Below are 57,671 nucleotides of genomic sequence, written 5' to 3'. Positions count from 1 at the left end.
TTTCTGATAAGATTGAAAAGGAACTGGATAAAATCTCCGCGGAGAATTCGGAACTCAACATCACAATGCTGACCAACACGGCGGACTATATCAAAACCTCCGTCAGCAACGTGCTGAGCACCGCCGTCCAAGCGGCGCTGATGGCCGTCGTCGTGCTGTTCCTGTTCCTGCGCAACGGCAAATCCTCGCTGATCATCGGCATTTCCATCCCGACCTCCGTCGTTGTGACTTTCGCCCTGATGTATGTATGCGGCATGTCGCTGAACATCATCTCTCTGGGCGGCATCACCATCGGCATCGGTATGCTGGTGGATAACTCGGTCGTCGTGTTGGAATCCATCACGCGGCACCATGAAGAGGGCATGCCTGCCAAGCAGGCGGCGCAGGTCGGCGCCTCCGAGGTGGCGCTCTCTGTCGCGGCCTCCACACTGACCACGGTCGCGGTGTTTATCCCGCTGATGTTTGTACAGGGCATGATTGGCCAGATGTTTAAGGACCTGTCGCTGACGGTCAGCTTCTCGCTGCTGGTTTCGCTGGTCGTTTCCCTGACCTTTGTACCGATGGCCTGCGCGCATTTGCTCAAGAGCACGGATGCGGAGAAAATGGAGAAGCATCCGCGGTTGACCGCGTTCCTGAACCTTTGGAAGCGCGCGCTGGACGCGTTGGACCGCGGGTATTCCCGTCTGCTGCATGTGGCGCTGCGCTGCAAAAAGCGCGTGGTTGCACTGGTCCTGCTGGTCTTTATCGCGTCACTGGGACTGTTGCCCGTGGTGGGCGTCGACCTGATGCCGTCCATGGACCAGGGTTCCGCCAGTGTTTCCATCGCCATGCCCAAGGGGACCATTCTGGAGGAAACCTCCAAAGTGGTGGACCAGGTGACGGCACAGATTCAGGATATTCCGGAGATCGAAGAATGGTATGTGTCGGTCGGCGGCTCGTCCACCGATTCCGCCAGCCTGACGATCAATCTGGTGGAGCAGAAACAGCGCAGCCGTTCCACGGATGACGTCGTGGACGAAGTCCGCGGCAAGGTAAAAGACATTGCGGGCGCGGAAATTACCGTTTCCGCCTCCAGCTCAGCCATGGGGTCCTTCGGCTCCTCGGCGGACATTCAGTTCCAGCTCAACGGAGACAGCACGGAGCAGCTGCGTGCGATCGGAAACGACCTGGTGGCGCAGATCGAGGCGCAGCCGTGGGCGCTGGACGCCAGCAGTTCTTTGGACGACGCGGTCCCGGAAGCCAGCATCACGATCGACCGGACCAAGGCGTCGGCCTACGGGATCACCGCCGGTTCCATTGCGTCCGCGGTCAGCACGGCGATCACCGGCAGCGTGCCCACCCAATATAAAGTAAATGGCGATGAACTGGATATCCGCATCATGCAGGACCAGGACCGCGTCCGCTATGTGGACGATTTGCAGGGCATCACGGTTCCGGCGGCGAACGGTATGCCTGTCCCGCTCACAGAGGTGGCCAATATCGCCATCGCGGACGGCGCGGTGCAGATCACCCGTACCAACCAGCATCGCTATATCACCATCAGTGCCAATACGAACGGACTGGACGCGGCGACGGCGAAGTCGAACATGGAAGCCATCCTGAACAACTACAATTTCCCGGAGGGCTATGATTATTCCTTCACCGGTACGCTCGACAGCTTGGTGGAGACCTTTACCAGCCTGTTCATCGTGCTGATCGTTGCGATTCTGCTGGTCTATATGATTATGGCGGCGCAGTTTGAATCGTTTATCCATCCGTTTATCATCATGTTCTCCCTGCCCATCGCGCTGACGGGCGGCATCCTGGGCCTGTTCATCACCGGAAATACCGTGACGGCGACCGCGTTCATGGGCTTCATCATGCTGGTCGGCATGGTGGTCAACAATGCCATCGTGCTGGTGGACTACACCAATCAGCTGATGGCGCGCGGTATGGCGTGCAATGAGGCGCTGGAAAAGGCGGGCTCCACGCGATTGCGCCCGATTCTGATGACGACAATGACCACCGTGCTGGGCCTGGTTCCCATGGCAATTTCCACGGCGGAAGGCACGGAGATGCAGCGTCCGCTCGCAATTGCGGTCATGTTCGGCCTGATGCTCTCCACCATCGTCACCCTTGTCTTTATCCCGGTGCTGTATGCGGGTGTCAATAAGCTGCGCATGCGCAGGAAGAATCCCGGACTGAAGGAGGGGCCCCGTGGAGAGGCGGAGATGGAACATTCCTGATTTTTAAACTCAAACATTCACCGGCGGCAGAAATTCCTGCCGCCGGCTTTTTTAATTGGTAAATTATGGTTACGATCTAAAAAAAGTACCAATTTAGAGATGAATTCGTGAAAAATTTCCCAACAAAACCAAAAAAAATACTAGAAAAAGCGGTGGGTTATTTGCTATAATGAGTTACACAAGTAGAACTGCATAAAAACGGATGGGATAGAACTGTAAAAATAGCTAAATCGTCCGCTGGTGATTCGGTTTATGAAACGATTGATGGTGTAAATAAGGAGATGCCGGAGAATGCATGAAAGGCTGACCGTAAGAAGTGCGTGGGGTTAAGGATTTCTTTCGGACAGGCCTTTTGTCGCGTTTGGGCGCTCTTTATTAATATTATTTTAAGATGGGGAGAGAAGTGTATGAAATCTAAGAAGCTCATTTCCATTCTCCTCGCGGCCGTTATGACCGTCAGCGTAGGCATTCAGCCCGCGTTTGCAGCCGGTAACGGAAGCGATGGAGGCACCTGGAAAGACGGCGCCGCATGGCCTCAACTGACCAGAGCGGCATCAGCCATGGCTCCGGATACTCAGAAATTCGCGAATCCGCGCATGGAGTACACCGGAAGGAACTACACAGACCCGATTACCCAGGAAACCGTTCGGGCCTGCGACATCTTTGGCATCAATCGTGAACCCGCCCACGCAACAGGAACCATCCCGTATGAGTCTGTGGAAAAAGCCGTCGTCGGCGCTGTGGACTACAAGAAGGAAGATTCCAACTATGTGCAGATGCTGTCCGGCATCGGCCAGGAGGATTGGGAGCTCGTCGTGGTTTCCAATGCGGAAAAGGGCCAGAAGTATCTGGACGACGGGTTCATGAACCCGGATTACGAAGCAACCAAAGAAGACGGCTGGCAGGTCGTCGACGTGCCGCGCAGCTGGACCCGTTACGAGGGCTTCGGCGACTGGGACTATTCCATTTATACCAACACACAGATGCCCTGGCAGGGTGAGAATGTTTCCCAGCCGAACGCACCGGTGCAGTACAACCCGGTAGGGTTCTACCGCAGAGACTTCGTAGTGGACGATACCCTCCTGCAGGACAACGGCCGCGTGCTGATCTCCTTCCAGGGTGTGGAATCCGCATACTATGTTTACGTCAACGGCAAGGAAGTCGGATACAGTGAGGACAGTTATCGTCCGCACGACTTCGACATCACCGATTACCTGAACCCCCAGGGCCAGGTGAATACCCTTGCGGTGGAAGTACATAAATTCAGCGACGGCACCTGGATGGAAGACCAGGATATGATTTATGACGGCGGTATCTTCAGAGACGTGTACCTGTACTCCACGCCGCTTGTACACATCAACGATTATCGCGTCATCACCGATCTGGATGAGACTTACACCAATGCACAGCTGGAACTGAGCACCTCCGTCAAGAACTACAGCGAACAGGCGATCGCCAATTATGCGATCGATGTGCAGCTGTTCGACGCGGACGGCAGCGACGTGTTTGCCAACGACCCGATGCGCTTCAACGTAAGCGATATCGCCGTCGGCGGCGAAGTGACGATGGACGCCAGCAAACTGGTGGAGAGCCCGGACCTCTGGTCCGCGGAGGACCCGAACCTCTATACCCTCGTAATGACCCTGTACGACAAGACGACGGGCCGTCATTTTGAGAGCATCTCCCAGCAGCTCGGTTTCCGTGAGATCGAATTCACCCGCACGGAAGTAGACGATAATTACAACCGTACGACGAATTCCTTCAGCCCGATCACCATCAACGGCCAGCCGATTCTGTTCAAGGGAACCAACCGCCATGACTCGGATCCGATTTATGGCAAATATGTTCCGAATAGTGTGTATGAGGAAGACGTCAAGATCATGAAACAGTGGAACTTGAACGCCATCCGTACGTCTCACTATGCCAATGATGAGTATCTGTATTATCTCTGCGACAAGTACGGCCTGTATATGATGGGCGAGACGAACGCGGAGTGCCATGCCATCATGGGCCAGAACGACAACATCAACAATTACTATGGCAAGCTGTATATGGACAGAACCGTCACCGCTTATCAAACGCTTAAGAACAATACGGCGGTTGTGGCATGGTCCATTGGCAACGAGATGAGCTATGACCGCCACGGCGGCGATAATATCTTCCCGAAGATGGTTTGGTACTTCAAGGACCACGATAAGACCCGCCCGGTTCATGCGGAAGGCCTGAACCAGGATTGCGGCACCGATATGGGCAGCAACATGTACCCGACCGTCGGCACTGTATGGGGCTATGCGGGAAAAGGCAAAATGCCTTATGTCATGTGCGAATACGACCACGCAATGGGCAATGCAGTCGGCAATATGAAGGAGTACTGGGATGCCATCCGCAGCTCCGATAATATGGTCGGCGGCTTCATCTGGGACTGGGTCGACCAATCCCGTTACATCGATCTGGATTCCCTGCCGGCACAGAGCAGTATCACGGAGATGAGCTCTCTGGGCGCAGAGGGAACCGCGCACGGTCCTACGGAGCTGATTGACGCGGCGGCCGAATCCCTGACCGGTAAATCCTACAGCGGCTATACGGTATTGGACGATGCAAACAACAGCGTGTATAATGCGGCGCTGTCCGGAGAAGGCAAGAGCTTCACCTTCGAAGTCATGGTAAAGCCGAACTCCACCGCGCGCAACAGCGTCCTGATTGCAAAGGGCGATACCCAGGTTGCACTGAAGACACAGAGCAACGGCGATGGCTTGGAGTTCTTTGTTTATAATGGCGGCTGGCACTCCGCAACCTGCAATTTGCCGAGCGATTGGGTCGGTAATTGGCATCAGGTTGCCGGTACCTATGACGGCAATACATTGCGCCTCTACATTGATGGCGAACTGAAGGGCAGCACAAACGGCAAGTATGATATCCGGCCCAACAGCTATCCGCTTGGCATTGGCCGCGATGAAGAGAACAACCGCAGCGTAGACGGTGAAATTTCCATTGGCCGCGTTTATACCAAGGCTTTGACCGCGGACGAGCTGAAAGCACAGATGAGCGCGACGCCGGACATCGGCCCGAGCGACGAGAGCGTTCTCGTATGGCTGGATTACTCCGCAGGCCTGACCAAACAGGAAGGCGCCTATTGGGATTACTATGCGGAAGATTATGCAAAGCAGCACCTCTATGATGAGGAAATGGACGGCAGATTCTTCGGCTATGGCGGCGATTGGGGCGACAAGAACAACAGCGGAAACTTCTGCGTCAATGGTCTTGTTTCTCCGGACAGAGATCCGCAGCCGGAACTCTACGAAGTGAAATACCAGTATCAGAACTACTGGATGACCGCTTCTGACAACGAGATTGCAAACCGCAAGATCAACGTTTACAACGAAAGCAACTTCACCAACCTGAACGAGTATGACGTCAAGTGGGAACTGCTGGAAGACGGCAAAGTAATCGACGAAGGCGTCCTGACGGATGTGGACGTTGCGCCGAAGCAGACCGAGACGGTGGTCATTCCGTTCACCATGCCCGCAGAGGCGGACCGCCCGGCAGGCGCGGAATATTATCTGAACATCAACGTACTGCTCAAGGAGGATACTCTCTGGGCAGAAGCAGGCCACGAGATTGCACACGAGCAGTTCGCGATTCCGGCTTCCGTGACGGCGATTGCTCCGATCACTGTAAACACCAATGTAACGGTTGATACAGAGAATGATGCAGACTATGTGCTGGTTTCCGGCGATAACTTCAGCTTCAAGCTGGATAAGACTTCCGGCGCAATGTCCGAATATGTCTACAATGGTGAAACCGTTATTCTGGACGGCCCGGCGCCGAATTTCTGGAGAGCGAAGATCAACAATGACGGCGGCGACGTAGATAACAACTGGAAGAATGCCAACAAGAACATCACAGTAGATGAAAATGGCATCACCGTTGCAAAAGCGGAAGACGGCAGAACGGTGATCACCACCAATCTGACGCTTACAAATGCCAACAATGCGAAGGAAACCGTTGTTTACACCATTGACGGTTCCGGTGCGGTAACCATGAACTTTACGCTGGACGCGACCGGCACCAGCATGGGCCAGATCATGAAGGTTGGTTCCAATATGGTCCTGCCGGAAGGCTACGAGGACATCACCCGTTATGGCAACGGCCCGACCGAGTGCTATTTCGACCGTGATTCCTATGCGATGACCGGCCTGTACACCAATACGGTGACGGATTCCTTCTATCCGTATCTGGAGACCCAGGAAACCGGCACGCAGAACGGCACAAAGTGGATGACCCTGACCGGTGAAAACAAAGCAACCGGTATCCTCGTTGCAGGCAAACAGGATTTGGAGACCAGCGCGCTCCACTTCAGCATCGATCAGCTCGACGCGGCGAAGCATCCGTATCAGCTCAAAGCGCCGAACAAGGAAACCTATGTCAACATCGATCTGATTTCCCGCGGCATCGGCAACCGGAGCTGCGGCCCGGATACGTTGGAGGAGTACAAGATTCCGAACAACAAGGCGTATTCCTTTGAGTACACCATTGTTCCGTTTGATGCCGCGACTGCGGACCCGATGGAACTGAGCAAACCGTACAGAGCTTTTGCAAGCTTTGATCAGGATGCGTTCGACAAGCAGCAGGCAGAAGCCGTGCAGAACGCGATTGATTCCATCTATGTCTTTGATTATGCACAGAAGGCAGAGCTGGAGAACATCCTGGAAAGTTATGAGAATCTGACTGCCGCACAGAAGGCTTTGGTTACCAACTATGCGGATCTGGAAGAAGCTATGGAAAAGGTCATGACCTTCAAGGGCAAAGCGCCTGAAAACGTAGCAGACCTGAGCAACAACCAGATTAACCCGGTTCTGGGCGACAACGCGAAGCTTGTCATGGACGGCAAGTTCAATGTCGGTCTGACCGGCTGGATGGCAATCCCGAACGACAAGGGCACGGACGGCGCGGACGTGTTTGACGAGCTCTTTGTCGGCAAGAACGAGTTCACCGTGGAAACATGGGTAAAACCGGCTAGCAGCCCCAGAGACTATGATATGTTCATGGGCAAGGGCGATAACTGCTTCGGCTTCCGTACCAGAGGCGGCACAATTGACTTCTTCATCAAGGCTGGCGACGGCAACTGGAAGTCGATTGAGGCAAAGGTTTCGGACAGCCAGGTTAGAAACAAGTGGATCCATGTGGCAGGTATCTTTGACGGCAATAAGCTGTCCGTTTACCTGGACGGCGAGATCATTGCGGAACTGGTGGATAACTCCGGTCTGGGTGTAAAAGCCAGCAGCACGAAGTTCCACATCGGCTATGATCCGGAAACCAACAGAACCAACAGCAATACCTTTGCAAATACCCGTGTGTATAATAAAGCACTGACAGCGGAAGAGCTGAACGGCCAGGGCGCTTACGATGTAGGCGAAGCGGAACAGCCGGCGATTGCTCCGGATAGCGAAAACGTTGTTATGTGGCTTGACTTTAGCGACATCAGCTACAAAGACGTTCCGGTCGTCGATGACGACGCAGTAGCGATTTCCCCGAAGGATGCGCAGATCATTTCCGGCAGCAGCAAGGAGTTCACCATTGTGAAGGCTGCTCCGACCGCACAGGCAAAGGCCGCCGGCGCATATGCGATGGCGACGATCGATGATCTGAAAGCACTGCTGCAGCAGGCTGGCACAATCGACACCAGCATCTACACCGCGTCCAGCGTGGCGATCTTTGAAGCGGCGATCAACGTTGCGAGCACCGTTCTGGACTTCCCGGTTGAGGCACCGGAAAGCGTTGTCGAGGCGGCATACAACATGCTGAAGGCAGCCATGGAAGGCCTTGTATGGGATAACACCTATGAAGTGACCGAGGCTGAATGGTCCATCGTGGATTCCTTCGGCCGCGAGATCGAAGGCGCGACCATCACTCCGAACGCGGAGGATGCGGGCAAAGCGACCGTCGCTGTGACGGAAGCGGTTCCGGTCGGAACCAGAATCCGTGTGATGGCGACCAACATCAACGGCGTGGAAGGCCTGTCCGCGAAGACCTATGCAACGGTGGTTGCGGCTCCGGAAAAGACCCCGCGCGAGAAACTGGAAGCGCTCTATGCGGAAGCAACTGCTATTAAGAATGCGGGACAGGGCGACTACACAGACGATTCCTGGAATGCATTTGAGGGAGCCTATGCGGCGGCTGGCACGGTTCTGGGCAATGCAGAGGCAACCGACGCTGAATTGATGAATGCTCTAGATGTCCTCCAGGCGGCAATCGATGGTCTGGATAACTACGTGGCGGCTCCGCATGACCTGCGTGTGGAGTATGGCCCGAAGGTTGCGCTGACCGTGGACGGCGTATCCCAGGAGCTGGCTGATATAACCGGCACCTACATTCAGAAGGATGTCATGGCCGAGGATACTGTCAGCCTGACCTTTAGTCATAAGGACGATGACAGAGAATTCGTTACAACGGTTCTGACTGTCAATGGCGTGGAAAAGGAAGTCACCTTTAAGGACGGCGACCGCACAGTTGCCTATTATGAACTGACCATGCCGAACGAAAACACCACCGTAAAATTCACCTCCGTTGTGGTTTGGAAGGCCCTGCTGCGCAATGCAATTGCAAGCGCGGAAGAAGCCATGGAGACCGAGGCATATGGAAACTTGATTCCGTGGGCAAAGGACAAATTTGACGCGGCTTATAAGGCAGCAGTGAAAGTAGAAGCGGACGAAACCGCCCTGCAGGACGAAGTGGACGCCGCGACCATCGCAATGACGGGAGCGATGAACTATCTGTCCTTTGAAAAGGGCGATAAGACCAAGCTGGAGCTGCTCTTCAAGACCTACGAGCCGTTGAAAGAAGAAGATTTCACTGCGGCAAGCTGGGCGAAGTATGCGGAAGCTCTGGCAGCAGCGCACGAAGTCTATGAGGACGAAAATGCGCTGGTGAAGGATGTTGACGATGCGGCGAAGGCATTGACCGATGCATTTGAAGCGCTGGAGACTCCGGCGGATAAGAGCGAACTGGAAGCACGGATTGAAGAAGCGAAGAGCTATGATCTGAGCAAATACACCCCGGCCAGCCAGGAAGGCTTTGAGGATCTGATTAAAGAGGCAGAGACGCTTCTTGCGAAGGAAGAGCCGACGCAGACGGAACTGGACAAGATGGTCAACCGTTTGGTCCTTGCAATCGCAAACCTGCGCCTGATCCCGGATAAGAGCTATCTGGAAGAACTGGTCGACGGCGATAAGGATATCAACGAAGACGAGTACACCCCGGCAAGCTATGCGGCGTATAAAGCGGCTTACACCGTGGCGTTGGCGGTTCTGAACGATCCGAATGCAACGGAAAAAGAAGTAAACGGCGCGGCGAATACGCTGGAAACAAGAAGAAACGGCTTGGTCCGTAAGGCTGAGGATAAGCCGAACACCGATAATGGCAACACCGGCTCCAATACCAATAAGGGTTCTTCTTCTAGCAGCAATTCCGCCAAGGCTGGCAACAGCTACGGCAACGAAGGCACCGCGGTTGTCGGTGCGGCACAGGCAATCCTTGGTAAGGCAACCGTCGTATCCGATACGACCGTCGACTTTAACCTGAAGAGAGGCAGCGCCTATTGCTTCAAGATGACCGTTGTGAATGGCAACAATCTGGTCCCGAGCTTCACCGTCGGCAACGGCAGCGTGCTCAAGACCCAGTTTGTCGCCAAGATCGGCAACGATTACTATTACAGAGTGTATGCAGTCGGCACACCGGGCCAGAGCACAGGTGTGTACACCACGCTGGCGGGCCAGAACGCTCAGCAGCACTGCACGGTGACCGTTGGCTGAGAATATCGGACAAACTGGTTGACAGGGCCGCCGGAGCGCGTCCCGACCGGAGGTCTGACGATTGGCTGATGAGTTGAGTCGACCGTAATAGTAAAAGAATCCCCATCAAAAACAGAGGAACCCCCGGCCCGGTCAGGGCTGGGGGTTCCTCTGTTCTGTAAAAATATGCAGAGATTTCATTTTTGTAAACTTTCATGGGTGTACATTTATGTTATTTATGAAGAATTAAAATTAGCAAGGCTGTCGTGACATTGCTTAAAAAGGAAACGGGGTGAAAAGGATTTTTGCATGATATAGAAAGATTGTATGTTTTTGAGAGGAAAAAGGGATGTTTTGGTGTCTCAGAGAGAAATAATTTCCGCTTGACAAAAATTGGATTTGCAATATAATTAAAAAAATTGAAGTATTTTTTTGGCTTTCCTTTTTGCAGGATAGACGAGTCTATAGAGAAAGTATGGTGCCCAATATGAGCTTTCAAATCCTAGGAACCGGCAGTGCGCATCCCGCATGCACACAGACAAACGACGATCTTTCTGTATTTCTGGACACGTCGGACGAATGGATTTCCACCCGGACGGGAATTAAAAGCCGGTTTGTCTGCACAACGGAAACGCTGGCGGACCTTGCGGCGGAAGCGGGCCGCAGGGCAATGGAAAATGCCGGCGTTCGTGCGGAAGAACTGGATTTGATCGTTTGCGCCACAGTGCGCGGCGATTATATCACGCCTGCGCTGGCCTGCGTGGTGCAAAAGATGCTGGGCGCCACCTGTCCCGCATTCGATATCAACGGCGCATGCTCCGGGTTTGTCTACGCGCTGGATGTGGCGGACGGTTATTTCGCGCGCGGCCGGGTCAGAAAAGTGCTGGTGATCGCGGCGGAGGAAATGTCCAAGCTGCTGGACTGGGAGGACCGCAGCACCTGTGTACTCTTTGGCGATGGCGCGGGTGCAGCGGTTCTGGGCGAAGGCGAAGGGCTGCGTTCTATCCGCATTACGACGGACGGAAATACCGACGCGCTGCGCATCCCGCATGTGCGGGGGAATTCTCCGTTTGACCGGACGGAAGCGGAAGAATCCTTTCTGTTTATGGACGGGCAGGAGGTCTATAAGTTTGCGGTAAACGCCATGTGCACCGATGTGCGCGCCGTCCTGGAAGATGCGGGTTTGACGGAGGCGGATGTGGACTACGTCTTGCCGCATCAGGCGAATTTGCGCATCATTGAAACGGCGAAAAAGAAACTCAATATCCCGCCGGAACGCTTCTGCGTCAATATCAGCCGATACGGCAATACCTCGGGCGCGGGCGTGGCGATTCTGATGGATGAGCTGAACCGCAAGGGTACTTTTCAGCCGGGCGACATCCTGGTACTCTCAGCGTTTGGCGGGGGATTGACCACCGGCGCCTGCGTGATCGAATGGACGGCACTCTGAATGGCAAAGAGATGCCTGATAACGGCCTGAACAGGCGCGGACGGCGTTCTTAGTCTGGTGAGTATGCTAAAAATAAAGGGAAGTTGTTTTAAGATAGAAGGGAGTTTTTTCAGAAATGATCAAGACACCGATTTGTGACCTGTTGGAGATCGAATACCCCATTTTACAGGGCGGCATGGCATGGGTGGCGGACGCCAGCCTGGCTTCCGCCGTTTCCAACGCGGGCGGGCTTGGAATCATCGCGGGCATGAATTCCAACGGCGAACAGCTCCGCGCGGAAATCCGCAAATGCAAGGAGTTGACCGGCAAGCCCTTCGGCGTCAATGTGATGCTGATGAGCCCCTTCGTGGAGGAGGTTGCGCGCGTCGTTGTGGAAGAAAAGGTTCCGGTTCTGACGACCGGTGCGGGCAATCCCGGTAAATATATGGCGGCGTGGATCGAAGCGGGCATCAAAGTGATCCCGGTTGTTCCCTCCACGGGCATTGCCAAGCTGGTGGAAAAGCGCGGCGCGACGGCGGTGATTGCGGAGGGCGGCGAAAGCGGCGGCCATATTGGCGAGCTGACGACGATGGCGCTGGTGCCGCAGGTCTGCGACGCGGTGAAGATTCCGGTAATCGCGGCGGGCGGTATCGCGGACGGCCGCCAGCTTGCGGCGGCGTTTATGCTGGGGGCGCAAGGTGTGCAGATCGGCACACGCTTTCTGGTGGCGAAGGAATGCACCATCAGCCCTGTTTATAAGGAGAAAATTCTCAAGGCAAAGGACATTGATACGATCAGTACGGGCCGCCGTTTGGGCCATCCCGTGCGTGCGCTGAAAACGCCGTTTACCCGTGAGTTTGCGCGCATGGAATACGACTCCAGCATTTCCAATGAGGAGATCGAGCAGTTCGGCGCGGGCGCGCTGCGCAAGGCGGCGCGCGATGGGGATGTGCAGGGCGGTTCCTTCCTGGCGGGCCAGGTGGCTGCGATGGTCACAAAGGAGCAAACGGCGGAAGAAATCGTCACAGAGCTGTTCGCGCAGGCGGAGGAAATCCTGGGAGGTGCGGCCAAATGGGTAAAATAGCCTTTTTATTCAGCGGGCAGGGTGCGCAGTATCCGGGTATGGGACAATCGCTCTGTGAAGCGGGTCCCGCTGCGAAAGCCGTCTTTGACCTGGCTGACCGTATCCGCCCCGGTACGGCGGAGCAGTGCTTTGGCGGCACAAAAGAAGAGCTGTCCCTGACGAAAAATACGCAGCCCTGCGTCTATTGTGTAGATCTGGCGGCGGCGGAAGCGCTGAAGGCACAGGGGATCATTCCGGACGCGGTGGCGGGCTTCTCTTTGGGAGAAGTCGCAGCACTGACTTTTTCCGGTGTGCTGACGCCGGAGGACGGTTTCCGGCTGGTGTGCAAGCGCGCCGCCTTTATGGAAGAGGCGACGCAGCAGACCGGCGGCGGGATGGCGGCAGTGCTCAAATTGCGCGACGAACAGGTAGAAGAGCTTTGCCGCGCGCATCAGAATGTGTACCCGGTCAACTACAATTGCCCCGGTCAGGTTTCTGTGGCGGGTGAAAAGGCGGAGCTGGATGCCCTGTGCAAAGATGTGCAGGCGGCGGGCGGCCGCGCGGTGCCCCTCGCGGTGAGCGGTGCGTTCCATTCCCCGTTTATGGATACCGCGGCGGAGCAAATGGCGGAGGAGTTGCAGCAGGTTTCCGTCCATGCGCCGGAACTTCCGCTGTACGCCAATTATACGGCCTCCCGCTATCCGGCGGAGGAAGCCGGCATCAAAGAGAACATCGCCAAACAGGTAAACCATCCGGTGCCGTGGCAGGCGATCCTGCGCAAACTGGACGCGGAAGGGTTTACCGATTTTGTTGAAGTTGGCCCCGGCAAGACGCTGAGCGGCCTTGTGAAGAAAACGCTGCCCAAAGCAACGGTCTGCCGTGTAGAAGACGCGGAGACGCTGCGTGCGGCGGTGGAACAGCTGAAACGATAAGGGAGGAATTTTTTTGCTGACCAATCAGACAGCCGTCGTCACCGGCGGTTCCCGCGGGCTGGGCCGGGCCATCGCCAGAAAGCTGGCGGAAGACGGCGCGAATATCGCGATTTTATATGCCGGAAACGAGGCGGCCGCCGAGGAAACCTGCGCATTGCTGGCGGAAACCAACGTCATGGCAAAGGCATACCGCTGCGATGTCTCCGACTACGAGGCGACCAAAGCGGCGATCGACCAGATTCTGGCCGACTTCGGGCAGATCGATATTCTGGTCAACAATGCGGGCATCACACGGGACAGCACGATTCGCTCCATGAAGGAAGCGGATTTCGATGCGGTGATCGATACAAACCTGAAAGGCGCATTCCACATGATCAAGCACTGCTACGGGCATTTTCTCCGGCGCCGGTGCGGCAGGATCATCAACATCACGTCGGTTTCCGGCTTGATGGGCAATGCGGGGCAGGCGAACTATTCCTCCGCAAAGGCGGGCATGGTCGGCCTGACCAAGGCGGTTGCAAAGGAACTGGGCGGACGCGGTATCACGTGCAACGCGATTGCGCCGGGCTTTATTGAAACGGACATGACCGACGCGCTGAGCGATAAGGTCAAGGAAGCCGCTGTGGAATCCATTCCGCTGCGGCATATGGGAAAGCCCGAGGATGTGGCCAATCTGGCGTTGTTCCTCGCGGGCGAAGGCGCCTCCTACATCACGGGCGAAGTGATCCGGGTGGACGGCGGCCTGGGCATGTAAGAATGGGAATCAAGAACGGGAGGCAGTAAAATGGAAAGAAGAGTCGTTATTACGGGACTGGGCGCGGTGACGCCGATCGGCAACGACGTCCCCACTTTTTGGGAAAACGCGGTCGCCGGGAAAAACGGCATCGGCCCCATCACAAAATTTGATACCACGAACAGCAAGGTTAACATCGCGGCGGAGGTAAAGGATTTTAACCCGCTGCTCTACATGGAAAAACCGCAGGTGCGCAAGACGGACCTGTTTACACAATACGCGCTGGCTGCCGCCGACCAGGCGATGCAGGACAGCGGAATCGCGGGCAAGGTGGACCCGGAGCGTTTGGGCGTCTACGTCGGTTCCGGCGTGGGCGGTATGGACACCTTTGTGGAAGAAGTCACCAAGCTCCTGAACAAAGGGCCGAAGGGCGTTTCCCCGTTCTTTATCACCAAAATGATCACCAATATCGCGTCCGGTAACATTGCCATTAAACACAATGCGCAGGGGCCGTCCATGTGCGTCGTAACCGCGTGCGCCACCTCCGCCAACGCGGTGGGTGAGGCGTTCCGCGCCATCAAGCACGGTTACGCGGACGCGATGATCGCGGGCGGCGCGGAAGCCACCATCAATGAAATGGCGATTGCGGGCTTTGCCAACTGTATGGCACTTTGTACCACAAACGACCCGGAAAATGCCTCCATGCCGTTTGACAAGCGCCGCAGCGGCTTTGTCATGGGTGAGGGCAGCGCGGTCCTGATCCTGGAGGAATACGAGCACGCCGTGCAGCGCGGCGCAAAGATTTATGCGGAGGTCTGCGGTTACGGCAACACAAACGATGCACACCACGTCACCGCGCCGCACCCGGAGGCCGTCGGCCCCGCCAATGCGGTCAAGCAGGCCATGCGGGAGGCTGGAATTCCGGAGGGTGCAGCGCTGTACATCAATGCGCACGGCACCAGCACGCCGCTCAATGACAAAACAGAGACGCTGGCGTTTAAAAAGGCGCTGGGCGAGGAACGCGCCAGACAGACGCCGATCAGTTCCACCAAGTCCATGACGGGCCATATGCTGGGCGCGACCGGCGCGCTGGAAGCGATTGTCTGCACACTTGCGCTGCAGAACGGCGTCGTACCGCCGACGATCCATTATCAGGAGGCGGACCCGGAGTGCGATCTTGACTATGTGCCGAACACGGCGCGCAAGGTCGAACTGGAGTACGCGCTTTCCACCAATCTGGGCTTTGGCGGCCACAATGCCTGCCTGGCCTTCAAAAAGTACAACGGTTAAGGAGGCGTTCCCATGAAAATAGAGGAAATCAGAGAGTTGGCCCAGATCATGCAGGAAAGCGGCCTCGGCTTGATGGAAATCAAAGAGGGAGAAAACTGTATCCGGTTGGAAACCGCCTGTGCCGCGGCTCCGGCGATTCCGGCCCCGGCGGCGGTTGCCGCTCCGGCTCCGCAGGCGATTCCGGTGCAGGACGCGGCCCCGGTGGACTTTAACAACCCATCCGGCGATTCCGGCCCCGGCGGCGGTTGCCGCTCCGGCTCCGCAGGCGATTCCGGTGCAGGACGCGGCCCCGGTGGACTTTAACAGCCTTAAGGAGATCAAATCCCCCATGGTGGGCGTGTTTTATGAAGCGCCTTCCCCGGAGGCGGAGCCGTTCGTCAAGGTGGGCAGCAAGGTCAAAAAAGGCGACGTGCTCTGCGTGGTGGAGGCGATGAAGCTGCTCAATGAGATCACCGCCGATGCGGACGGCGAGATCGTGGACGTTTGTGTGGAAAACGGGCAGCTGGTGGAATACGGCCAGGTGCTCTATAAAATATTTTAATTGGCAGGGAAGAAGAGGCGTTACACATGACGAAAGAGGAATTGAAACAGATTATCCCCCACCGGGAACCGATGCTGCTGCTCGACGAGGCATCGTTGACCGGCGAAAACCTGGCGGAGGGAAAATATACCGTGCGCGGCGACGAGTGGTTTTTGCAGGGCCATTTTCCGGGGAACCCCGTGGTGCCGGGCGTGATCCAGTGCGAGATGATGGCGCAGACCTGCTGCGTGCTCTTCGCGGAGGACGTAAAGGGCCACACGCCGCTATTCGGCGGGCTGGATAAGGTGCGTTTTAAGGGGCAGGTCAAGCCGGGGGACACCATTGTGTTCCGCTGCAGCACGGTTAAGCACCGCGGCCCGTTTTACTTTGCACAGGGCGAGGGCTTTGTAAACGACACGCTGGTGGTCAAGGCGGAGCTTTCCTTTGCCGTGACCTGAGGCTCTGAACGAATTTGAAGAGTAAGAGGTGGAATCCTTGTTTTCAAAAATATTGATCGCCAACCGCGGGGAAATCGCTGTGCGCATCATCCGCGCCTGTAAAGAAATGGGCATCCTGACCGTGGCAGTCTTTTCAGAGGCGGACCGCGACGCGCTGCATGTGAGCCTTGCGGACGAGAGCATCTGCATTGGCCCCCCGCAGGTGCAGGACAGCTACCTGAATATGACGGCGATTCTTTCCGCGGCGGCGGCAACCGGTGCGGGCGCAATCCACCCGGGCTATGGCCTGCTCTCGGAAAACGCGAAATTTGCCGCGCTCTGTGAGGAATGTCATATCACGTTTATCGGCCCGTCTTCGGAAGTTATCTCGCTGATGGGCGACAAGGACGCCGCCCGCAAAACGATGATTGCCGCAGGCGTGCCGGTCATTCCCGGCTGCGATATGGTGGAGGATCCGGAGAAAGCGAAGCAGGAGGCCGACCGCGTCGGTTACCCGCTGCTGGTCAAGGCGCGGGCGGGCGGCGGCGGCAGGGGCATCCGCCTGGTCCGGAAACCGGAGGAGTTTGAGACGGCGTTCCGCGCCGCTTCTCAGGAGGCGCTGCTGGCATTTGGCGACGGCGGCGTGTATCTGGAAAAATACCTTTCGCCCACCAAGCATATTGAAATGCAGTTGCTGTGCGACCAGCAGGGAAACGTTGTCGCTTTGGGCGAGCGCGAATGCTCCGTGCAGCGCAAAAACCAGAAGCTGATCGAGGAGAGCCCGTCCCCGGCGATTTCGCAGGAGACGCGCGCCAAAATGACGGAGGCGGCCTGTAAAGCGGCGAGGGCCGCAAAGTATACCGGCGTGGGAACCATCGAGTTCCTGTTTGACAGGGACGGCAACTTCTATTTTATGGAGATGAACACCCGATTGCAGGTGGAGCATCCCGTGACGGAGATGGTCTCCGGCATCGACCTGGTCAAATGGCAGATCCGCGTGGCGTCCGGTATGCAGCTTGCCTTCACGCAGGAGAAAGTCGCGTTGTCCGGCCACGCCATCGAATGCCGCATCAACGCGGAAAATCCGGACCTCAACTTCCGCCCAAGCTGTGGGAAAATTTCTCTGCTGCACATTCCTGGCGGACCCTGGGTGCGGTTCGACACGGCGCTGTACCAGGACTACGTTGTGCCGCCGTTCTACGATTCGCTGATCGGCAAGCTGGTCGTGTTTGCGCCGACGCGCGAAGAGGCCATCCGCAAGATGCAGGCGGCCCTCTGCGAGCTGGTTGTGGAGGGCGTGGATCACAACGCGGAGCTGCACATGGATATTTTAAGCGACCCGGCGTTCCGGTCGGGCGACTACTATACCAACTTCATGGAGTTGCGGGAAAAGAGGGGATAATACATGCTTTCAAAAAACATGTTTAAGAAGCCGAAGAATGATCTGGAATCGTACGATAAATACGCAAAATCTCCGGCGCCGGATATCCCCAATGAGATGTGTGTCGCCTGCCCGAACTGCAAGGCGATGCTGTTTACGGGCGAGCTGAACGAGCACTTTCACATCTGCCCCAAGTGCGGGCACCACTTCCGCGTCAACGCGCGCCAGCGCATCAGTATGGTTGCGGACGACGACTCTTTTGTGGAGCGCGACGCGGGGATGCGGTCCCGCAACCTGATTGACTTTCCCAACTATGAGAAGAAGCTCAAACACGCCTATCTGGACAGCGCGGAGAAAGAGGGCGTCGTCTGCGGCACGGCGCGCATCGGCGGAATGCCCTGCTGCCTGTTTGTGATGGAGCCGTATTTTATGATGGGCAGCATGGGCACCGTGGTGGGCGAGAAAATCACCCGCCTGTTTGAGTATGCAACGGCGCATTCCTTGCCCGTGGTGGGCTTTACGGTTTCCGGCGGCGCGCGCATGCAGGAGGGGACGCTCTCCCTGATGCAGATGGCCAAGACAAGCGGCGCGGTCAAGCGCCACAGCGACGCGGGCAACCTGTATATCGCGGTGCTGACGGACCCGACCACCGGCGGCGTGACCGCCAGCTTCGCCATGGAGGCGGATATTATTCTGGCGGAGCCGGACGCGCTGATCGGATTTGCGGGACCGCGCGTCATCCGGCAGACCATCCGCCAGAAGCTTCCCGCGGGCTTCCAGCGCGCGGAATTCCTGTTTGAAAAGGGCTTTGTGGATCAGGTGGTCAAACGTAATGTGCAAAAGGATGCGCTGGCAAAGCTGCTGGCCCTGCACAGTGCGGCCCCGGAAGGAGGTGCGGACCTTGGAAGCATTTGACAGAGTACAGGCGGCCCGTGCGAAGGGCCGTGCGACCGGCACGGATTTTATCCGCAATATCTTTGACGATTTCATGGAGATGCACGGCGACCGCCGCTTTGGCGACGATAAAGCCGTTGTTGCGGGGATCGCGCGGCTTAACGGCATGCCGGTGACGGTGGTCGCCCTGGAGCGCGGGCACGACACCAAGGAGAAGCTGTTCCGCAACTTCGGCATGGCGCATCCGGAGGGCTACCGCAAAGCGCTGCGCCAGATGAAGCTGGCTGAGAAGTTCCACCGCCCGGTGATCTGCTTTGTGGATACCGCCGGCGCATACTGCGGCATCGCCGCGGAGGAGCGCGGCCAGGGTCAGGCGATCGCGGAAAACCTGATGGAAATGATGACGCTGAAAACGCCGGTTCTCTCCGTATTTGTCGGGGAGGGCGGCAGCGGCGGCGCGCTGGGCCTCGCCGTGGCGGACGAAGTCTGGATGCTGGAAAACGCGGTGTATTCCGTCATTTCCCCGGAGGGCTGCGCGAGCATCCTCTGGAAGGACAGCGCCAAGGTTAAAGAGGCGGCGGCCTGCCTGCATATGACAGCGGAGGACCTGCTGCGCTTCGGCGTGATTGAAAAGATCATTCCGGAGGGCCGCAATGACTTTGAAGAGGTGTACCGCATCTTGAAGGCGGATTTGTATGATACGCTGGTCCGCAACGGCAGGCTTCCAATGGAAGAGCTGCTGGAAAAGCGCTACAACCGATTCCGCAGAATGGGGGCGGAGGGCTTATGATTACATTGATTACAGACAGCACCGCCTGCATGACGCGGGCGGAGGCGGAACTTTTCGGCGTCCGTCTGGTACCGATGCACTACACAATCGGCGGAACGTCCTATCTGGAGAGCTTTTCGGACTGCAACGGCAATTTTGAAGCGCTGCTGGCGCAGAACAGCGGTACGACGGCGCAGGCATCCGTTTCTGACTTTACCAAAGTTTTTCAGGAGATTGTCGGCAGGGGGGACGAGGCGCTCTGCCTGGTGATTTCCTCACGGCTGAGCGGCGCATACAGCAGTGCGAGCATCGCGGCACTGTCGGTTGCGCCGCAGAGGATCGCGGTGGTGGATTCCCGCACCACAGCGGGCGGGTTGACGCTACTGCTCAAGCAGGCGGCGAAGCTGGCGCGCTGCGGGGTTTCGCTGAAAAGCATCGCGGACAGCGTCAAGCAGATGCGCAAGCGTACGGGGACGGCCTTCTCTGTAAGCAGTATGGATTCCCTGCGCCGGAGCGGGCGGCTCAGCGTTGTGCGCCAGTCGGTCAATACCATCCTGAATATCCGCCCGATCCTGCTTCTGGATAAGGACGAGGGGGCGCTGGTGTCCGGCGGGACCGCGCGCGGGCGCAGTGCGCAGATGCAGGCGCTGGCGGACCAGGTGCCGGAGAACGCCTCTGAGGTGCTGATTCAGTCGTTGGGCAGCACGGCGGCGCCGGCACTGCTGGAAAAGGTGCGTGCCAAGCTGCCGCATGCATCGATCACCTGCGGCACACTGGGGCCGGTCCTGGGTGTCAACATCGGCTTGGACGCAATCGGCGTCTCATGGATTTCGGAGTAAACATGTAGGATAAAAAATCCCATTCGGAAGCTGTAAAAGTTTCTGAATGGGATTTTTTGTTTTTATAAGTTGACGAGCGGTAATGCGGCGGTAAAAACCGTGCGTCCGTTGCCGCTGTCCGCGCGAATTTTTCCGTGCACTTCCTCCACAATGGCCTTCGCAATGGCGAGGCCCAGGCCGTAGCCGCCGGTTTCCCGAGTACGGGCGCTGTCCGCGCGATAAAAACGGTCGAATACATGGGGAAGGGCTTCTGCCGGGATTTCTTCACCGGAGTTTTCCACGCGCAGGACGGCGTGATTCTTTTCCCGGTACAGGCGGATTTCCATCCAGCCGCGCGGCGGCGTGTGCTTGACAGCGTTGTCCAGCAGGATATAGATCAGGCGGGAAAGCTTTTCCGGATTGGCGGCAACCGTCAGGGCGTCTTCAATATACGAGTGAATTTCCACCTCTTTTTCAAAGGCGACCGCCTCAAAAGAGAGCAGGCAGCCGGTCAGCTGGCGGCTGAAGTCCAGCGGGCGAAGCGGTTCGCCGTCCTGCTCGTGGTCCAGCTTTGCCAGCGTCAGCATGTCGTTGACAAGCCCGCTCATGCGGTCGAGCTGGACCCGCATGGCGGAAAGCCACTGCGCCTGGTCGTGCACCGTCTCATCGGCATTTCCTTCAACAACGGAGAGGTTGGCGCCCAGGATCGCCAGCGGCGTTTTCAACTCGTGAGAGGCGTCGGCGACAAAATTTTTCTGCCGTTCAAAGGTATCCCGGACGGGCTTGACCGTCCGGTTGGCAAACAGGACGCTCAGGGCGAACAGCAGCAAAAGGCTGAGGGCGCTGACGCATAACAGGATCAGCAGCGTGTTGCGCAGGAATGTGCGCTGGTTGGTTTGGTCCAGGAGGACAATACGGGAGCGGTCTTCCTGCCGGGCATAGGCGAAGATGTATCCGTCCATTGTGAATTCCCCGCGTTCTCCGTCGGATTGGGCGGCGATACCGGCGGCCTCCTCCACCAATTCCGTGGAGATGTCCGGCGGCATGCTGAGGATTTCCAGTTCTCCAAAGATGTTCTGGCGAACCGAGATCACGCCCATGAGAGGCGGTTCCCGGCGGCCGTTCTGCATGTGGAAGGCGCGGTCCAGCATGAAATCTGTCTGCCGCTGGTTGGAGACGATCATTAAAGCGGCCGTTACGGCAAAGATCGCCGCGAATACCAGCGAGAGCAAGGCCATATTAAAGCGGACCAGCTTCCATTTCAGTTTGCGGAACATGGCGGTTCCTCCAGTCGGTAGCCCACACTGCGGATACAGGCGATGCGCATGTGCGAGCCGAGATAGGCCATCTTTTTGCGCAGGAAAGAGATGTACACTTCTAAGTTATTGCCCGCCGCTGCGTTTTCAAAGCCCCACAGTTTGGTCAAAAGCTCCTCTTTGTTGACAATGCCGTGCAGGCGCAGAAAGAACTGCTTCATGATCTCAAATTCTTTGTTGGTCAGCTGAACGGATTGCCCATCGCATTCCAGCGTGTAGTTGGAAAGATCCAGCGCGAGGTCACCCGCCCGCAAGATGGAGTCCGGGATGATTTCCCCATAGCGGCGCGTCATGGCGCGGATACGGGCGAGCAGTTCCTCCGTGGCGAAGGGCTTTGCCAGATAGTCGTCCGCACCGCTGTCCAAACCCAGGACTTTATCGCCGACTTCCCCCTTTGCCGTCAATAGCAGGACCGGTGTGGAAACCGACGCGGCGCGCAGCTGGCGCAAAAGCGAAAGTCCATCCAGTTTGGGCAGCATGATGTCCAGCAGGATCATATCGTAAATGCCGGTGAGCGCTTCGTCCAGGCCCTGTTCCCCGTCGTATGCGGCGGCAACCTCCCACCGCTTTTTGCTGAGGATCTGGCAGAGCGCGTCACTCAGCGGTTTTTCGTCTTCTATCAGGAGCAGTTTCATAAAAAGTTCCTCCCATCCCATTTTATAGCTCTATCCTACCGCGCCAAAGTGACCTCCCCCTGCCCACCACGTGAACATTCCCTGAAGACCTGCGGTCAGCACGGACCTGCGGTCGGCACGGCCCGCCCTTTTCCGCGCTGCGAATAACAAATATATTCGTGCGGGACGGAAAAGACAAGCTCCCAAAGTTGTGGTTAACAAAATCACGGGAGCAAGTCTTTTCCGTCGCGGCCTTGCGCGGATGCGATTTAGGTTAAACTTCCGCCCGCGCCGACCTCCACCGGAGGTGGTGTTTTCCGTCGCGGCCTTGCGCGGATGCGATTTGAGTTAAATTTCCGCCCGCGCCGTCCTCACCGGAGGTGTGTGATGGATGTGTGAAGCGGGGCTTAAACTTGTGTGAATCGGATGTTTTTTCAGGTTCAATTAAGCTTTGACTCGTATAATGAGACCCGGACACAAGACTGAGATACGGAGGTGAGCGGATGAAAGAACGCATTCCCGCTTTTTGGGCGGCGCACCGATGGACGGTCCTGTCCGCTGCCATCGGTGCAGTCGTCCTGGCGGCAGGTATTTTGGGAACCCTGTGGCTTGCCGCGGGATAAACGCAGAAAAACTGTGCGGAAATAATCAATGAGGTGATCAAATGAAATCCTTTAAACAAACCATATCCATGCTGCTGGCGGTCAGTATGCTGGCGTCATCCATACCGGCCTATGCCGGCGCCACCGTAACCGATATGTCGGATAAGGTGGTATCCTCTCTGGGCTTTACGGATTCTATCGTTACAACCTCCAATATCACTCGCGGGGAATTTGCACAGATGCTGTTGAACGCCTCTTCTTATAAAGGGAAAGCAGGCAGCGCCGTATTTTACCGAAAATTCAGCGACGTAGGCGCGGATACCGCCTATGCCTCCGCGATCAATCTGGCGGCATCGCAGGGCTGGATGACCGGCTACCTGGATGGTACGTTTAAACCCACCCAGCCGGTTAAACTGCGGGAGGCGGTCTACGGCGTTCTGGCACTGCTGGGCTACACAAACGCAGACTTTACGGGTGACCAGACGGCGGGGCGAACCTCCATGTATTACGCAAAGGAATTGGACGATGGGCTTTCTCTTTTAAATATGGATTCGGCCATGACGCTGACCAACTGCAAGGATCTTCTGTATAACGTGCTGAAAGCGGATACCAAGAACGGCTCGATGTACGGGAAGCTCTTTGACTGCGAGCTGGACAGCGACGGAGAGATTAACTATATGAAGCTGGCGGACAACAACATCACCGGCCCGGTTCGCGTGACGGAAAGCAAGGACATCGGCAAGATTTTGCCCTTCAGCGAGAAAAACGCAACCTATATCTTTGACGGCGAAGTCGGCCAGAACCAGGATTACAACAGCGTGGATACGGACGACATCGTCTATTACAGCACAAAAACCCGGACCGTCTGGGTCTATCAGGACAACCGCAGCAGCGGCACGGTGACCGGCATCGCCTATGATAATTCCAGTTCCATGACGCCCGTTGCGGTCTATGTGGACGGGACCAGATACAACCTGACCACGGAGGAAATGCAGTATGCGTTCTCCACACTGGGCAAGGTCCATGTGGGCGACGAGATCACGGTTGTGTACGACGACAATTCCACGAGTGGAGAGGATTCTTCCAACTACAACTATACATTAAAGGGGTATCTGCTCGATGACTGATGAAAAGGATAAGTTTGACACGACAGAGCTGGAACGGCTGAAGCCCAAACGTTTTTCTTTCCGAAGAAAGAACCGGGAACCCGGCGCAAAACCGGGGTGGAAACGGGCATTGCGCATCGTCGTCGCGTTGGTGCTGGTCGCGGCAATTGGCTTTACTGCATTTCAGTTCCTGGTGAAAAAGGATGTTGGCAGCGGGGAAGAGCAGGTGCGCACCGCGACGGTGGAACGGCAGACAATCCAGTCCTCCATCTCCTCCTCCGGCACGCTTGCCGCGCTGGATACCTACACCATCACGTCCCTGGTTTCCGGCGAGGTCATCAGCGCTGATTTTGAAAAAGGCGACGAGGTACAGAAGGGCGACATTTTGTATCGCATCGACACCGATTCCGTCGATCAGAAAGTTGATTCCGCGCAGACCAATTTGGAGCGCGCGCAGAAGAAATACCAGGACGCGCTGAAAAATTATAACGACGCGGCGCAGGATTACCGGTCCCTTGACTATTCCTCTCCGGAAGAAGGATACATTAAAACGCTGTATGTGGAAGCCGGGGACACGATCAAGAGCGGCGATAAGATTGCAGACGTGTATAACGATAAAACCATGGTGCTGAAGGTTCCTTTTCTGAGCGCTGACGCGGAGAAAATCTCCGTTGGCAGCACCGCGCAGGTACAGATTCTGGAAACCTATGAGACGCTGGAGGGCACCGTGACCGCTGTCAACACCATGGAGCAGACGCTCAGCGGCGGCAGTGTGGTGCGCATGGTCACCATTCAGGTGCAAAACCCGGGCGGACTTTCCACCAGCAGCACCGCGTCCGCAACGGTAAACGGCGTATCGTGCAGCGGGGACGGGACGTTCTCCGCCCTGCTGGAAAAAACCATCACCGCGGAATACGGCGGCGACATTGCTTCCATCCATGTGCAGGAAGGTGGTTATGTGCATCAGGGAGCGGCGCTCTTTACCCTGACACGGGAATCCGCGGACGATGCGCTGAAAAGCGTGAAGGACCAGCTGGAATCCGCGGAACAGAGCGTGGAAGACGCACAGACCAGTCTGGAGAACCAGGAAGACAGCCTCAGCGACTACGAAATTACCGCACCGATCTCCGGCCAGGTGATTGTGAAGAATACAAAGGCGGGCGATACGCTCAACAGCGGCGGCAACAATACCACGGCCATGGCGATCATTTATGATATGTCCGCGCTCACCTTTGATATGAACGTCGACGAGCTGGATATTCTCAGCATCGAAGTCGGTCAGAAGGTACAGGTCACCGTGGACGCCTTTGAGGGGGAGTCCTTTACGGGCAGGGTGACCAACGTCAGCTTGGAAAGCACCTCCAGCAACGGTGTGACGCAGTACCCGGTCACCGTGCAGATGGATGAGGTCGGCGAGCTGCTGCCCGGCATGAACGTCAACGGTGAAATCATCATCGAGGAGGCCGAAAACGTGCTGGCAGTACCCGCACAGGCGCTGATGCGCGGAGATACCGTTTACATACAGGACGACAGCGTCAAAGAGACAGAGGGCAGAGTGCCCGCCGGATTCCGTTCCGTGGAAGTGGAGACCGGCCTGATCAGCCAGGATTATGTAGAAATCAAGAGCGGCCTTTCCGAGGGAGACGTGGTCTATATCGACCCGACTTCTTCCACCGAAACAACGACCTTTGCCATGGGCGGAATGCCCGGCGGCGGGATGCCTGGCGGCGGCGGTGGCATGCCTGGCGGCGGTGGACGTGGTCTGTATCGACCCGACTTCGTCCACCGAAGCAACGACCTTTGCCATGGGCGGGATGCCCGGCGGCGGGATGCCTGGCGGCGGCGGTGGCATGCCTGGCGGCGGTGCAATGCCCACAGGCGGTGGGGGCGGCCGCCCGGGAGGTGGATTCTGATGAGAACACAAACGCTGCAACCGTTAATCTCCTTACAGGAAATCTATAAAATTTATAACATGGGCGATATGGTGGTGCGCGCCAACGACGGGATCTCTTTGGATATCTATCCCGGGGAATTCGTCTCCATCGTGGGAAAATCCGGCAGCGGCAAATCCACCATTATGAACATCATCGGGGCGCTGGACGTCCCGACGGACGGCAAATACGTCCTCAATGGGCAGGACGTCAGCTGCATGAAGGACGATAGTCTGGCGGAGGTCCGCAACAAAACCATCGGCTTTGTATTCCAGCAATACAATCTGCTTCCCAAACAGAACCTGCTGGAAAATGTGGAGCTGCCCCTGGTCTATGCAGGCGTGGGAAAGAAGGAGCGCACGGAGCGCTCCCTGGAATCGTTGGAACGGGTGGGCCTGCGCGATAAATGGCGCTATTTTCCGCAGCAGCTTTCCGGCGGGCAGCAGCAGCGCGTGTCCATTGCGCGCGCGCTGGTGGGGAACCCCTCCCTGATCCTGGCGGACGAACCGACCGGCGCGCTTGACTCCAAAACAAGCCGCGAGGTGTTGGACTTTCTAAAACAGCTGCACGACGAGGGAAATACCGTCGTCATCATCACCCATGACAATTCCATCGCTATGGAAGCCGAGCGCGTGGTCAAGATCCACGACGGAAAGATTATTTTTGACGGAGATGTGAGTGCCTATGAGTCAATCCTTTAGGCTGGCGATCAAGAGCATCGCGAGCAGTAAAATGCGCTCCTTCCTGACCATGCTCGGCATTATCATCGGCGTGGCGTCCGTCATCATTCTGGTCAGCCTGATGCAGGGAATGACAAACTACATTTCAGACAGCTTTTCCGACCTCGGCACCGACCAGGTGAGTGTATCCGTAACCAATACGGACACCCGGAATGTGGATGTGGACACCATGTATGCCTTCCTGGACGAACAAAGCAAGCTGTTTGCCAACATGAGCCCCACAGTCAGCGTGCGCGCCACCCTGAAAAAGGGGACGGAGAGCACGACGACAACCAGCATCAGCGGCGTCGGCGAAGATTACATGCAGGTCAAGGCGCTGGAGCTTTCCATGGGGCGCTTTATCCAGTATTCCGACATCGTTTCCCGTCAGAAGGTCTGCGTCATCGGTTCCTACGTGGCGCAGGACCTATTTGCGGGGCAGAACGCCCTGAACCAGACGGTGAAAATCAACGGCGAGGCATACACAGTGGTCGGGATTTTGCAGGAAAAGGCGGAGTCGGAGGAAGGCTCCTCCGACGACTGTGTCTACCTGCCCTATTCAGTGGCGACCAAGCTCTCCTTCAGCGCGGATATATCCAGCTATACCTTTACGGTCAACAATGTGGATGACATGGAGACCGCGAAAACCGTGCTGAAAAACGAGCTGTATGAGATATTTAGAAACGAGGACCTGTACACCGTCACCAGCCTTTCCGAGATGCTGGAGATGGTGACTTCCATGACGGATATGATGACCCTCCTGCTGGTCGGCATCGCGGCGATTTCCCTGTTGGTGGCCGGTATCGGCATCATGAATATCATGCTGGTTTCCGTGACGGAACGCACGCGGGAAATCGGTATCCGCAAGTCTTTGGGCGCCAAGCGCCGGACCATTTTACAGCAGTTTATCATCGAGGCGGGCGTCACCAGCGCCATGGGTGGCCTGGTCGGCATTGTACTGGGCTGTGCGGTGACGTCGGTGGTCGGTGGGCTGATCGGGCTGGAGGCGACGCCGTCCGCAGCGGCAATTCTGGTTTCATTCGGCATCTCGGCGGGCATCGGCGTGATCTTCGGTTATATGCCGGCACGGCGCGCCGCCAAGCTGAACCCGATCGACGCGCTGCGGAGCGAATAAGCCGGTTTGCGACCGTTTCCGGGCGTCGGGAGGGCGCGGCAGCATGCGCATGCCGTTTCAGCATGGCCCTGTCCTGTTTTCAGGCCATGCGAGACGACCGGGGCGTTTCTTATAGATTGGCGGGTTTACCGCTGGAAACGGCAGCTGTCCGGGAGAACCGGGCGGCTGCCGTTTTGTTGCTTCTGTCAAGAATGGACCAATAAGTTTAGCTACTATTTTGTTGCGTTGCCAATCCCGAAGATGTAAAATAAAGGTAAGAATTATTCTTAAATTTATCAGACAGGGGGAAGGAAAATGGATCAGAAAAAGTTGACAAACGAAGTGGGCGCGCCGGTGGCGGAAAACGAAAATTCCCTGACCGCCGGTCCCCGGGGCCCGGTGATGATGCTGGACGTCTGGCTGTTGGAAAAGCTGGCGCATTTTGACCGGGAGGTCATCCCGGAAAGGCGCATGCACGCGAAGGGCTGGGGCGCTTACGGCACGTTTACCGTAACACACGACATCACGCAGTGGACAAAGGCAAAGGTGTTTGAGCCGGGTAAAAAGACGGACGTATTTATTCGCTTTTCCACAGTTGCGGGCGAGCGCGGCGCGGCGGACGCGGAGCGCGATATTCGCGGCGTAGCTTGCAAGTTCTATACGGAGGAAGGCAACTGGGACCTGGTGGGCAATAATACGCCGACGTTTTTTCTCCGGGACGTACATAATTTTCCGGACCTGAACCGCGCGGTCAAGCGCGATCCGCGCACGGGCCTGCGTTCCGCGCAGAACAACTGGGATTTCTGGACGCTTCTCCCGGAAACGTTTCACCAGACCACGATTGTCATGTCCGACCGCGGTATTCCGGCCACGTTCCGCCACATGCATTTTTTTGGGGAGCATACCTTCAGCTTTTACAATACAAAAAACGAGCGCGTTTGGTGTAAGTTCCATTTCCGCACGCAGCAGGGGATCCAAAATCTGACCGACGCGGAAGCAGAAGCGCTGATTGCCAAAGACCGCGAGAGCCACGGGCGCGACCTGTTTGCATCAATCGAGCGCGGAAACTATCCCCGCTGGACCATGTATGTGCAGATTATGACGGAAGAACAGGCGAAGAACCATTATGAAAATCCATTTGACATCACCAAAATCTGGCGGCACAAGGAATACCCGCTGCATGAAGTTGGCGTTCTGGAGCTGAACCGCAACCCGGAGAACTATTTTGCGGAAGTGGAGCAGGCGGCGTTTACCCCCGCCCATGTGGTGCCGGGCATCGGATTCTCCCCGGACAAATTCCTGCAGGGCCGCCTGTTTGTCTATGGGGATGCACAGCGGTATCGTTTGGGCGTCAATTACAATCAGATTCCCGTCAACCGCGCAAAATGCGAAGTCAATGATTACCACCGCGACGGGTTCATGCGGACCGATGGGAATTACGGCGACCGGCCGGCCTATACGCCGAACAGTTTGGGAGACTGGTCCGCGCAGCCCGGCGTGATGGAGCCCCCGCTGGACCTCTCCGGCGCCATGTACGCCTACGACCCGAAGGACGACCCCACGGACGACTGCTTCCGCGCGGGCGGGGACCTCTACCGGGTGATGACGGAGGACAAGCGCGCCCTGCTAATTGAAAATACCGCGCGCAACATCGCGCCCGTCACGGAGAATATCAAGTACCGCCACGCGGTGCACTGCTATCTGGCGGATGAGGAATACGGCAGGCGTGTCACGGAGGCAATGGGGCTGGATTTGGAGAAGGTGAAAACGCTTTCCAGGCTGTCTCATCAGGAGCTAGTCGAAGCGACGCTGCAGCCGTAAAGTAAAAAAAGAGTATAAAAAACAACACGCGGATGGTTTTGCTTTTAAACCGTCGCGTGTTGTTTTGTTTATTCCGAAATCTGTATTTCTTCATCGATTTCCTCCGGCCCGGGTTCCTCAAACCACGTGTCAAACCGCGCGCGTTTCTCCGCGTCGATGTGGTAGGCGCGCAGTTCGCCGCGCTCCACCGCCTGGTTGCGGGCTTCCAAATGGCGGGTGATCACCTCGTACGGCGCGTTCAGATAGACCAGCTTCGCGGGGATTCCCCGCCCGGCAAAACGGGCTTTGGTTTCCTCCCGCTCCGCGCGGCTCCAGAAGCCGAAGTCGAGCACGACCGTCAGACCCAGCGTGTAGAGCTCCTCCGCCTGCTGGAGTAAAAACGATTTGCAGCGGCGCAGCATGTCCTGATGGCGTTCCGGCCCGATGCAGGTATCAAACAGCCGCAGCATCAGGTCGTCGCTGGAGAGGACGGCGGTTCCGCCCCGCTCCCGCAGCCGCTGTGCATAATAGGTTTTGCCGCAGCCGCAGGGGCCGCAGAGCAGGATGATTTCCGGCATGATATGTTTTCCTTTCCGTTCAAGCTCCAATACCCAATACTCCGAATAGCGTAACACTTTGCTTACGCTTATAAGTTTCTATTTCAGAAGCATCTACATCATAATTGTAAATATTACCGTGCGCTTGTCCATCTCTTTCAGAAACAAATATTAGGCCTGCGTCTACTCCGTCCGTATTGACATAGAGCAAATAGGTAGTTTGAAACGCGATGGATTTGCTGATGGTCGTGGTTTCATTCCATAGGCAGTCCGGGTTTTGTTTGGCGACTTCTTCACGGATCAGATTGAGGCCTTCTTCTCTTGCTTCCTCGGCGGAGATCGTAAGAACGTCTTTGTGATCGTTTATGTAGTTGATCATAGTGATCACACCGGCGGAAAAGCCGATCAGCAGGCACAGCAAGGCGGAGAGATAGAATCTGGGCCGTTCCCAGAGGATGTTGGATTTTTCTTTGTACATATGTTATTCACCTTGCATTCTGTGCATTTAGGCGCCGATCCCCAGCAAACCGAATAAAGTGACGCCTTGATTGCGTTTTCCCACTTCTATGTAAGAGGCGTTCACATCATAACTATCAATTTCGCCGTGCGCTTTCCCATCCCTCTCAAATACAAAAATAGCGCCTGCGTCTACTCCGTCTGTATTGACATAGAGCAAATATGAGGTGCGAAACGCGATGGATTTGCTGATGGTCGTAGTTTCATTCCATGGGCAGTCCGGGTTTTGCCTGGCGACTTCTTCACGGATCAGACTGAGACCTTCTTCCCTTGCTTCCTCAGCGGAGATCGTAAGAACGTCTTTGTGATCGTTCATGTAGTTGATCATGGTAATCACACCGGCGGAGAAGCCGATCAGCAGGCACAGCAAGGCGGAGAGATAGAATCCGGGCTGTTCCCAGAGGATGTTGGATTTTTCTTTGTACATACTCGTTCATCCTTTAAAAGTTTTATGGAATTGAAATGGACCATGGGAATCAGTCCTTTCTATATTTTGATATTTACATAATAAGGTAAAATGGAGTTTTCGTCAATATTTTCTTAAAACGATATCATTAAAATAAAATTAGTTATATTATGGCGAATTGATTTGCTTAAATCTATAAATATGATGAAAAGAGAGCCATCACATGACTCTCTTTTCATCAGCTTTATTAACCTTTTACACAATCTGGAACAGATAGAATTTAAGATAATCCGTCTCCGGCACGTTCCAGAGGATGGGGTGGTCTGGGGACTGCTGGCGGGCCTCAATCTGCCGCAGAGAGACGTTGGCGTCGAACGCCGCGCTGCGCAGCATATCGCGGAACAGCGCGTCCGTCATAAAGTGCGAACAGGAGCAGGTGGCCAGATAGCCGCCGCGCGGCAGCACCTTCATGGCGCGCAGGTTGATCTCCTTGTAGCCGCGCATTGCGTGCTCCACCGTCTGGCGCGACTTCGTAAAGGCCGGCGGGTCGAGGATGATGAAGTCGTAGCCGTCCTTCGCGCCACAGGGCAGGGAGGGCAGCAGGTCAAAGACATTTGCCGCCTCAAAGCTCATGGAGTGATCCAACTGGTTGCGTTTGGCGTTCGCCTCCGCCATTGCCACAGCGGCTTCCGAAATATCCACCGCGTGGACGTGTGCCGCGCCGCCCATTGCCGCGTTCAGGCCGAAAGAGCCGGTATGCGTAAAGCAGTCCAGCACGCGTTTGCCCCTGCTCAGCCGCGCCACCGCCTGACGGTTGTACTTTTGATCGAGGAAAAAGCCGGTCTTCTGGCCGTTTTCAAAATCCACGCCGTAACAAATGCCGTTTTCCACAATTTCCGTCTCTGTGGATGCGGGCGTGGGGATCCCGTCCAGCGGGAAAAAGCCCTTGCCCTGCTCCATGCCCTCCAGTTCACGGATCGCCACGTCGTTGCGCTCGTACACGCCGGAGATTTTCTGCCCGTCCTCCTGCAAAATGCGCACCAGCAGGGGAAACAGCATGGATTTGCGCTGCTCCATGCCCAGGCTGAGCGTCTGCGTCACCAGAATATCGCTGAACCGGTCCACCGTCAGGCCCGGGAACGCGTCCGACTCACCGAAGATGACGCGGCAGCAGGAGAGATCGTTTCCCATCACCGTCTTGCGGTAGTCCCATGCATACCGCAGGCGGCGCTTCCAGAAAGCTTCGTCAAACCGGTCGTTCGCGTTGGTGGAGAGCAGCCGCACCCGGATTTTGGAGTGGCGGTTATAAAAACCCGTGCCCAGATATTTGCCGCGCGGGCTGATGAGGTCGACCAGATCGCCGTCTTTGCAGGCCATTTCCCCCCGGCCCAGCTCTGTATTGTAAATCCAGGGATGTCCCGCCTTAATACTGTTTTCCGCTTTGCGGGTGACTTCCACCCGCGGATAATTCCTCTCCTGTTTCATGCTCCGCTTCATTCCTTGTCCATCAATTTTTTAATCAGTATAACATAAACGCCCCCGTATAGGAAATACGGGCCGTATTTTTTATTGCATTAAGAAAATCGCGAGATTTTCCACTTCTAAACGCAACAAAAAATGAACGGCTGTGACTTTCCTGTTGTTCCGCGCGGAGGTTTCTTCGGAATCAGCTATTTTTTATTACGCCCATGGTTTATAGAAAATCTCAAAATATCCACGCGCAACAAAAAATGGATTGCTGTGGCTTTCCTAATTGTTTCGCGCGGAAGTTTCTTCGGGATCAGCTATTTTTTACGATAAAACAGGGACAAGATAGAATACAGTGGAATATTTTTCGGTTATGCGCTATAATAAACAAAACGGACGATCGTCCGTATGTACAGCAGGTCTGCGGAACCCCAAAGGGCGGTATGATACTGTCCCCGGGCACGGGTTTTCCATTTAACAGGGAAAGCGCCGCGCCAGGATTCCGTTTTCAGGCGTGTCCAAGGGCGCGCCCATTAAATATAGAAAAGGAAACAGTATGACATTTCAAGAACTTGGCATGATCCCATCCATTTTGAACGCCCTGAAGAAAGAGGGCTATGCATCGCCGACGCCGATTCAGGAGCAGGCGATTCCCCCGGTGCTGCGGGGAAAAGATCTTCTGGGCTGTGCCCAGACGGGCACGGGAAAGACAGCGGCTTTCGCTGTGCCGATCTTGCAGCGCCTGACTGAACAGGGCGCTGCGCAGCCAAAGAAAATCCGCTCCCTGATCCTCACGCCCACCCGGGAGCTGGCGCTGCAGATTTACGAGAGCTTTACGGCTTACGGACGCTATCTTTCCCTGAAATCCTGTGTGATCTTCGGCGGCGTGCCGCAGAACGCGCAGGTGCAGCAGCTCAAGCGCGGTGTCGACATTTTGGTCGCCACGCCGGGCCGGCTGAACGACCTGATCAACCAGGGGTTCATCAAGTTGCAGGACGTCCAGATTTTTGTGTTGGACGAGGCGGACCGCATGCTGGACATGGGCTTCATCAACGACGTGAAGAAGGTCATTGCAAAGCTGCCGCAAAAGAGGCAGACGCTTTTATTCTCCGCAACCATGCCGCCGGAGATCAGCGAGCTGGTGGATACGATCCTGTACCAGCCGGAAAAAATCACGGTGACGCCGCCCGCCACTACGGTGGAGGCCATCGATCAGAGCGTCTATTTCGTAGACAAAGAGAATAAGCGGAAGCTGTTGATCCATTTGCTGCAAAATCCGGAGATCACCTCCGCGCTGATCTTTACCCGCACCAAGCATGGAGCGGACCGCGTGGTGCGGGAATTGACCCGTGCGAAGATCAGCGCCGCGGCGATTCACGGTGATAAGTCCCAGAACGCGCGCCAGAAGGCGCTGGGGGACTTTAAAAAGCATGTGACGCGCGTGCTGGTGGCGACGGATATCGCCGCGCGCGGCATCGACATCGACGAGCTTTCCCATGTAATCAATTACGATATTCCGGAGGTACCGGAGACGTATGTACACCGCATCGGCCGGACCGGCCGCGCGGGGCTTTCCGGCATCGCGGTTTCCTTCTGCGATATCAACGAGAAGGCCGACTTTGCCCGCATCGTCAAGCTGATCGGCAAGGATGTCCCCGTGGTGACTGACCACCCGTATCCGATGCTGATCACGGTGCCGACGCCGAAATCCGAGCTGCGCCGCAACCGCGGCCAGCGCCCGCAGCAGCCGGCGGCGCAAAAGACCCAGCCGGCCCCGCAGAGGAAGCAGGAGCCCAAAAAGAAGGCGGAGACGCCCAAACTCGCCGGGCCGAAGCCGGCCCCGCAGAAAAACCGGCCGCAAAAGGCGGCAAAACCCGCCGCGCCAAAGCTTCCGCAGAAGCAGCCGGTGCGTACACCCGCTCCGCAGCCGGAAAAAACAACGCCGATGACGGAGTTTCCGTCCCTGCACGACCTGTTGCCGGAGCAGCGCCCGACGCTCTACGGCAAAACGGAGGGCGGCAAAAAGCCGCGCCAGAGAAGGGACCCGGTCCCGGGCGGACGCGGGATGCAGAAACGGGATGCGAAACCCATGCAAAAACTGGAACCCATCCGCAAGGCGGAGCCCGCGCGCAAGCGTCCGGTCGACCAGCCGCTGGGACAGACGCGCTTTGGACGCAGGGGATGATCCATGGCGATCAACAAATTGATGATGGCGGCCCTGAAGGCCCTGTCTTACCCCGATATTGATATTAAGAAAAACTACTGGTGGGAGCGTCAGGTGGTCAACGTGACGCACTACCATTACTTAAAGCCCTTTTACAAAACCTGGGATCACAAGGTGTCCTGCGGAGACCACGAGATTCCCGTGCGTATCTTTTCTCCGCCGGAGGCGGCGGAAAGCCACGCGATTCTGCTCTTTTTCCACGGGGGCGGCTGGGTGCTGGGGAATATCGATTCCTACAACAAGGTATGCGCCAACATGGCCCGCCTGACGGGGCGTTTGGTCGTCTCTGTGGATTATCAGCTTGCGCCGGAACACAAATTTCCCGCCGCGCCGGAGGATTGCTACGCCGTCGCGCGCGAAATCTTTCTGGACACGGCGCTGCTGGATACGCCCGCGAACGATATCACCCTGATTGGGGACAGCGCGGGGGCCAATCTGGCCGCCGTGGTTTCCCTGATGGCGCGGGACCGGGGCGAGTTTCTACCCGGCAAACAGATTTTGATCTATCCCGCTACCTATAACGACCACTCGGAGCGTTCGCTCTTCGATTCTATCCGGGACAACGGGACGGATTACCTGTTGACCTCCAAGCGTATCTGCGATTATATGGATTTGTATATGAGCGGGCCGGAGGATCTGCACAACCCCTATTTTGCGCCCCTGCTGGCGAAGGACCTGTCCAACCAGCCGGACACGCTGCTGATTACGGCGGAGTACGACCCCTTGCGCGACGAGGGCGAGGAGTACGCACGCAAGATGGAAAAATTCGGAAACCGGGTGGAGCTGCACCGCATCGAGGATGCGCTGCACGGCTTCTTTTCCCTGCCGCCGAGTTTTCCACAGGTCAAGGAATGCTATGAACTCATCAATCGCTTTTTAAGTGAGGTGCCGCAACCGTGAAACCGAAAAAATCTGCCGAATGGAGACGGCTGGACAACGCGGCAAAGATTTTTCCGTGCACCAGCACCAAAGCGGACGCAAAAGTGTTCCGTTTTTCCTGCGAGCTTTTGGAGCCTGTGGACCCGCAGGCGTTGCAGCAGGCGCTGGACCGTGCGATGGAGGTCTTTCCCGGGTACCGCTGTGTGCTGCGACGGGGGATGTTTTGGTATTACCTGGAGGACAGTGTGGAACGGCCGGAGGTACAGGAGGAAACCCGCCCTCTGTGCAGTCCGATTTACGATCAGAACCGGAAGGGGCTGCTGTTCAACGTGACCTATTACCGCTGCCGGATCAACGTGGAAATTTACCACGCATTGACCGACGGCACGGGTGCGCTGCAGTTCCTGCGCGTGCTGGTGTATCATTATCTGCTGATCCGGCATGCGGACCGGTTTGCGGAAAACGCGCCTGTGATGGACTATGACGCGTCCGCTACGGAGAAAATGAACAACAGCTTTCAAAAATATTATACGAGAAAAAGAAAGGCGCCGGAGAAAGCGCCGAACGCCTATCATCTGCGCGGCCCGCGCGTGCCGGAAAGCCGTGTCCGTGTCATCGAAGGCGTAGTCCCGGTGAAGGCGGTCCTGCAAAAGGCGCACGAGTATGGGACAACGCTCACTGTGCTGTGCGCGGCTCTGCTGATGTGCGCCATCGAGCAGGAGATGATGGTGCGGTATAAAAAGCGTCCGGTTGTGTTGGCGGTGCCAATCAACCTGCGCAACTACTTCCCTTCGGAGAGCGCACGCAACTTTTTCAGCATCATGCAGGTGCGCTACAATTTTAAAAAGCAGTCAAACCGGCTGGAAGATGTGATCCAAAGCCTGAACCGCGATTTTGAGCGGGAGCTGACGCAGGATAAAATGGAGGCGCGCCTCTGCCAGTTTGTCAAATACGATTTTAACCCGGTTGCCCGCATTGCGCCGCTGGTCGTCAAAGACTTCGGCATGCGCATCGGTTATGAGCTGGCGGAAAAGAAGGAGACCGCCGCCATCTCCAACGTGGGGAAAATCCAGATGCCGCCGGAGCTGGCGGAATATATCCGCCTGTTCGACGTGTTTGTCAGTACGGACCGCCTGCAGATCTGTATGTGTTCCTTTGGAGACAACCTGACCATCAGCTTTACAACGCCGCTGGTCAGCACAGATATTCAAAAGCATTTCTTCCGGGCGCTGACGGGCATGGGGATTCCCGTGGAGATCACGGCCAGCCGCCTGCCGGACGAAGAGGGGGTGCCGGAATGAAAACATGCGACAAGTGTAAGGTGAAAATAACGGGCAGCACCCCGGAATGCCCACTGTGCCAGGGGCCTCTGCGGGAAGACGGCGTGCCGGACCCGCGCGGGGAGATTTTTCCGCAGATACCGACGGTGCTGCATAAGCACAGCCTGTTTTTTAAAATTCTGATTCTGATTTCCGCCGTGGCGGCGATCGTCTGCGTGACAATCAACCTAATTTTACCGCAGCACGGCTGGTGGAGCCTCTTTGTGCTGGCGGGATTGGCCTGTATGTGGCTCAGCCTGGCCGTAGCGGTCCGCAAACGGAACAATATCCCCAAAAGCGTGCTGTACCAGGTGGTGCTGCTCTGCGTGCTGACGGTGCTCTGGGACTATTTTACGGGCTGGCACGGCTGGTCGCTGGACTATGTGTTTCCCATCGCGTGTGTGGTGGCGCTGCTGGTGCTGTCCATCACGGCGCGCGTGTTCAAGCTTAACCTCGGCAGCTTTATCATTTATACGATCATCGCCGCCCTCTTCGGCGTCATTCCCATTATTTTTTATGTGAAGGGGATGTTGCAGGTGGTCTATCCGTCGCTGATCTGTGTGGCGGGCAGCCTGATCTCCCTGGTGGCGTTGATGGTGTTTGAGGGCGGCAACATGCTGCAGGAATTAAAGCGGCGTTTGCACCTGTAAAACCGATATTCACAGAAAAAGCGTACACAATAAAAGGGAACCCGGGGCTGTCTCACAACTGATATACAAAGAATGGCTGAATTTCGTGATTCCCCCCGCCGCCGGCGGGGGGAATCACGCTTATCCTGTCAATCCTTTGTGCAGACCATGGTAATACAGCCTCTATCGATATTGTCAACGAAAGGCAGGGATACTGATGAGCATGACCATTTACAGCGGTGGAACCATCGTCACGATGGAGGAGCCGCTTTACGCGGAGGCAGTTTTGGTGGAGGACGGCGTGATCCGCGCCACGGGAGCGAGGGAAACGCTGCTGCAAAGCTGTCCGCCGGGAACCGAAGAGGTGGATTTACAGGGAGCGGTTTTGCTGCCGGCGTTCATCGACCCGCACAGCCACATCACAGCGCTGGCGCAGACGCTCGGTTCCGTCGATCTGACCGGGGCGAAGAGCTTTGCGGAAATGGTGCAAAAGCTGCAAGCGTTTATTCAAAAGACGAAACCCGCGCCGGGGCAGTGGGTCACTGCGTTTGGTTACGACAACAATTTCCTGGCGGAAAAGCGCCACCCGGATCGGCAGCTGCTCGACCAGATCGAATTCCCTGTAGTGGTGACGCATGCCTCTGGCCACATGGGCGTGGTCAACTCCCTGGCGTTAAAAGAGCTGGGTGTCAACGCGGAGACGCCGAACCCGGAGGGCGGCGTGATCGGCAGAGAAGCGGATGGGAAAACGCCGAACGGTTATCTGGAGGAGACCGCCTTCAGTTCTTTTACAGCGAAAATTCCCCAGCCGTCGCAGGAACAGCTGATGCGGCAATTGGAACTGGCGCAGGACATCTATTTGCAAAATGGCATCACGACCGTGCAGGACGGCTTGACCATCCCCGCCCGGTGGGAAATGCTGAAGGGCCTTTCTGATCAAAACCGTTTAAAAGCGGACGTGGTTGCGTATCCGGATTTAAAGGACAACCGTGCGTTGGCTGCTGAAAATCCATCCTATTGTAAGCAGTACCGCAACCGCCTGAAGATCGGCGGCTATAAGATATTTCTGGATGGTTCCCCGCAGGGCCGCACCGCCTGGATGACCCAGCCGTATGAAAACGGCGAAGCGGGATACACGGGGTATCCCATTTATCAGGACGCGCAGGTTGTATCATTCATGAAAGAAGCCCTGCGGGATAATATGCAGATTTTGGTGCACTGCAACGGCGACGCGGCGGCGCAGCAGATGATCGATGCATATAAAAAGGCCCTTGCGGAGAGTCAAACCGGGAAACAAATCCGGCCAGTGATGATTCACGCACAGCTGGTGCGCCCGGACCAGCTCGAAGAGATGGCAAAGCTGCACATGATTGCTTCGTTCTTTGTGGCGCACACCTGGTACTGGGGCGATGTGCATTTGAAAAACTTTGGGGAGGTGCGGGCAAAGAAAATCAGCCCGGCACGTTTTGCCATAGAATGCGGCGTGATCGATACCTTCCATCAGGATACGCCGGTGATTCAACCCAATATGCTGGAAACGATTTGGTGCGCGGTCAACCGCATCAGCAAAAACGGCGTGGTGATGGGGGACGAAGAGTGCGTCACACCGCTGGAGGCGCTCCGCGCGGTCACGGTCAACGCGGCCTACCAGTATTTTGAAGAAGATGAAAAGGGCTCCATCCGGGCGGGCAAGCGGGCGGACTTTGTCATCCTGGACCGCGACCCGCTGCAAGTCAATCCCATGGAGATCCGGGACATCCGCGTACTGGCAACCATAAAGGACGGCAGGGCGGTCTACGAGGCAAGCCGGTGAGCGCGTTTAAGGAGATGGTTCCTCCTCTGCTGGACTGGTACGGCCGGAACGCCCGCTCCCTGCCCTGGCGGGACCGGCCGGAGCCGTACCGCGTGTGGGTTTCAGAAATCATGCTGCAACAGACGCGTGTAGAGGCGGTCAAACCGTACTTTGCACGCTTTATGGAAGAGCTGCCTGGCGTTGCGGCCCTGGCTGCCGCGCCGGAGCAGCAGCTGATGAAACTGTGGGAGGGATTGGGCTATTACAGCCGCGCACGCAATTTGCAAAAGGCTGCGCAGGTGTTGGTGGAACAATACGGCGGCGAACTTCCCGCGGACTATGAAGAACTGCTGCGCCTCCCGGGAATCGGACCGTACACAGCGGGCGCGGTGGCTTCCATCGCGTTCCAGATCCCCGCCCCGGCGGTGGACGGCAACGTCCTGCGTGTGGTGATGCGCCTGACCGCGTCGCGGGACAATATCAGCGAGCCAGCGGTCAAACGCGCGGTGGAAGAACAGGTCCGGGAGGTGATCCCGCGGGATCGCCCGGGCGATTTCAATCAGGCTATGATGGAGCTGGGCGCGACGGTCTGTGGTCCGGGCGGGGAACCGCGCTGCCTGGTCTGCCCGCTGGCCGCCTTATGTGAGGGGAACCGACTGGGGATCGCGCGGGAGCTGCCTGTCAAGGCAAAGAAAAAAGCGCGCCGCATCGAAGAGAAAACGGTTTTTTTGTTGGTGTACAACGGCGAACTGGCCATCCGGCGGCGTGAGGACAGCGGCCTGTTGGCCGGACTGTGGGAATTGCCGTCTGCGGAAGGGCGCCTCTCCCCGGAGGGGGCGGGCGAGGTTTTACAGGATTGGGGGATTCGCCCGCTTGCGTTAAAACCGCTTCCCGCTGCGAAACATATTTTTACGCATGTAGAATGGCATATGACCGGTTACTGGGTAAAATTGAAGGAAAAGCCGGACGGCTTCACCTGGGCGGGCCGAAACGAGCTGCTGGAGGTGTATGCTTTGCCGTCCGCCTTCCGCGCCTATCTGGATGCGTTTACAGGATAATCTTTCTTCCGCGCCGGTTTTGTGCTATACTGCACTCGAATCAAAGCGAACAGGGGGCGTGCCTATGAATTACGACGAGCTGGTCAATACCACCATGGAGGTGGGCTACCTGCTCCTGAGCAATGGGGCGGAAATTTACCGCGTGGAGGACTCCATGCGGCGTATTTTCCGCGCATACGGCGTGGAAACAGGGGATGTATTTGTAATCCCGACCTGCATCTTTGCGACGGTGGAAACCGGGCAGGGAAAGCCCATCACCGGCTTTAAGCGCCTGTATACGCGCGTGACGAATCTGGACAAGGTGGAGCGCGCAAATGACCTTTGCCGGGTTGTCTGCTATAAAAAGCCGGACTTTCAGACAGTACGGGAAGAGGTCAGGAGCATCGACCAACGGCCCGCCTATGGATTCTGGACGCAGGTGGCGGCGTACGCGCTGATCGCCTTTTCCTTTACGCTGTTTTACAGCGGCAGCTTTGCAGACGCCTGCTGTGCGCTGGTCTGCGGCGCGGCGGTCCGCCTGGTGATCGATTTCATGGGCCGCTTTTCCACCAACAGCTTTTTTATGAACATCGCCGCGAGCTGTGTGGCGGCGACGCTGGCGTTGCTGGCGGTACAATTTGGCTTTGGCGCCAATACGGATAAAATTATCATCGGCGCGCTGATGAATCTGGTGCCCGGCATTGTCATTACAAGCTTCATGCGCGACGTCATCGCGGGCGACCTGATCGCGGGGCTGATCCGCTTTGTGGAGTCCCTGCTGGTGGCGACGGCCATCGCCATCGGGGCTGGCGTGGCGCTGCTCGCGCCCCGGCTGATCTGGGGGGTGTAGCGGATGGAAGCGTATCTGCCCTGTTTATATGCGTTTATCGCCTGCGTGGCCTTCTGCCTGGTGTTCAACATGCGCGGCAAGCTGATCTTTTTTACCTCGCTGGGCGGCGCGATCGGCTGGTTTGTCTATCTGCTGCTGAGTCCGCTGCAAAATGACATCGTGCAGTTTTTTCTTGCGACGGTCGTCATCACGCTGTATTCGGAAATCATGGCGCGCATCCATCGCGTACCGGTGACGGGCTACCTGTTGATTGCCCTGCTGCCGATGGTGCCGGGCGGCGGCATCTATTATTCCATGGAATACTGTATTGCGGGCAATACGGAGATGTTTTTGGAAACCGGTCTGCACACGCTGGGCATCGCCGGGGCGCTGGCGTTGGGAATCCTGCTGGTTTCCTCCCTGGTGCGATTGTGGCACGCCTGCGGCGACCGCACGGAACCGCACGCATAGGAAAAGGACCTGCTGATCAGCAGGTCCTTTTCCTATGTGCCATCCTTATCCAAAACAGGACTCTTACGAAAAAAGCTGTTCCTTTTTTATAAGAGCCAAAGATGCTTGCAATTTAAAGACGGTCTTTTATCGCGTCGATCAGGATTTTCAGCGCTTTGATGCGCGCGTACTTTTTGTTTTGTGATTCCACGATGTGCCACGGCGCGAAGTCCGTGGAGGTATATTTGAGCATGTCGTCAATCGCTTCCTCGTACTGGTCCCACTTTTCACGGTTGCGCCAGTCCTCGTCGGTGATTTTCCACTGCTTGGAAGGGGTGTTCTGACGGTCGGTAAAGCGGCGGAGCTGCTCGTCTTTGTCGATATGCAGCCAGAACTTCACAATGACAGCGCCCCAATCGTACAGTTCACGTTCAAATTCGTTGATTTCGCGGTAGGCGCGCTGCCAGTCCTCCGTGGAACAGAAGCCCTCGATGCGTTCGACCATGACGCGGCCGTACCAGGTGCGGTCATAAATGGCGATGTGCCCGTCCTTGGGAATCTGGTTCCAGAAGCGCCACAGGTAATGGTGGTTCAGTTCCGGAGCGGTGGGAGCGGCGACCGGCACCACCTCGTAACCGCGGGGGTCCAGCGCGGCGGCGATGCGGCGGATGTTTCCGCCCTTGCCGGCGGCGTCCCAGCCCTCATAGCAGACGATGACCGGCACACGCTTGCGGTATATTTTGTTGTGCAACTCGCTTAGCTCCTCCTGGAGTTTATCGAGCTGTTTCTTATATTTTTCATCCGTAATGGTCTTATCCAGAGAAACCTGTCCAAGCGGCGTCATGGGGACAAATGTAAAATTGCCCGGTAGAATAATGTTGGCAGGCGTGACCGGATACGCATTGCGGTGCTCCTTTAACGCCAAAGCGGTTTTGATGGAATCCACAACGGTACGGTAAACCTCCAGTGTGGCATTCTGCCGGTGGGTGCTGGCGATCAGATGCCACGGCGCATAGGTCGTGTTGGTATACTCCAGCATTTCGTCGAACGCGCGGTAGTAACGGTCATACTGCTTGTTGCGCTTCCAGTCCTGCTCAGTGGCGCGCCATTCGGTGTTTTTGGAATTCGCCAGGTTTTCCAGCCGTTCCTTCTGGTCCTTTTGGCTGATGTGCAGGAAAAACTTGATAATCAGATAGCCGTTGTCCGTCAACTGGCGCTCAAAGGTGTTGATGCTGTTCATACGGCGCAGATTGGTGACGTCATCGATCCCCTGTTCCAGTCGAAGTGTTGAGACCTCCTGATACCAGCTGCGGTCCATTGTGGCGATTTCGCCGCCGCCGGGGATGATTTTCCAGTAGCGCCACAGGTCTGGGTGGCGTTTTTCCAGCTCCGTGGGGGCTACATTGGAATAGACCTTGGAGCCGCGCGGATCAAAATTCAGCGTCAGCCGGGCAATCTGCCCGCCTTTACCGGCGGAACCCCAGCCCTCAAAAATAATGATGACCGGCAGTTTCACCTGTTTGATCGTCTGTTGTAGGGCAGAAAGCTCCGCTTCCAAAACGGGCGCTTCCTTTTTATATTCCTCTTTTGAGACAGAGGCTTTTAAATTGACTTTTTCCAGCATACCGGGATAACCCCCTTTTGCAATCATTTGAAATACGAAGAATAAAATGAATCGATTTTCCATGCATTGGTATATATGCTAATTATACACTAATAAAATAAAATTGCAAATGTTTTTGTGTGATCTACCAGTGCGATTTTCCGAGGGTGGACGCCATAGAACAATTGTCCGAAAGCTGTGTGAGAAAGGGTGTTTTTCTCTTTTCTATTCGGCGCGGGTGTGCTATAATAACCTCACGCCGTTAGCGAAAGCAGAGCTTCCGACGGCTGAGAGAACATTGAAGCATGCCAGCTTGGTATGACAAGGTAGTTTTAGCCTTAGAAGGAGCTTGTTGCGGGTCGGGCATGCTATAATAACCTCACGCCGTAAGCGGAGGCAGAGCCTCCGACGGCTGGGAGAACATTGTTCCGTTGTGAAGGAGGCTGCGCCTCTTGATGGAATAATAACCTCACGCCGTTAGCGAAAGCAGAGCTTTCGACGGCTGAGAGAACATTGAAGCATGCCAGCTTGGTATGACAAGGTAGTTTTAGCCTCAGAAGGAGCTTGTTGCGGGTCGGGCATGCTATAATAACCTCACGCCGTAAGCGAAAGCAGAGCTTTCGACGGCTGAGAGAACATTGAAGCATGCCAGCTTGGTATGACAAGGTAGTTTTAGCCTCAGAAGGAGCTTGTTGCGGGTCGGGCATGCTATAATAACCTCACGCCGTAAGCGGAGGCGGAGCCTCCGACGGCTGGGAGAACATTGTTCCGTTGTGAAGGAGGCTGCGCCTCTTAATGGAATAATAACCTCACGCCGTGACCGAAAGCAGAGCTTTCGACGGCTGACTGAAATAACGATTACTGAAATTGATATAATTTGAGAGAAACCAGGACGTGTGAGAATGGTCATATTGGGAATTGACCCGGGCTACGCAATCGTAGGCTACGGGATCATCCGCACGGAACGCGGAAGATACGTGCCGCTGGAGCATGGGGCGGTTGTCACAAAGGCCGGGCAGGACTTTAACCGGCGGCTGGAGATCGTATACGACGGCATTGCGGAGGTCCTGCAAAAATGGCGGCCCGAAGCGGTCAGCATCGAAAAGCTCTTTTTCCAGAACAACCAGAAGACGGCGATCGGCGTGGCGGAGGCCAGGGGTGTGATTCTGCTGGCCGCACAAAAGGCGCGGGTCCCTGTCTTTGAGTATACCCCTTTGCAGGTAAAATTAGCGGTGACCGGATACGGGCAGGCGCAGAAGCCGCAGGTGATGGAAATGACGCGCCGGCTGCTCTGCCTGAAGGAAGTGCCGAAACCGGACGATACGGCCGATGCGCTGGCAATGGCGATCTGCCACGGGCAGGCGGCGGGTTCCAGTTTGCGGCAGGCGATGCTGCGCAGAAGATAAAAATTTGGAGAATACAAAATGTTTTATAGTGTAAAAGGAATTTTGACGCATATGGAGCCGGGGTTGGCGGTGATAGAATGCGGCGGGGTCGGCTTTAAATGCATGACCACCATGAGCACGCAGCGCGCCATGCCGAAGCTGGGCGAGACGGTTAAGCTGTACACGCATTTAAATGTGCGCGAGGACGCGCTGGATCTGTTCGGTTTTGCCACCATGATGGAGCTGAACTGCTTTAAGATGCTGACGGGCGTCTCCGGCGTGGGGCCGAAGGTCGGCCTGGCGATTCTGAGCGAACTTTCTCCGGAACAGGTGGCGATGGCGGTGGCGGCGGGGGACAGCAAGTCTCTGACGCGGGCCAGCGGCGTGGGCGCAAAATTGGCGCAGCGGATTGTTCTGGAGTTAAAAGATAAAGTCAAAAAGATGGGCGGCGGCACGCTGGAAGGCTTTGTGCCCGCGGGCGGCGCGCCGAATGCCGCTGGGAACGCCGCCAACGCGGTCAGCGCGCTTTCTGTGCTGGGGTACACACCCACGGATGCGGCGTCGGTCGTGGCGAAGTTTGACAGTTCCCTGCCCACGGAGGAATTGATTCGGCTGGCGCTCAGGGAATTTGGCAAGGCGAGATAAAAAAACGAAATAATGAAATGTTTATGGAAAGGGCGGTGAGGCGTGCCGATGGACTACGAATACGAAAATGAGATGGATTTTGAAAACCGGATGGTTGCGCCGGAGTATGCCCCCGAGGACGCGGAGGTGGAAAACCCGCTTCGGCCCCGGACACTGGGAGAATACATCGGCCAGGAGAAGGTCAAGGAAAACCTGGCGGTTTTTATAGAGGCGGCCAAACAGCGCAAGGAGTCGCTGGACCATGTGCTGCTGTACGGCCCGCCCGGACTGGGCAAAACCACGCTGGCGGGCATCATTGCAAACGAATTGAACGTCAACCTGCGCATTACCTCCGGCCCGGCGATTGAAAAGCCGGGCGATCTGGCGGCGCTGCTGACGAACCTGAATCCCGGCGACGTGCTGTTTATCGACGAGGTGCACCGTCTTTCCCGCAGCGTGGAGGAAATCCTCTACCCCGCGATGGAGGACTTTGCGCTGGATATCATCACAGGCAAGGGGCAAATGGCGGCTTCCTATCACCTGCCGCTGCCGAAGTTTACACTGGTGGGCGCGACTACGCGTGCGGGCCAGCTCTCCGCGCCGCTGCGCGACCGCTTTGGCGTCGTCCTGCGTCTGGAGATGTATTCCCCGCAGGAACTGGCGAAGATCGTCACCCGCAGCGCGAAGATTCTGGGCATCCCGATCGAGGCGGACGGCGCGCTGGAAATCGCTTCCCGGTCCCGCGGAACGCCGCGTATCGCGAACCGTATGCTTAAACGTGTGCGGGATTTCGCGCAGGTGATGACAGATGGCGTCATTACCTTCCAATCAGCCAAAATCGGCCTGGACCGCCTGGAGGTCGACGAGATCGGCCTGGACGCCAATGACCGCCGGATGCTGTCCACGCTGATTCAGTTCTACAACGGCGGGCCGGTCGGACTGGAAACGCTCGCGGCGGCCATCGGGGAAGAGGCCGTCACCATTGAGGACGTTTACGAGCCGTATCTGATGCAGATCGGCTTTTTGAACCGCACGCCGCGCGGCCGCTGTGCCACGCGGGCGGCATACCTGCATCTGGGGCTGACGCCGCCGGGGGAAGTGAAACCGGAGCAGCAGAACCTGTTTGAGATGCAGGATCGGAAATGAGGTCCATCCATGGAAATTACCAGAGTGAAGTTGGAAATCTATGCGCCGGAGTCCTGTGTAGATTCCATCCGCGACGCGCTCAATGAGCTGGGCGCCTGCCATATTGGAAATTACGACTGCTGCACGTCTGTGTCGCGCGTTGCGGGCACCTGGCGGCCTTTGCCCGGCGCGGACCCGTTCGACGGCGAAGTGGGGGTACTCAGCCGCGGCGAGGAATGTAAAATAGAAGTGGTTTGTCCGGCGGAATTGGCCGTGCGGGCGGTGGAGGCGGTCAAGCGCCTGCACCCGTATGAGGAACCGGTTGTTCATGTGCTGCCCCTGTGGGATATGTAAGAGGCGGCCATTACCCTTGCGTTGAGGGGATAGAAAAGGCAGAAATCCGCGCCGTGTGGGGAATGCAAAGTTTTTGCGACGCGGTTTGCATTGGGGATTTGATACAATCAACAAAAGATCATGATTAGGAGAGTGTATGGTACATGGGCAGACTTTTTGGAACGGACGGCGTCAGAGGCGTCGCGAACTCGGAATTGACCTGTGAAATGGCAATGAACATCGGCCGTGCGGCCGCCATGGTGCTGACGGATAACAACCACCGCCACCCGAAGATTTTAATCGGCAAGGATACGCGCCTTTCCTCCGACATGCTGGAGAGCGCAATTACCGCGGGCCTTTGCAGCGTGGGTGCGAATGTGGTACAGCTCGGCGTGGTGCCGACTCCGGCGGTGGCCTTCCTGGTGGGCAAATACAAGGCGGACGCGGGTGTAATGCTGACAGCTTCCCACAATCCGTGCGAGTTTAACGGGATCAAGATTTTCAGCGGCGACGGTTACAAGCTGCCGGACGCGCTGGAGGAGCAGATTGAAGCAATTGTTCTGGACCATAAGGAGACGCCTCCCGCGCCGACCGGGGGAGACATCGGAAGTGTGACCACCGCGCCGAATGTGGTGCGCGACTATGTGGATCATATCAAGAGCACGGTGCCCTTCTCGCTGCACGGCATGAACATTGCGCTGGACTGCGCAAACGGCGCGGCCTGCCGGACGGCGGAACTGCTGTTTACGGAACTGGGCGCCAACTGCCACATGCTGTCCGACCAGCCGGACGGTGTGAACGTCAATGACAACTGCGGTTCCACCCATATGGAAAACCTGATGAGTTATGTCAAGGAGCACAATCTTGACGCGGGTGTCGCGTTTGACGGCGACGCCGACCGCTGCCTGGCGGTGGATGACAAGGGCCAGCTGGTGGACGGTGACTTTGTAATGGCGATCTGCGCGGCGGATTTAAAGTCCCGCGGCAAGCTGGCAAAGGACACGGTTGTGGGCACCATTATGACCAACATGGGCTTTACGCGTTTCTGCAAGGAAATTGGACTGCATTTTGAGGCGACCAAGGTGGGGGACCGCTATGTGCTGGAGGAAATGCTGCTGGAAGGCTATAACTTCGGCGGCGAGCAGAGCGGGCATGTGATTTTCCTCGATTTTGCCTCCACAGGCGACGGACAGATGACCGCGGCGCAGCTGCTGAGCATTGTGCACCGCCGGCAGGCGAAGCTTTCCAGTCTGGCGACGCTGATGACCCGCTATCCGCAGGTCATTGTCAACGTAAAAGTCGGCCCGGAGGGCAAACTGCATTTCTACACGGATGCGGAAGTCAAAGAGGCCATCGAGCACGCCAAGGAAAAACTGGGCGACAGCGGACGCATTGTGGTGCGCCCCTCCGGAACGGAGCCGCTGCTGCGCGTCATGATCGAGGGCGAGGACCTGGGCTATATCAACGAACTGGCGAACTCCGTCGCGGACGTCCTGCGGGAGCGGCTGGCATAATCTTAGAAAAGAGGAATGGGTTTGAGAGCGGCAAATTGGAAGGACTATGAACTGATCGATACATCGGGCGGCGAGCGGCTGGAGCGTTGGGGCAATATTATCCTGATCCGTCCGGACCCGCAGATCATCTGGGAGACCCCGCGCGAACATCCATTGTGGAAGCAGGCGCACGCGCGGTATCTGCGGTCCAGTACGGGCGGCGGCAGCTGGCAGGAGCTGAAAAAAGTTCCCGCGATGTGGAAGATCGGCTACGGGGATTTGACCTTCCAACTCAAAACCATGGGCTTTAAACATACCGGCATCTTCCCGGAGCAGGCCGTCAACTGGGATTTTGCCATGCAGAAGATCACAGGCGCGGGCCGCCCCGTTAAAGTGCTGAACCTGTTCGGCTACACGGGCGCGGCCACGCTGGCCTGCGCCAGAGCGGGCGCGCAGGTCTGCCATGTGGACGCCTCCAAGGGGATGGTTGCATGGGCCAAGGAGAACGCCGCCGCATCCGGTTTGGCGGACCGTCCAGTCCGCTGGCTGGTGGACGACTGCGTCAAATTTGTGCAGCGCGAACAGCGCCGCGGCAACACCTATGACGGCATTATCATGGACCCACCCTCCTATGGGCGCGGCCCAAACGGCGAGGTCTGGAAACTGGAGGAGCAGCTCTACGGGTTGGTGGAGCTGTGCCTGCCCATCCTTTCCCAAAATCCACTGTTTTTTATTTTAAATTCCTATACCACGGGACTGTCCCCGGCTGTCATGGAGTACCTGCTGGGCGTGCTGCTGCAAAAACGCTTTGGCGGAAAGGTTTCCTCCGGGGAAATTGGCCTGCCGGTGACGGCAAGCGGGCTGACACTGCCCTGTGGAAGTACGGCTATTTGGGAATCCTGAATGTGCCGGTGCAGAAAACAGGCGGTCTGTGAAAATACGGAGAGTATTATACGATGAGTTATATACAAACAGAAAATTTAACTTTTACCTACGATGAGGCGGAAGAGGGCGAATCCGTTCAGGTGCGCAAGGTGCTGCGCGGCGTGTCGCTGGGCGTCGAAAAGGGCGAGTTTGTGGCGCTGCTGGGGCACAACGGCTCCGGCAAGTCCACCATCGCCAAGATGTTCAACGCGATGCTGCTGCCTGCGGGTGGAAAGGTCTACATCGACGGCATGGATACGCTGGACGAATCCCTGCTGTATGAGATCCGCCGCCGCGTCGGCCTGGTGCTGCAAAATCCGGACAACCAGCTGGTGGCCAGCATCGTGGAGGAGGACGTGGCGTTCGGTCCGGAGAACCTCGGCGTGCCGCCAAAGGAAATCCGCGAGCGGGTAGACGACGCGCTCAAGGCGGTGGAAATGTACGACTACCGTTTAAACGCGCCATATAAGCTCTCCGGCGGGCAGAAACAGCGCATCGCCATCGCGGGCATCATCGCCATGCGGCCCGACTGCATTGTGCTGGACGAGCCCACCGCCATGTTGGACCCGCGCGGGCGGGAAGAGGTGCTGCGCACGATCCACAGGCTGAACAGGGAAAAAAACATCACCATTATCCTGATCACGCATTACATGGACGAGGCGGTCCAGGCGGACCGCGTCATCGTGATGGACAGCGGGCGCATTCTGACGCAGGGAACCCCGGAGGAGGTCTTCTCTCAGGTGGAACTGCTTAAACAGCATAAGCTGGATGTGCCGCAGGCCACAGAGCTGGTGTACCGCCTGCGCGCCAGCGGCTTTCCCTTGCCGGAGTGCGTGTTGAACGTGGAAGATTGTGTGGCGGCGCTGGAACCTCTTCTGTCCAAATAAGGACCGGCGTGAATCTGACGAAAGTACGGGGAATCGTGATGGCAATCATAGAGACGAAAAACCTGACCTATACCTACGGCGCGGGTACGCCCTTTGAAAAGACAGCGGTGGACCATGTGGATCTCTCCATTGAATCGGGGGAGTTTATCGGGGTCATCGGACACACCGGTTCCGGCAAGTCCACCCTGATCCAGCTGTTGAACGGCCTGCTTACGCCGACCTCCGGCACGGTGCTGCTGGATGGGAAGGATATTTGGGCCGCGCCGAAGAAAATCCGCGATGTGCGCTTCCGGGTGGGCATGGTGTTCCAGTACCCGGAACATCAGCTCTTTGAGGAGACAGTGCTCAAGGACATTTCCTTCGGCCCCGCAAACATGGGCTTAAAGCCTGACGAGATCGAGGAGCGCGCGCGGAATGCCGCGAAATTTGTCGGCCTGCCGGAGACGCTGCTGGAGAAAAGCCCGTTTGAGCTCTCCGGCGGTGAGAAGCGCCGCGCCGCGATTGCGGGCGTGATCGCCATGGACCCGGACGTCCTGATCCTGGACGAGCCGACCGCGGGCCTGGACCCGTGCGGGCGTGACGTGCTGCTCTCCCAGATCACAAGCTATCATGAGATGCGGCACAACACTGTGCTGCTGGTCTCCCACAGCATGGAGGATATCGCGCGCACGGCGGACCGCATTCTCGTAATGAACGACGCGCATGCCGCCATGTTCGATACGACGGAAAAGGTGTTTGCGCGCGGGGAAGAGCTGGAGGCAATGGGGCTGCGGGTCCCGCAGATCACAAAAATCCTGTCGGTCCTGCGCCAGAAGGGCTACCCGGTGGGGACGTCCCTCACGATGGAGCAGGCGATTAAGCAGCTGATGCCGCTGCTGAAAAAAAGGGGGCGCGCAGATGATTAGAGACGTCACGCTGGGGCAGTACTTTCCCGGCAAATCGCTGATTCACCGGCTGGACCCGCGCGTCAAGATTATCCTGACCTTTCTGTTCATCGTGTTCATCTTTGTGGCGCGAAACTTCGGTTCGCTGTTGGTGATGATCGCGCTGCTGCTGAGCACGCTGTTTCTCTCCGGTGTGCCGCTCAAGCAGTATTTTAAAAGCCTCAAGGCGGTTCTTTTTGTGGTGCTGTTCACTTCGGTGCTGAACCTGTTCTATGGGACGGGCGAACCGCTGGTGACGCTGTTCGGCTTTATGCAGATCACAGCGAGCGGCATTGAGAACGCCGTTTTTATTGCCATCCGCATCATGAGCCTGATTTTGTTCAGCGCCGTGTTGACGTTTACCACCTCGCCGACCGAGCTGACCGACGCGCTGGAACGCATCATGAAGCCGCTCAAGGTGTTTCACATCAAGGTACACGAGATCGCGATGATGATGACCATTGCGCTGCGCTTTGTGCCGACGCTGCTGGAGGAGACAGATAAGATTATGAGCGCGCAGAAGGCGCGCGGCGCCGATCTGGAAAGCGGCGGGCTGATGCAGCGCGTCAAGGCGCTGATCCCCATTCTGATCCCGCTTTTTGTCTCCTCGTTCCGCCGGGCGTACGACCTTGCGATGGCGATGGAATGCCGCTGCTACCACGGCGGGGAGGGGCGCACCAAAATGAAACAGCTGCATATCAGCGCAAGGGATGGCTGGGCGTCCGCCGTGTCTGTGCTGGTCTGCGCGGTGGTTGTGGTTTTGAACCTTTACCTACCGTCCGTATTTTAAAGGAAAGAAAGGAAGTGCCTATGAGAAATCTATTGCTGACCATCTGCTACGACGGCACGCGTTACCACGGCTGGCAAATCCAGCAGAACGCCGTGGCGGTCCAGCAGGTTTTTCAGGAGGCGCTTCTCAAAATTATTGCGGAGCGTCCGGACATCAAGGGCTGCAGCCGCACCGACTCCGGCGTGCATGCCAACGCATATTGCATCAGCCTCAAGACGGAGCACAGCATTCCCTGTGAGCGGCTGCTCAATGCGCTCAATCACTTTTTGCCGGAGGATATCGCCGTGAAGGACTGCCGGGAGGTCCCGCTGGACTTCCACGCGCGCTATTCCTGCACCGGCAAGGAATATATTTATCAAATTTGGAATGAGCCGGTGCGCAATCCGTTTTTGCAGCACCGCGCTTTGCATTATTGGTACGATTTAAATCTGGACCGCCTCAACGCTGCCGCCGCGCATTATCTGGGGACACACGATTTTACCTCTTTCTGCACGCTGGACGCGCGGGAGCGAGGCGACCTGCGCCGGACGGTGACAAAGTCGGAGGTGCGCCGGGAAGGCGGTCTGGTTTTGTTTACCGTTGCGGCGGACGGCTTTTTGTACAACATGGTGCGCATTATGGTGGGCACGCTGCTGCGTGTGGCGCAGGGCAAGCTGGAGCCGGAACAGATTCCGGGCATCCTTGCCGCCCAAAACCGCAAGGCTGCCGGGCCGACCGCGCCGCCCTGCGGCCTGTATCTGAACCGCGTCTTCTACGGAGAGGAATACCGCTATGAATGATGGAAAACACTTTGCCACCGGCGAATTCGACGCGCCAAAGCACGACGGGCGCTCCGAACGGATCGCGCAGAAGCGCGCCAAGCGCCGCCGCCGCAAGGCCCGTTTTGGTAAAATCCCGGGTTGGGTCTATAAGGTCATTCTGATTCTGGCGCTGAGCGTGGTGGGGATGCTGCTCTGGTTCAACCGGCAGAACCTTGCGCCCGCCAACATCGCGGAGTGGGTGCAGGACCGCGTGGTGGGCATCGGCGTGGGGGACGGATTCCCACAAAAATTCTCCGGTTCGGTGGAAGCCAAGAATTTCCTGTCTGTCAATCAGGAGTTGGTGATGGTCAGCGACACGGATCTCACAGTGTACAACGGCACCGCGAAGGTGCTGGCGAGCCGCCAGCACAGCTTCAGCGAGCCGGTCATGAAGGTGAACGGTTCCCGGACGCTGATTTATAATCTGGGCGGCACGGGCTACCAGCTGGAGAGCCGCAGCAAGACGCTGCAAAAAAAGAATACGGCGGAGAACATCTTTGCCGGCGCGCTGGCGGGGAACGGCCGCTATGCGTTTGTCACACAGGTGGAAGGCTACTGCGGCAAGCTGACAGCCTACAAGCCGGACGGCAAGGAACTGTTCCACTACTGGTTTGCCGATTACTATCCCACAGCGGTCGCGCTGAACGCGGACGGCACCCGGGCGGCGGTGACGGCGATTTCCGCGCAGGACGGGGGCCTGACCTCCGCGATCTATCTGCTGGATTTCAGCAGCAAGGAGCCGGTGCAGCCGTTTGCCGCTTATACGGAAAACATGATGCTCGACGTCTACTGGAGCAGCGACGGGACCGTCACCGCCATCGGGGATAAAATGACGGCGATTATCAACACGACGACACAAACAAAGGTAAATTACGATTATCAGGGCATGCAGTTGACGGCATATACTGTGGATAGCGGCAATACGGCGCTGAGCCTGACTCCGTACGACAGCGCATCCAGCAGCCGGTTGGTGGTGCTGGACGGCGGCGGAAAGGAACGGGCCAATATCAGTGTTCCGGGTGCGGTGCGCTCGGTCTCCATTTATGGGGATACCGTGACGGCGCTGGCGGACGGCAAGCTGTATGCGTATTCCGCGGCGGACGGCGCGGCGGTCGGCACGGCGGATGCCGGCAGCGATGCAAAGGCCGTGGCGCAGAGCACTGAGAGCCGCGCGTATGTGCTGGGAATTTCCGAGCTGCGCAGCGTGGAGATTGGTTAACGCCATGTGAACATTCGTTGCAAAACTTGTGTTTATCTCTTTTTTGTGCTATATTAATTCCTACGTGGGGAGTTATGTACCGTTTGGGGGGATATCCTCCAAAATTTGTAAATCAACAAGACAATGGGGGATGTAAGTGGGTCTGATTTTGGACGTCGTTTTTGCGGCCGTTACGCTCTGGCTGATTGTCTCCGGTTATCGGGCCGGCTTGGTCCGGACGCTGGTGGAGTTTGTTGGGTACATCCTTGCGGTGATCGCATCGGTGGTGCTCACAGGTTTTGTGACAGATGTTATTTGTGGATTTTTTTTGCAGTCGCGTTCGCCTTCCGCCGCGGAATACTATTTTTTGCGGATGATCGCAACGGTGATTGTATTTGTTTTGTTGCAGATGGTGGTGCGCATTGCCGCTTCGGCATTGGATGCGGTATTCCGGCTGCCGCTGCTCAATCTGGCAAATTCCCTGCTTGGCGCGCTGTTCGGCGCGCTGAAGGGCGTGGTTTTGGTATTTCTGCTCTGCAGCCTGGTACAGGTGGCGTCGCCGGTCTTTGAAATGGACGATGTGCCGCTGGACCAGCAGAAGCTGTTTCAAACTTCTTATGTATATCAGGCAATCTCTTCGCACAATCCGGTTTATTCCCTGTTTCGCGTGGAAGACTTTTTGAAGGACTCCGGAATGTAAATGCGCGCAACCCAGAAATTTTCACGGCGGGCGCCCTTCCCGTATGGGTTTATACGGATAGGACGGCCCGGAAAGGCTAGTTTAAAATGAAAAGCAGGAACAAAAACATCAATGTGCCAAACGCGCTTTCCCTGTCCCGGATCATCCTGATCGTGCCGTTTGTCTATTTCTTTTTAAATGACCGGATCGTCCCGGCGGCGGTCTGTCTGGTGCTCTCCGGAATTTCCGATATGCTGGACGGCATGATCGCGCGCAAATTCAACCAGTTTACGGAACTGGGGCAGATGCTCGACCCGCTGGCGGATAAGCTCACGCAGGGTGCGGTGGCGATCTGTTTGGCAATCGAGCAGCCGATTTTGATTCCGCTGCTTGCAATCTTTATCCTGAAGGAACTTTTGATGCTGTTCGCGGCGTCGTTCCTGGTACTGAAAAAGAAAAAACGGCCCAGCGGCTCCAAGTGGTATGGCAAGGTGGCAACCATCCTCTTTTATGTTTCCTTTGTTGTCATTGTGGCGCTCAAGGGCTTCTTCCATATAGAGAATCTTGCGGTTACCGTGACGCTGCTTTCTGTGACGGCGGCGTTTATGATTTATGCATTTGTACAATACTTTAAGATCTTCCTGGAACTGATGCATTCCAACGATCCGAAGGACAACATCGATCTGAAGGCCGATATCAAGGCCAGAAAGACCCGGGAAGACAAATAAATTTTGGAAACCGCCCCCTCGGCTGCGGGCGGTTGTTGTTTTATCCGTTGCAGCCGTATTCTATAGAAAAAGAAGTGATCATTATGATGATGTGTTCCAGATGCCATAAACGTCCGGCGGTCGTTTTCATCTCGCCCACGGTTAACGCCAAAGAGAGCCAGGGGCTCTGCCTGGTGTGCGCCAAAGAGCTGGGAATTAAGCCGGTCAACGATCTGATGGAAAAGATGGGGATCACCGAGGAGCAGATGGAAGCCATGGAATCCGAGCTCGGCGGTCTGATGAACACCGAGGAAGGCAGCAGCGAGGACGGCTTTGTGCCCGGAGGCGCGGCGACCTTTCCCTTTTTGCAGAACATCTTTTCCGATCTGACCAACCCGCAGGGCGGGAAGGAAAATACGACCCCAAAAGAGCCGCCCAGAAGGGAAAAAAGAGAAAAGCCGAAGACCAAGCGCAAAGCGCTGGATACGTATTGTACCGATCTGACGGCCCGCGCCAGAAAAGGCGAGATCGACCGGATCATCGGGCGCGATAAGGAAATTTCCCGCGTGGTGCAGATTTTAAGCCGCCGCACCAAGAATAATCCCTGTTTGATCGGCGAACCCGGCGTCGGCAAGACGGCGGTGGCGGAAGGCCTGGCCCTGCGCATCGCGGCGGGCGAGGTGCCGTCGCGCCTGAAATCCAAGGAAATCCATCTGCTGGACCTGACCGCATTGGTGGCGGGCACACCGTTTCGCCGCCCGTTTTAAAACCGCATCAAGAGGCTGGGGGGCGCGGGTTAAGCGGAGGGGGACATTATTTTCTTCATCGCTGAGTCGGCAAGACGGCGGTGGCGGAAGGCCTGGCCCTGCGCATCGCGGCGGGCGAGGTGCCGTCGCGCCTGAAATCCAAGGAAATCCATCTGCTGGACCTGACCGCATTGGTGGCGGGCACACAGTTCCGCGGCCAGTTTGAAAGCCGCATCAAGAGCCTGGTGGACGAGGTTAAGGCGGAGGGGAACATTATTCTCTTCATCGATGAGGTGCACAACCTGGTTGGCACCGGCGACGCGGAAGGCTCCATGAACGCCGCGAACATCCTCAAGCCGGCGCTTTCCCGCGGGGAAATCCAGGTGATCGGTGCAACGACCTTTGTGGAATACCGCAAATATATTGAAAAAGATGCCGCGCTGGAGCGCCGCTTCCAGCCGGTGACCATCGCGGAGCCGTCCGTCGGCGAGACGGTGGATATGCTCGACGGCATCAAGTCATATTATGAATCATACCACCGCGTCCGCGTGCCGGAGGCGCTGGTGCGCCGCACGGTGGTGCTCTCTGAACGCTATATCACCGACCGTTTCCTGCCGGACAAGGCGATCGACCTGCTGGATGAAGCCTGCGCCTGCGCCGCCCTGCGGAATATCCCGATGGCGGAATACGACAAGGCGACCGCAGAGCTGGAGCGACTGCGCCAGGAGGAAGAGGACATGACCAGTGACGGCGCGGAGATCGACTATGAGGAACTGGCAAAGCTCCGCTATTCCATCTCCCAGCTGGACCAGAAGGTCAAGGAGCTGGCTCCCGCCGCGCTCGGCGCTGAGGTGGAGGAAACCGATCTCGCCAAGGTCATTGAGCTCTGGACGGGGATCCCCGCCAGCCGTGTGCAGGAAAACGAACTGAAAAAGCTGGGCGATATTGAAGGCGTGCTCAATTCCAAAATCATTGGGCAGAAAGAGGCCGTTGCGGCAATTTCCGCCGCGATCCGACGCAGCCGTGTGCAAATCAGCCCCCGCCGGCGTCCGGCGTCCTTCATCTTTGTGGGCCCCACCGGCGTGGGAAAGACGGAACTGGTCAAGGTGCTCTCCCAGGAGCTGTTCGACTCCCCGGAAACGCTGATCCGTCTGGACATGTCCGAGTTTATGGAGAAGCATTCCGTCTCCCGCATCATCGGTTCTCCTCCGGGCTACGTCGGCTACGACGAGGCCGGACAGGTGACGGAGAAGGTGCGCCGCCGCCCGTATTCCGTATTGCTCTTTGATGAGATCGAGAAAGCGCATCCCGATGTGATGAACATCCTCTTGCAGATTCTTGACGAAGGGCGCATCACCGACGCGCACGGACGCACGGTCAATTTTGAAAACACCGTGATCGTCATGACTTCCAACGCGGGCAGCGAGAAGAAGGAAGGCGCGCTGGGCTTTGCCCGCAACGAGGCGGACGTCACCAAGGAGAAGGCGATGAAAGCCCTGTCCGACTTCCTGCGTCCGGAATTCCTCAGCCGTGTGGACGAAGTCATTGTGTTCCGTCAGCTGACGCTGGAGGACTTCAAAGACATCGCCGCCCTGATGCTGAATGAATACGTCGGGTCTTTGCAGGAGCGCGGCATTAAGTTCGTCTATGACGAGCGTGCCACCAAGTGGCTGGCGGAACATGCCATCGGCGGCAAGAGCGGCGCGCGCGACCTGCGCAACCTGATCCGCCGCAAGGTAGAGGACCAGATTGCGTCCCTGCTGGTGGATCGTTACGATGAGCAGATTTTCGGCCTTGCGCTCACGGCGGAAGAGGAACTCAAGCTGGACGTTTTGCAGTAATTTAAAAAAAGCCCGTAGAAACGGG

Annotated in this window: 46 protein-coding genes and 3 pseudogenes (1 of these 49 running past the window's edge); 42 read left to right on the top strand and 7 right to left on the bottom strand. The window is 56.8% G+C overall.

Features of this window, described 5'->3' with window-relative positions:
• The 14 genes from BN2106_RS13450 to BN2106_RS13385 all read left to right on the top strand — a co-directional run.
• On the top strand, positions 1-2,225 hold the 3' portion of the coding sequence (locus tag BN2106_RS13450; RefSeq protein ID WP_050699081.1) for an efflux RND transporter permease subunit. The gene continues 880 nt to the left of window position 1, outside the view; only the last 2,225 of its 3,105 coding nucleotides appear in the window; the start codon falls outside the window, past its left edge; its stop codon occupies positions 2,223-2,225.
• Positions 2,226-2,632: 407 nt separating this feature from the next.
• Positions 2,633-10,036, top strand: coding sequence for a glycoside hydrolase family 2 TIM barrel-domain containing protein (locus BN2106_RS13445; protein ID WP_050699080.1), 7,404 nt, complete (start codon positions 2,633-2,635; stop codon positions 10,034-10,036).
• Positions 10,037-10,502: 466 nt separating this feature from the next.
• Entirely contained in the window at positions 10,503-11,465 is a 963-nt protein-coding gene (locus tag BN2106_RS13440; RefSeq protein WP_050699476.1) for a beta-ketoacyl-ACP synthase III, read from the top strand.
• A 115-nt stretch (positions 11,466-11,580) separates the two neighbouring features.
• On the top strand, positions 11,581-12,528 hold the full coding sequence (gene fabK, locus BN2106_RS13435) for an enoyl-[acyl-carrier-protein] reductase FabK (RefSeq protein ID WP_050699079.1): 948 nt from the start codon (positions 11,581-11,583) through the stop codon (positions 12,526-12,528).
• Complete coding sequence (fabD, locus tag BN2106_RS13430) at positions 12,516-13,439, top strand: ACP S-malonyltransferase (protein ID WP_050699078.1); 924 nt, start codon at positions 12,516-12,518, stop codon at positions 13,437-13,439. The genes fabK and fabD overlap by 13 nt, the downstream gene beginning before the upstream one ends.
• Before the next feature lie 13 nt (positions 13,440-13,452).
• Positions 13,453-14,193, top strand: a complete 741-nt coding sequence (fabG, locus tag BN2106_RS13425) for a 3-oxoacyl-[acyl-carrier-protein] reductase (protein ID WP_050699077.1) — start codon at positions 13,453-13,455, stop codon at positions 14,191-14,193.
• A 30-nt stretch (positions 14,194-14,223) separates the two neighbouring features.
• Positions 14,224-15,462 carry a beta-ketoacyl-ACP synthase II gene (fabF, locus tag BN2106_RS13420; protein WP_050699076.1) on the top strand — a complete coding sequence of 413 codons (1,239 nt, stop codon included), beginning with the start codon at positions 14,224-14,226 and terminating at the stop codon, positions 15,460-15,462.
• A gap of 12 nt (positions 15,463-15,474) precedes the next feature.
• Positions 15,475-15,765 (top strand): hypothetical protein, encoded by a 291-nt coding sequence (locus BN2106_RS16825; protein WP_050699075.1) that lies wholly within the window; start codon positions 15,475-15,477, stop codon positions 15,763-15,765.
• On the top strand, positions 15,737-16,003 hold the full coding sequence (accB, locus tag BN2106_RS16820) for an acetyl-CoA carboxylase biotin carboxyl carrier protein (RefSeq protein ID WP_242846330.1): 267 nt from the start codon (positions 15,737-15,739) through the stop codon (positions 16,001-16,003). Before BN2106_RS16825 ends, accB begins: the two co-directional genes overlap by 29 nt.
• A gap of 26 nt (positions 16,004-16,029) precedes the next feature.
• Positions 16,030-16,440, top strand: coding sequence for a 3-hydroxyacyl-ACP dehydratase FabZ family protein (locus tag BN2106_RS13405; RefSeq protein ID WP_050699073.1), 411 nt, complete (start codon positions 16,030-16,032; stop codon positions 16,438-16,440).
• Between the two features lie 37 nt (positions 16,441-16,477).
• Entirely contained in the window at positions 16,478-17,821 is a 1,344-nt protein-coding gene (gene accC / locus BN2106_RS13400; protein WP_050699072.1) for an acetyl-CoA carboxylase biotin carboxylase subunit, read from the top strand.
• A gap of 3 nt (positions 17,822-17,824) precedes the next feature.
• Positions 17,825-18,715: an acetyl-CoA carboxylase, carboxyltransferase subunit beta gene (accD, locus tag BN2106_RS13395; protein ID WP_050699071.1), complete on the top strand. Its 891-nt coding sequence runs from the start codon at positions 17,825-17,827 to the stop codon at positions 18,713-18,715.
• The gene (locus BN2106_RS13390) at positions 18,702-19,484 is read left to right on the top strand and encodes an acetyl-CoA carboxylase carboxyltransferase subunit alpha (protein WP_195891848.1); all 783 of its coding nucleotides are present in this window, start codon (positions 18,702-18,704) and stop codon (positions 19,482-19,484) included. The genes accD and BN2106_RS13390 overlap by 14 nt, the downstream gene beginning before the upstream one ends.
• Complete coding sequence (locus BN2106_RS13385; protein ID WP_050699069.1) at positions 19,481-20,302, top strand: DegV family protein; 822 nt, start codon at positions 19,481-19,483, stop codon at positions 20,300-20,302. Before BN2106_RS13390 ends, BN2106_RS13385 begins: the two co-directional genes overlap by 4 nt.
• Positions 20,303-20,364: 62 nt before the next feature.
• Here BN2106_RS13385 and BN2106_RS13380 read toward each other — a convergent pair whose 3' ends face one another.
• Together BN2106_RS13380 and BN2106_RS13375 are read right to left on the bottom strand one after the other, a co-directional pair.
• The gene (locus tag BN2106_RS13380; RefSeq protein ID WP_050699068.1) at positions 20,365-21,558 is read right to left on the bottom strand and encodes a sensor histidine kinase; all 1,194 of its coding nucleotides are present in this window, start codon (positions 21,556-21,558) and stop codon (positions 20,365-20,367) included.
• Entirely contained in the window at positions 21,543-22,232 is a 690-nt protein-coding gene (locus BN2106_RS13375) for a response regulator transcription factor (protein ID WP_050699067.1), read from the bottom strand. Before BN2106_RS13375 ends, BN2106_RS13380 begins: the two co-directional genes overlap by 16 nt.
• Before the next feature lie 643 nt (positions 22,233-22,875).
• Between BN2106_RS13375 and BN2106_RS13370 the strand changes: the two genes are divergently transcribed.
• The 5 genes and pseudogenes from BN2106_RS13370 (at position 22,876) to BN2106_RS13355 (ending at position 29,504) form a co-directional block, all read left to right on the top strand.
• Complete coding sequence (locus BN2106_RS13370; RefSeq protein ID WP_050699066.1) at positions 22,876-23,940, top strand: S-layer homology domain-containing protein; 1,065 nt, start codon at positions 22,876-22,878, stop codon at positions 23,938-23,940.
• A pseudogene (locus BN2106_RS13365) lies at positions 23,933-25,573 on the top strand (efflux RND transporter periplasmic adaptor subunit); the annotation flags it as partial. The gene BN2106_RS13370 and the pseudogene BN2106_RS13365, both read left to right, overlap by 8 nt.
• 258 nt (positions 25,574-25,831) lie before the next feature.
• On the top strand, positions 25,832-26,551 hold the full coding sequence (locus BN2106_RS15830; protein ID WP_082236508.1) for an ABC transporter ATP-binding protein: 720 nt from the start codon (positions 25,832-25,834) through the stop codon (positions 26,549-26,551).
• Positions 26,535-27,704, top strand: coding sequence for an ABC transporter permease (locus BN2106_RS13360; protein WP_050699065.1), 1,170 nt, complete (start codon positions 26,535-26,537; stop codon positions 27,702-27,704). The genes BN2106_RS15830 and BN2106_RS13360 overlap by 17 nt, the downstream gene beginning before the upstream one ends.
• 294 nt (positions 27,705-27,998) lie before the next feature.
• The gene (locus BN2106_RS13355) at positions 27,999-29,504 is read left to right on the top strand and encodes a catalase (RefSeq protein ID WP_050699064.1); all 1,506 of its coding nucleotides are present in this window, start codon (positions 27,999-28,001) and stop codon (positions 29,502-29,504) included.
• A gap of 68 nt (positions 29,505-29,572) precedes the next feature.
• Here the strand turns inward: BN2106_RS13355 and BN2106_RS13350 are convergent, their stop codons facing one another.
• From BN2106_RS13350 to BN2106_RS13335, 4 genes are all read right to left on the bottom strand, one after another.
• Positions 29,573-30,061 carry a P-loop nucleotide/nucleoside kinase family protein gene (locus BN2106_RS13350; RefSeq protein ID WP_154666532.1) on the bottom strand — a complete coding sequence of 163 codons (489 nt, stop codon included), beginning with the start codon at positions 30,059-30,061 and terminating at the stop codon, positions 29,573-29,575.
• Positions 30,062-30,080: 19 nt separating this feature from the next.
• On the bottom strand, positions 30,081-30,518 hold the full coding sequence (locus BN2106_RS13345; protein ID WP_050699062.1) for a hypothetical protein: 438 nt from the start codon (positions 30,516-30,518) through the stop codon (positions 30,081-30,083).
• Positions 30,519-30,545: 27 nt separating this feature from the next.
• Entirely contained in the window at positions 30,546-30,983 is a 438-nt protein-coding gene (locus tag BN2106_RS13340; RefSeq protein ID WP_050699061.1) for a hypothetical protein, read from the bottom strand.
• A 234-nt stretch (positions 30,984-31,217) separates the two neighbouring features.
• Positions 31,218-32,447, bottom strand: a complete 1,230-nt coding sequence (locus tag BN2106_RS13335; protein WP_050699060.1) for a class I SAM-dependent rRNA methyltransferase — start codon at positions 32,445-32,447, stop codon at positions 31,218-31,220.
• 538 nt (positions 32,448-32,985) lie between these two features.
• Between BN2106_RS13335 and BN2106_RS13325 the strand changes: the two genes are divergently transcribed.
• The 8 genes from BN2106_RS13325 (at position 32,986) to BN2106_RS13290 (ending at position 41,609) form a co-directional block, all read left to right on the top strand.
• Positions 32,986-34,614 (top strand): DEAD/DEAH box helicase, encoded by a 1,629-nt coding sequence (locus BN2106_RS13325; protein WP_074017525.1) that lies wholly within the window; start codon positions 32,986-32,988, stop codon positions 34,612-34,614.
• Between the two features lie 9 nt (positions 34,615-34,623).
• Positions 34,624-35,553 carry an alpha/beta hydrolase gene (locus BN2106_RS13320; protein ID WP_407921756.1) on the top strand — a complete coding sequence of 310 codons (930 nt, stop codon included), beginning with the start codon at positions 34,624-34,626 and terminating at the stop codon, positions 35,551-35,553.
• Positions 35,550-36,833: a hypothetical protein gene (locus BN2106_RS13315; RefSeq protein ID WP_050699057.1), complete on the top strand. Its 1,284-nt coding sequence runs from the start codon at positions 35,550-35,552 to the stop codon at positions 36,831-36,833. The genes BN2106_RS13320 and BN2106_RS13315 overlap by 4 nt, the downstream gene beginning before the upstream one ends.
• A complete protein-coding gene (locus BN2106_RS13310; protein ID WP_050699056.1) occupies positions 36,830-37,501 on the top strand; it encodes a DUF6320 domain-containing protein in 672 nt (223 codons plus the stop codon). Before BN2106_RS13315 ends, BN2106_RS13310 begins: the two co-directional genes overlap by 4 nt.
• 196 nt (positions 37,502-37,697) lie before the next feature.
• A complete protein-coding gene (locus BN2106_RS13305; protein ID WP_050699055.1) occupies positions 37,698-39,293 on the top strand; it encodes an amidohydrolase in 1,596 nt (531 codons plus the stop codon).
• Complete coding sequence (gene mutY, locus BN2106_RS13300; RefSeq protein WP_242846329.1) at positions 39,290-40,330, top strand: A/G-specific adenine glycosylase; 1,041 nt, start codon at positions 39,290-39,292, stop codon at positions 40,328-40,330. Before BN2106_RS13305 ends, mutY begins: the two co-directional genes overlap by 4 nt.
• A gap of 64 nt (positions 40,331-40,394) precedes the next feature.
• Positions 40,395-41,159, top strand: coding sequence for a threonine/serine exporter family protein (locus BN2106_RS13295; protein WP_050699054.1), 765 nt, complete (start codon positions 40,395-40,397; stop codon positions 41,157-41,159).
• Positions 41,160-41,162: 3 nt separating this feature from the next.
• Entirely contained in the window at positions 41,163-41,609 is a 447-nt protein-coding gene (locus tag BN2106_RS13290; RefSeq protein ID WP_050699053.1) for a threonine/serine exporter family protein, read from the top strand.
• 112 nt (positions 41,610-41,721) lie between these two features.
• Here BN2106_RS13290 and BN2106_RS13285 read toward each other — a convergent pair whose 3' ends face one another.
• The gene (locus tag BN2106_RS13285; protein ID WP_050699052.1) at positions 41,722-43,212 is read right to left on the bottom strand and encodes a phosphate--AMP phosphotransferase; all 1,491 of its coding nucleotides are present in this window, start codon (positions 43,210-43,212) and stop codon (positions 41,722-41,724) included.
• Between the two features lie 881 nt (positions 43,213-44,093).
• Between BN2106_RS13285 and ruvC the strand changes: the two genes are divergently transcribed.
• The 15 genes and pseudogenes from ruvC to BN2106_RS13210 form a co-directional block, all read left to right on the top strand.
• Positions 44,094-44,597, top strand: coding sequence for a crossover junction endodeoxyribonuclease RuvC (gene ruvC, locus BN2106_RS13280; protein WP_050699051.1), 504 nt, complete (start codon positions 44,094-44,096; stop codon positions 44,595-44,597).
• A gap of 18 nt (positions 44,598-44,615) precedes the next feature.
• A complete protein-coding gene (ruvA, locus tag BN2106_RS13275; RefSeq protein ID WP_050699050.1) occupies positions 44,616-45,221 on the top strand; it encodes a Holliday junction branch migration protein RuvA in 606 nt (201 codons plus the stop codon).
• A 48-nt stretch (positions 45,222-45,269) separates the two neighbouring features.
• Complete coding sequence (gene ruvB, locus BN2106_RS13270; protein ID WP_050699049.1) at positions 45,270-46,346, top strand: Holliday junction branch migration DNA helicase RuvB; 1,077 nt, start codon at positions 45,270-45,272, stop codon at positions 46,344-46,346.
• Positions 46,347-46,355: 9 nt separating this feature from the next.
• The gene (locus BN2106_RS13265) at positions 46,356-46,679 is read left to right on the top strand and encodes a YqfO family protein (protein ID WP_050699048.1); all 324 of its coding nucleotides are present in this window, start codon (positions 46,356-46,358) and stop codon (positions 46,677-46,679) included.
• A gap of 143 nt (positions 46,680-46,822) precedes the next feature.
• Positions 46,823-48,172 (top strand): phosphoglucosamine mutase, encoded by a 1,350-nt coding sequence (gene glmM, locus BN2106_RS13260; protein WP_050699047.1) that lies wholly within the window; start codon positions 46,823-46,825, stop codon positions 48,170-48,172.
• Positions 48,173-48,193: 21 nt separating this feature from the next.
• On the top strand, positions 48,194-49,054 hold the full coding sequence (locus tag BN2106_RS13255) for a class I SAM-dependent methyltransferase (RefSeq protein ID WP_050699046.1): 861 nt from the start codon (positions 48,194-48,196) through the stop codon (positions 49,052-49,054).
• A gap of 53 nt (positions 49,055-49,107) precedes the next feature.
• On the top strand, positions 49,108-49,962 hold the full coding sequence (locus tag BN2106_RS13250) for an energy-coupling factor transporter ATPase (protein WP_050699045.1): 855 nt from the start codon (positions 49,108-49,110) through the stop codon (positions 49,960-49,962).
• Between the two features lie 38 nt (positions 49,963-50,000).
• Entirely contained in the window at positions 50,001-50,867 is an 867-nt protein-coding gene (locus tag BN2106_RS13245) for an energy-coupling factor transporter ATPase (protein WP_050699044.1), read from the top strand.
• Positions 50,860-51,675, top strand: a complete 816-nt coding sequence (locus BN2106_RS13240) for an energy-coupling factor transporter transmembrane component T family protein (protein WP_050699043.1) — start codon at positions 50,860-50,862, stop codon at positions 51,673-51,675. Before BN2106_RS13245 ends, BN2106_RS13240 begins: the two co-directional genes overlap by 8 nt.
• A 20-nt stretch (positions 51,676-51,695) precedes the next feature.
• The gene (truA, locus tag BN2106_RS13235) at positions 51,696-52,454 is read left to right on the top strand and encodes a tRNA pseudouridine(38-40) synthase TruA (RefSeq protein WP_050699042.1); all 759 of its coding nucleotides are present in this window, start codon (positions 51,696-51,698) and stop codon (positions 52,452-52,454) included.
• The gene (locus tag BN2106_RS13230) at positions 52,447-53,694 is read left to right on the top strand and encodes a DUF5711 family protein (protein ID WP_050699041.1); all 1,248 of its coding nucleotides are present in this window, start codon (positions 52,447-52,449) and stop codon (positions 53,692-53,694) included. Before truA ends, BN2106_RS13230 begins: the two co-directional genes overlap by 8 nt.
• A gap of 136 nt (positions 53,695-53,830) precedes the next feature.
• Positions 53,831-54,373, top strand: coding sequence for a CvpA family protein (locus tag BN2106_RS13225; RefSeq protein WP_050699040.1), 543 nt, complete (start codon positions 53,831-53,833; stop codon positions 54,371-54,373).
• Between the two features lie 86 nt (positions 54,374-54,459).
• Positions 54,460-55,080 (top strand): CDP-alcohol phosphatidyltransferase family protein, encoded by a 621-nt coding sequence (locus BN2106_RS13220; RefSeq protein ID WP_050699039.1) that lies wholly within the window; start codon positions 54,460-54,462, stop codon positions 55,078-55,080.
• Between the two features lie 446 nt (positions 55,081-55,526).
• Positions 55,527-55,723 (top strand): annotated as a pseudogene (locus BN2106_RS16970) (hypothetical protein); the annotation flags it as partial.
• 168 nt (positions 55,724-55,891) lie between these two features.
• Positions 55,892-57,646: pseudogene (locus BN2106_RS13210) on the top strand (AAA family ATPase); the annotation flags it as partial.
• Between the last annotated feature and the right edge of the window lie 25 nt (positions 57,647-57,671).

The sequence above is a fragment of the Anaeromassilibacillus senegalensis genome, assembly GCF_001261775.1.
GTDB classification, from domain to species: domain Bacteria; phylum Bacillota; class Clostridia; order Oscillospirales; family Acutalibacteraceae; genus Anaeromassilibacillus; species Anaeromassilibacillus senegalensis.
This window is presented reverse-complemented; position numbering and strand designations above follow the sequence as displayed.

Bases quoted from the DNA above. Each gene is read 5' to 3' on its own strand.
- BN2106_RS13445 (WP_050699080.1), top strand. From the start codon at position 2,633: ATGAAATCTAAGAAGCTCATTTCCATTCTCCTCGCGGCCGTTATGACC.
- BN2106_RS13440 (WP_050699476.1), top strand. From the start codon at position 10,503: ATGAGCTTTCAAATCCTAGGAACCGGCAGTGCGCATCCCGCATGCACA.
- fabK (WP_050699079.1), top strand. From the start codon at position 11,581: ATGATCAAGACACCGATTTGTGACCTGTTGGAGATCGAATACCCCATT.
- fabD (WP_050699078.1), top strand. From the start codon at position 12,516: ATGGGTAAAATAGCCTTTTTATTCAGCGGGCAGGGTGCGCAGTATCCG.
- fabF (WP_050699076.1), top strand. From the start codon at position 14,224: ATGGAAAGAAGAGTCGTTATTACGGGACTGGGCGCGGTGACGCCGATC.
- BN2106_RS16825 (WP_050699075.1), top strand. From the start codon at position 15,475: ATGAAAATAGAGGAAATCAGAGAGTTGGCCCAGATCATGCAGGAAAGC.
- BN2106_RS13405 (WP_050699073.1), top strand. From the start codon at position 16,030: ATGACGAAAGAGGAATTGAAACAGATTATCCCCCACCGGGAACCGATG.
- accD (WP_050699071.1), top strand. From the start codon at position 17,825: ATGCTTTCAAAAAACATGTTTAAGAAGCCGAAGAATGATCTGGAATCG.
- BN2106_RS13385 (WP_050699069.1), top strand. From the start codon at position 19,481: ATGATTACATTGATTACAGACAGCACCGCCTGCATGACGCGGGCGGAG.
- BN2106_RS13380 (WP_050699068.1), bottom strand. From the start codon at position 21,558: ATGTTCCGCAAACTGAAATGGAAGCTGGTCCGCTTTAATATGGCCTTG.
- BN2106_RS13375 (WP_050699067.1), bottom strand. From the start codon at position 22,232: ATGAAACTGCTCCTGATAGAAGACGAAAAACCGCTGAGTGACGCGCTC.
- BN2106_RS13370 (WP_050699066.1), top strand. From the start codon at position 22,876: ATGAAATCCTTTAAACAAACCATATCCATGCTGCTGGCGGTCAGTATG.
- BN2106_RS15830 (WP_082236508.1), top strand. From the start codon at position 25,832: ATGAGAACACAAACGCTGCAACCGTTAATCTCCTTACAGGAAATCTAT.
- BN2106_RS13360 (WP_050699065.1), top strand. From the start codon at position 26,535: ATGAGTCAATCCTTTAGGCTGGCGATCAAGAGCATCGCGAGCAGTAAA.
- BN2106_RS13355 (WP_050699064.1), top strand. From the start codon at position 27,999: ATGGATCAGAAAAAGTTGACAAACGAAGTGGGCGCGCCGGTGGCGGAA.
- BN2106_RS13350 (WP_154666532.1), bottom strand. From the start codon at position 30,061: ATGCCGGAAATCATCCTGCTCTGCGGCCCCTGCGGCTGCGGCAAAACC.
- BN2106_RS13345 (WP_050699062.1), bottom strand. From the start codon at position 30,518: ATGTACAAAGAAAAATCCAACATCCTCTGGGAACGGCCCAGATTCTAT.
- BN2106_RS13340 (WP_050699061.1), bottom strand. From the start codon at position 30,983: ATGTACAAAGAAAAATCCAACATCCTCTGGGAACAGCCCGGATTCTAT.
- BN2106_RS13335 (WP_050699060.1), bottom strand. From the start codon at position 32,447: ATGAAACAGGAGAGGAATTATCCGCGGGTGGAAGTCACCCGCAAAGCG.
- BN2106_RS13325 (WP_074017525.1), top strand. From the start codon at position 32,986: ATGACATTTCAAGAACTTGGCATGATCCCATCCATTTTGAACGCCCTG.
- BN2106_RS13310 (WP_050699056.1), top strand. From the start codon at position 36,830: ATGAAAACATGCGACAAGTGTAAGGTGAAAATAACGGGCAGCACCCCG.
- BN2106_RS13305 (WP_050699055.1), top strand. From the start codon at position 37,698: ATGAGCATGACCATTTACAGCGGTGGAACCATCGTCACGATGGAGGAG.
- BN2106_RS13295 (WP_050699054.1), top strand. From the start codon at position 40,395: ATGAATTACGACGAGCTGGTCAATACCACCATGGAGGTGGGCTACCTG.
- BN2106_RS13290 (WP_050699053.1), top strand. From the start codon at position 41,163: ATGGAAGCGTATCTGCCCTGTTTATATGCGTTTATCGCCTGCGTGGCC.
- BN2106_RS13285 (WP_050699052.1), bottom strand. From the start codon at position 43,212: ATGCTGGAAAAAGTCAATTTAAAAGCCTCTGTCTCAAAAGAGGAATAT.
- ruvC (WP_050699051.1), top strand. From the start codon at position 44,094: ATGGTCATATTGGGAATTGACCCGGGCTACGCAATCGTAGGCTACGGG.
- ruvA (WP_050699050.1), top strand. From the start codon at position 44,616: ATGTTTTATAGTGTAAAAGGAATTTTGACGCATATGGAGCCGGGGTTG.
- ruvB (WP_050699049.1), top strand. From the start codon at position 45,270: ATGGACTACGAATACGAAAATGAGATGGATTTTGAAAACCGGATGGTT.
- BN2106_RS13265 (WP_050699048.1), top strand. From the start codon at position 46,356: ATGGAAATTACCAGAGTGAAGTTGGAAATCTATGCGCCGGAGTCCTGT.
- glmM (WP_050699047.1), top strand. From the start codon at position 46,823: ATGGGCAGACTTTTTGGAACGGACGGCGTCAGAGGCGTCGCGAACTCG.
- BN2106_RS13250 (WP_050699045.1), top strand. From the start codon at position 49,108: ATGAGTTATATACAAACAGAAAATTTAACTTTTACCTACGATGAGGCG.
- BN2106_RS13245 (WP_050699044.1), top strand. From the start codon at position 50,001: ATGGCAATCATAGAGACGAAAAACCTGACCTATACCTACGGCGCGGGT.
- BN2106_RS13240 (WP_050699043.1), top strand. From the start codon at position 50,860: ATGATTAGAGACGTCACGCTGGGGCAGTACTTTCCCGGCAAATCGCTG.
- truA (WP_050699042.1), top strand. From the start codon at position 51,696: ATGAGAAATCTATTGCTGACCATCTGCTACGACGGCACGCGTTACCAC.
- BN2106_RS13230 (WP_050699041.1), top strand. From the start codon at position 52,447: ATGAATGATGGAAAACACTTTGCCACCGGCGAATTCGACGCGCCAAAG.
- BN2106_RS13220 (WP_050699039.1), top strand. From the start codon at position 54,460: ATGAAAAGCAGGAACAAAAACATCAATGTGCCAAACGCGCTTTCCCTG.